The following is a 55,409-nucleotide window of genomic DNA, read 5'->3' as shown; positions in this document are numbered from 1 at the left end:
CGCGCGGGCGGCGCGCGGCCAGCAGCAGCGACCTGGCCGCGGCGGCGGCCGCGGCGATCTCGTCCCAGGCGATGAACAGCCGGCCGCCCCAGCCGAGGAGCGAACCGAGGGCGCAGAGCACTCCCGCGACCGCGACCATGGCGACCGGCACCGTGCGCGGCGGCAACGGCCGCGGCAGCCGCCTGGCGTTCTCGCCGCTCATCGCGCCGTGTCCCTTTCTGCGCCGTCGGGGCGGACGGCCCCGATCGGGCGCTGCGCCGCGCCCGCTGCTTGGTCGATATCGGATCTGCTGGTGTCGGATCTGTCGGTGTCGGATCCTGATCGGACGATCGGGTAACGCCCGGCAGGTGGTGAATCGTGCCCCGCGCAGGGTTCGCGCTCGGGCTGCTGCGGACGCCGCGGGAGCGCCGGCAGTGGATCAGCGACGTTGCTGCAGTGCGGGATCACCGTGATGCTCAATGTACGTTCCGTAGGTCACGGAGCGATTGAGGCTGAGCGTCCACCCGGCGACGAACGACCTCCTCGCGGAATGCCTGGTCGTCCCGCCTGCCCGGCCGTACCGCCGTCCCCTGACGCTGTGTCACCACCGCGGTGCCCGCGCCCCGTCGGACATGATCGTACAGTCCGCGCTCACGGGGGTCGCGGAAAACCCGCGTAACACCGAACACGTCGAAACGGACAACTTGGACATCGGCCCGCGGGAACGGAGCCGCCGGAACGGGAACGCCGGACCATCCGTATTACGGAGAGACGAGGGGGCGTGCCATGGGACTGCGAACAGCGCACCGGTTCGCCGCGGCGGCCGCGGCGGCCCTCCTGCTGGCCTCCGCCTGCTCGTCCGGCTCGGCAGGCGGCGGGCGGGGGGCGGCCAGCACACCGCCGCCGCTGCCGGCCTCCCCGGGCGGCGCGTCCGGGCGGCAGGCCGCGGGCGGGCTCGGCGAGCCCCGGGAGCTCGCGGGGAACCTGCGGGTGCCGTGGGCGATCGCGTTCCTGCCCGGCGGCGACGCGCTGGTGACCGAACGCGACACCGCCCGGCTGCTGCGCGTCACGCCGCAGGGGCGGGTCGGCGAGATCGGGCGGGTCCCCGGCGTCGAACCGGGCGGCGAGGGCGGCCTGCTGGGCGTGGCGGTGTCCCCGTCGTTCGCCCGCGACCGGCTCGTCTACCTGTACTTCACCGCCGCGTCCGACAACCGGGTGGTGCGGTTCCGGCTGGACGGCGCGCTCCGGGACGCCCGGCCGATCGTCACCGGCATCCCCAAGGGCGCCAACCACAACGGCGGCCGCCTCGCCTTCGGCCCCGACGGGATGCTCTACGTCTCCACCGGCGAGGTGTACCGCGGGGAGCTGGCCCAGGACCGCGACTCGCTCGGCGGCAAGATCCTGCGGGTCACCGCCGACGGGCGGCCCGCGCCCGGCAACCCGTTCGGCACCCGCGTGTGGACCCTGGGGCACCGCAACGTGCAGGGCATGGCCTGGGACGACCAGGGCCGCATGTACGCCACCGAGTTCGGCCAGGACCGCTTCGACGAGATCAACCGCATCGAGAAGGGCCGCAACTACGGCTGGCCCGAGGTGGAGGGCCGCGGCGGCCGCTCCGGGTTCACCGACCCGCTGCTGACCTGGTCGACGGCGGAGGCGTCCCCGTCCGGGCTGGCCTATGCCGGCGGGTCGCTGTGGGCGGCGGGCCTGCGCGGGCGGCGGCTGTGGCAGGTGCCGCTGGACGGCGGCAGGGCCGGGCGGCCCGTCGCGCATCTGGAGGACCGGTACGGCCGCCTGCGCGCCGTCGTCCGCGCCCCCGACGGGGCGCTGTGGGTCACCACCAGCAACCACGACGGCCGCGGCAGCCCCCGCTCGGGCGACGACAGGATCCTCGTCATCCCGGTCCGCTGACCGCGCCGCCGGCGCGCCGGACGGCCGGCAAGCGGCCGCCCGGCGCGGGGCGCGCGATCACAAAGCGCCGATCACAAAGCGCCGATCACAAAGCGCGCGGTCAGGAGGCGCGGTCAGGAGGCGCCGAGCTTCTCCAGGATCAGCTGGCGGGCGCGGCCGGCGTCGGCCTTGCCGCCGGTGGCGCGCATCACGGCGCCGACCAGGGCGCCCGCGGCCGCGACCTTGCCGCCGCGGACCTTGTCGGCCACGTCCGGGTTGTCGGCGATGGCCTGGTCGACGATGGCGGCCAGCTCCCCGTCATCGCTGACGATCTTCAGGTTGCGGGCGGCGACCACCTCGTCCGGGCCGCCCTCGCCGGCCAGCACGCCCTCGAACACCTGGCGGGCCAGCTTGTCGTTCAGCTCGCCGGCGTCCACCATCGCCTGCACGCGGGCGACCTGCTCCGGCGTGATCGGCAGGTCGGCCGGCTCCACGCCCTGCTCGGTGGCGCGGCGCGACAGCTCGTTCATCCACCACTTGCGGGCGGCGGCGGGCGAGGCGCCCGCGGCGACGGTCTGCTCGATCAGGTCGAGGGCGCCGGCGTTGACGACGTCCCGCAGCTCCAGGTCGGACAGGCCCCACTCGCGCTGCACGCGGCGGCGGCGCGCGGCGGGCAGCTCGGGCAGGCCGCGGCGCAGCTCCTCCACCCACTCGCGGGACGGCGCCATCGGCACCAGGTCCGGCTCGGGGAAGTAGCGGTAGTCCTGCGCCTCCTCCTTGCTGCGGCCCGCGGTGGTGGTGCCCGTGTCCTCGTGGAAGTGCCGGGTCTCCTGCACGACCCGGCCGCCCGAGGCCAGCACGGCGGCCTGCCGCTCGATCTCGTGCCGGACCGCGCGCTCGACCGACCGCAGCGAGTTGACGTTCTTGGTCTCGGTGCGGGTGCCCCACTCCGACGCGCCGCGCGGCATCAGCGACACGTTCACGTCGCAGCGCATCGAGCCCTGCTCCATGCGCACGTCCGACACGCCGAGGGCGCGCACCAGCTCGCGCAGCTCGGTGGCGTACGCGCGGGCCACCTGCGGCGCCTTGTCGCCGGTCGCGGTGATCGGCTTGGTGACGATCTCGACCAGCGGGATGCCCGCCCGGTTGTAGTCGACCAGCGAGTGGTCGGCCCCGTGGATGCGGCCCGTGGCGCCGCCGACGTGCAGCGACTTGCCGGTGTCCTCCTCCATGTGGACGCGCTCGATGCCGATGCGGTAGGTCTCGCCGTCCACCTCCACGTCCAGGTGGCCGTCGACGCACAGCGGCTCGTCGTACTGCGAGATCTGATAGTTCTTCGGCATGTCCGGATAGAAGTAGTTCTTCCGGGCGAACCGGCACCACTCCACGATCTCGCAGTTGAGCGCCAGGCCGATCTTGACGATGCCCTCGATCGCGGCCCGGTTGGTGACCGGCAGCGCGCCGGGCAGGCCGAGGCAGACCGGGCAGACCTGGGTGTTGGGCGGGGCGCCGAACGTGGTCGGGCAGCCGCAGAACATCTTGGACGCCGTGCCCAGCTCGATGTGGGTCTCCACGCCCAGCACCGGCTCGTAGCGGGCCAGCGCCTCGTCGTAGTCCATCAACGTCGCCTGCGACAAACTGGTCACTCGCCTGCCTCCGCCAGCTCGGGGGCCTTGGCCAGCAGCGGGCCGCCCCACCGGTCCTCCAGGGCCTTCTCCACGGCCGCGCCGACCCGGTACACCCGGTCGTCGCCCAGCACCGGCGCCATGATCTGCAGGCCGACCGGCAGCCCGTCCTCGTCGGCGAGACCGCAGGGCACGGAGATGGCCGCGTTGCCCGCCAGGTTCGCCGGGATCGTGCACAGGTCGGCCAGGTACATCGCCATCGGATCGTCGGCGCGCTCGCCGATCGGGAACGCCGTGGTCGGCGTGGTCGGCGACACCAGCACGTCCACCTGCTCGAACGCCGCGTCGAAGTCGCGCGCGATCAGCGTGCGGACCTGCTGGGCCTTGCCGTAGTAGGCGTCGTAGTAGCCCGACGACAGCGCGTAGGTGCCCAGCATGATGCGCCGCTTGACCTCGGGGCCGAAGCCCTGCGCCCGGGTCAGCGCCATGACCTCCTCGGCGCTGCGGGTGCCGTCGTCGCCGACGCGCAGCCCGTAGCGCATGGCGTCGAACCGGGCCAGGTTGGACGAGCACTCCGACGGCGCGATCAGGTAGTAGGCGGGCAGCGCGTACCCGAAGTGCGGGCAGGACACCTCGACCACCTTGGCGCCCAGCGACTCCAGCAGCTCGACGGCCTCGCGGAAGCGGGCCAGCACGCCCGGCTGGTAGCCCTCGCCGCCCAGCTCCTTGACCACGCCGACGCGCAGCCCCGCCACGTCGGCGCGGCGGGCCGCCTCGACCACCGGCGGCACCGGCTTGTCGATCGAGGTGGAGTCCATCGGGTCGTGGCCGCTGAACGCCTCGTGCAGCAGCGCGGCGTCGAGCACGTTGCGGGCGAACGGGCCCGGGGTGTCCAGCGACGAGGCGAACGCGATCACCCCGTACCGGGACGAGCCGCCGTAGGTGGGCTTGACCCCGACGATGCCGGTGACCGCCGCGGGCTGGCGGATCGAGCCGCCGGTGTCGGTGCCGGTCGCCAGCGGCGCCTCGTAGGCCGCCACCGCGGCCGACGACCCGCCGGACGAGCCGCCCGGCACCCGCGCCAGGTCCCACGGGTTGTGCGACGGGCCGTAGGCGCTGTTCTCGGTGGACGAGCCCATCGCGAACTCGTCCATGTTGGCCTTGCCGAGGATCACCAGCCCCGCCGCGCGCAGCCGCGCGGTCACCGTGGCGTCGTACGGCGGCCGCCACCCCTCCAGGATCTTCGACCCGGCGGTGGTCGGCATGTCGGTGGTGGTGAACACGTCCTTGTGCGCGATCGGCACCCCGGCCAGCGGGCCGAGCTCCTCGCCCGCGGCGCGCCGCTCGTCGACCCTGCGCGCCTGCGCCAGCACGGCCTCCTCGTCGACGTGCAGGAACGCGCGCACCCGCCCGTCGACGGCGGCGACCCGGTCCAGGTGCGCCCGCGCCACCTCCACGGCGGAGACCTCGCCGGAGGCCACCAGCGCCGCCAGTTCCGCCGCGGTCTTCCTGGTCAGATCACTCACCGCTCACGCCTCCTCGTCCAGGATCCGCGGGACCCGGAAGCGCTGCTCCTCGGCCGCCGGGGCGCCCGCCAGCGCCTGCTCGGGCGGCAGCGAGGGCCGGACCTCGTCGGCCCGGTACACGTTGGTCAGCGGCAGCGCGTGCGAGGTCGGCGGGATGTCCTCCGCCGCGACCTCCTGCACCCGCGCGACCGCGGAGATGATCTGGTCGAGCTGGGCGGCGAGGTGGTCGAGTTCGTCCTCGCCGAGCGCCAGCCGGGACAGCCGGGCGAGGTGCGCCACCTCGTCACGGGTGATGGCGGTCATCTGGAAAAACCGTTCCTGAGATCGGATTGGGTTCCCTGCCATCCTATGGGTCCCGCAGGCCACGGCCGACGCGTTCGCCGCCCCGCGCGCCGGTCGCCGTGCCTTCGCCGGGCGGCGCGATGCGGGCAGCGCAGTCCGGGCGGTGCAGTCCGGGCGGTGCAGTCCGGGCGGCGGCTCAGGCGGCGGGTTCGGGGGCGCGCTGCATGCGGCGGCGCAGCCAGTCGGTGGCGGTGGCGGCGTCCATGGGGCGGCCGAAGTACCAGCCCTGGGCGGCGTCGCAGCCCATCTCGCGCAGCATGCTCGCGGTCTGCGGGTCCTCGACGCCCTCGGCCACCGAGCGCAGGCCGAGCGTGCGGACCAGGTCGACGGTGGAGCGGACGATCACCGCGTCGTCGGGCGAGCGGGCCAGCCGCCGCACGAACGAGGCGTCGATCTTGATCTCCTCCACCGGCAGCCGCTTCAGCCGCACCAGCGACGAGTAGCCGGTGCCGAAGTCGTCCAGGCTGAGCGGGATGCCGAGCTCGGCCAGCGCGCCGACGGTGTCGGAGGCGTAGGCGGGCTCGTTCATCAGGATCCGCTCGGTGATCTCCAGCTGCAGGGCGGCGGTGGGCAGCCCGCGGGCGAGCAGGCCGCTCTCGATCGTCTCGGTGAGGCCGGTGTCGAACAGGTCGCGGCCGGAGGCGTTCACCGCGACCTGGACGGTCAGGTCGTCGCGCCACCAGGCGGCGGCCTGCGCCAGGGCGGCGTCCACCACGTAGTGGGTGATGGAGCGCATCAGGTACGTCTGCTCGGCGATCGGCAGGAAGTGCTCGGGCTCCAGCACGCCCTTGTCGGGGTGGCGCCAGCGCACCAGCGCCTCCATGCCGACCAGCTGCCCGTCGTGCAGGGAGACCTTGGGCTGGTAGAACAGCTCCAGCTCGCCGCGGTCGATGGCGCGGCGCAGGTCGCCCAGCATGCTCAGCCGGGCCGGGGAGTTGCGGTCCTTGTCGGGCGAGTAGACCTCGACGCCCGAGCGGCCCTCCTTGGCGTGGTACATCGCCACGTCGGCGCGCTGCAGCAGCAGCTCGAAGTCGGGGGCGTGGTCGGGGAACAGCGCGATGCCGACGCTGCCCTCCAGGTCGAAGGACATGCCGTCCAGCCGGACCGGCTCGCTGAGCGCGGCGCGCAGCCGGGCGGCGACCTCGCGGGCCGCGGCGGTGTCGCGGATGGTGGGCAGCAGCACGGCGAACTCGTCGCCGCCGAGCCGGGCCACCAGGTCGCCGGGCCGCACGCTGTGGGTGAGGCGGTGCGCCACCAGCTGCAGCAGCCGGTCGCCGGTCGCGTGGCCGAGGGTGTCGTTGACCTCTTTGAACCGGTCCAGATCCAGCAGGAAGAGGCCGACGCGGACCTCCTGGCCGGCGCCCTTGCCGCGGGCCGCTCGGCGGGACGCGGCGCGGGAGGCGGCGGCGCGGGCCTCGCGGAGGGACTCCTCGGTGCGGACGGTCAGCATCTTGCGGTTGGGCAGGCCGGTCAGCCCGTCGTGCAGGGCCTGGTGCTCGCGGCGCACCGAGGCCGAGGCGTTGAGGTAGACGGCGATGAACGGCAGCAGGATGAGCGGGACGAACGCGGCGGACCGGTCCATCGCCACGACGACCAGCGGCGCCAGCGCCAGCAGCGCCAGGTGCACCAGGACCTGGTAGCCCAGGTCCTGGTGCAGCGCCTTGAGCAGGGACACCCGCTCGTGCAGCGCGACCGCGGCGCCCACGAGGCCGTCGTTGCAGATGAAGTAGACCGCCCCGGCCGCGGCGATCGCCGGCAGGTCGCCGCCGTGGGGCAGCCACGGGTCCGTCGGGCTGGGGTGGACGCCGAACAGCGTCAGCGTCCCGTAGGCGGCGGCCAGGCTGAGGGTGTACTGGGCGGCGTTGAACGCGATGCGGTGCGGGGTGCGGCCGCGCAGCACGCCGCAGGCGACCACGGCGGCCGACTGCAGCACCGCGGCGATCGGCAGCCCCGCGTACAGCAGGGCCGCGAACGAGAAGGTCGTGGAGGTGGTGGCGCCGTTGTTCCCGGTGGAGCCGGGGGTGATGATCGGCCGCAGCTCGCCGAAGACGATGAAGGCGGCCAGGATCCAGAACGCCGGGTTGCGCACCAGCGCGTCGGCCTGCGCGCCGGACATGCCCGCCAGGGCGGCCGCGAACACGGCGGCGCCGGCGGCGATGACGACCGCGAAGTAGATCCACAGCGGGGAGCCCCGGCGCGGCACGGTGTTCCGCGTGTTGTTCGGGTCCTTCATCACATCCTCGAAGGGTCGGCAACCGCCCCCCGGTCGGCCGCGGGTCCGTGGTCACCGCCGGCGTCGCCGCCGGCGGTATGGGCCCGTCCCCCGTTCTGTGACGAGCGGAGGCTCGGGAGGGTCGTGATGACTGGGAAGGGTACGGCCTTTGCTCAACTTCGCGAAACCGGTTGCGTACGTTCCGTTATTCCCTTTCCGATCCAGTCCACTACCCCTACGTAGCGACATCGTACCCCTGGGTAACCCGACACTGGTTAACCTTGCAACGAGCACGGGCGGTCATTCGTCCCCGCGGAGGGTTACGTTTTTGGCCGCTTCCGGCCCGTCGGACAGCAGCACCTGGAACCCCGCCTCGTCCAGGATGGGCACCCCCAGCTTGACCGCCTTGTCGTACTTGGACCCCGGGCTGTCGCCGACCACCACGAACCCGGTCTTCTTCGACACCGATCCGGTGACCTTGCCGCCGAGCCGCTGCACCGCCTCGGTGGCCGAGTCGCGGCTGTACCCCTCCAGCGAACCGGTGATCACCACGGTGACGCCCTCCAGCGGGCGCGGCGCCGCGGCGCCCTCCTCCTCCATGCGGACCCCGGCCGCGGCCCACTTGCGGACGATCTCCTGGTGCCAGTCGACCTCGAACCACTGCTTGATGGACCGGGCGATCGTCGGGCCGACCCCGTCGACGGCCGCCAGCTCCTCCTCGGTGGCGTTGCGGATCGCCTCCATCGACCGCAGCTCGCGCGCCAGGTCCTGGGCGGCGGTCGGGCCGACGTGCCGGATGGACAATGCCACCAGCACCCGCCACAGCGGCTGCCGCTTGGCCTTCTCCAGCTCCTCGAACAGCACCTCGACGATCTTCTTGGGCTTGCCCTCCTTGTTGGCGAAGAAGGTGACGACCTTCTCCTCGCCGGTCTTGGGGTCGGTCTTGGGCAGCCCGGTGTCGGGGTCGAGCACCAGCGTCTTGATCGGCAGCAGCTGCTCGACGGTCAGGTCGAACAGGTCGCCCTCGTCCTTCAGCGGCGGCTCGGCGGGCTCCAGCGGGCGGGTCAGCGCGGTCGCCGCCACGTACCCGAGCGCCTCGATGTCCAGCGCCTTGCGGCTGGCCAGGAAGAACAGCCGCTCGCGCAGCTGCGCGGGGCACGAGCGCGCGTTCGGGCAGCGGATGTCGACGTCGCCCTCCTTCTCGCGGGCCAGCGGCGTGCCGCACTCGGGGCAGCGGTCGGGCATGACGAACTCGCGCTCGGTGCCGTCGCGCAGGTCGGTCACCGGCGCCACGATCTCGGGGATGACGTCGCCGGCCTTGCGCAGCACCACGGTGTCGCCGATCAGCACGCCCTTGCGCTTGACCTCGTCGGCGTTGTGCAGCGTGGCGCGCTCGACCGTGGACCCGGCGACGAACACCGGCTTCATCACCCCGTACGGGGTGACCCGCCCGGTGCGGCCCACGCCGACCTTGATGTCCAGCAGCTTGGTGTTGACCTCTTCGGGCGGGTACTTGAACGCGATCGCCCAGCGCGGCGCCCGCGAGGTGGACCCCAGCCGCCGCTGCAGCGGGAACTGGTCGACCTTGACGACCACGCCGTCGATCTCGTACTCGGGGTCGTGCCGGTGCTCGCCGTAGTACTCGATGTACTCGCGCACCCCGGCCATGTCGGGCACCACCTTGTAGCGGTCGCTGACCGGCAGGCCCCACTCGCGCATCATCTCGTACGCCTCGGCCTGGCTGTCGGGCCGCTTGCCGCCCTCCCAGCGCCCGAACCCGTGCACCAGCATGCTCAGCGGCCGCCGGGCGGTGACGCGCGGGTCCTTCTGCCGCAGCGAGCCGGCGGCGGCGTTGCGCGGGTTGGCGAACGGCTCCTTGCCCTCCTCCACCTGGGCGGCGTTGACCTGCTCGAACCCCTCGCGGGGCAGGAACACCTCGCCGCGCACCTCCAGCAGCTCGGGCCAGCCGTCGCCGGCGAGCCGGGTGGGGATCGCCTCGATGGTGCGGATGTTGTGGGTGATGTCCTCGCCGGTGCGCCCGTCGCCGCGGGTGGCGCCGCGCACCAGCCGCCCGTTCTCGTAGATCAGCGCGACCGCCAGCCCGTCGATCTTCAGCTCGCACAGGTAGGCGGCGACCTCGCCGACCTCGCGGCGCACCCGCTCGTCCCAGGCCGCCAGCTCCTCGGCGTTCATCGCGTTGTCGAGGCTCTGCATGCGCTCGAGGTGCTCGACGGTGGCGAAGTCGGTGACGATGGGGGCGCCGACCCGCTGCGTCGGCGAGTCGGGGGTCACCAGCTCCGGATGGGCCGCCTCCAGCTCGCGCAGCTCGCGCATCAGCGCGTCGTACTCGGCGTCGCTCAGCGTGGGCCGGTCGAGCACGTAGTAGCGGTAGTTGGCCTCGTCGATCTCCCGGCTCAGCTCCGCATGCCGCTGCGCCGCCTCGGTGGGAACGCCGTCGCTCAACGTCATGGGGCTATTCTCGCGCGCCCCACCGACATTCCGGCCCCTGCGGCGGCGTCCGAGTCGTCCCGGTAGCACCCGCGCTGACGTGCCATAACACGCCGGCCGCCGGGCCGCCTGAGGCGCTACTCGGCGGCCTCGAACAGCATGCGGGCGGTGTCGCGGCAGCGTTTGACGGCGGCCCGCACGTAACGGGGGGACGCCCCCGCCAGGCCGCACGCCGGGGTGACGACGACCTGCTCGGCCAGCCGGGCGGGCGGGAACCCCAGGCGCCGCCACAGGTTCCGCACGGGCTCGGCGGTGTCCTTGAGGGCGGGCAGGGCCGTGTCGGTGCCCGGCACCGCGCCGAGCCACAGCCCCACCCCGGCGTCGATCGTCTCCCCCACGGCGTCGTCGTGGCGTTCGGGCACCAGCGCCAGGTCCACCGAGATGGCCTTGGCGCCCGCCCCGCGCAGCAGCCCGTAGGGGACGTCGCGCGCGCAGCAGTGCACCACGGGGAAGGCGGCGTCGCCCGCGGAGGCGGTCTCGATCACCTGGCGCAGATGCTGTTCGGCCACGGGGGGCTCCACGGCCGGCAGCCGGGAGAAGCCGCTGGCGGTCGGCACCCGCCCCGCCAGCACCGCGGGCAGCGCGGGCTCGTCGAGCTGCAGCAGGATCCGCGCGTCCGGCAGCCGCCGCCGGACCTCGGCCACATGCCCGGCGACGCCCTCGGCGAGCGAGGCGGCCAGGTCGCGGACCGCGCCCGGGTCGCGCAGCGCGCGGTCGCCGTGCCGCAGCTCGATCGTGGCGGCCAGCGTCCACGGCCCGCACACCTGGATCTTGAACGGGCCGTCGTGCCCGCCCGCCAGCTCCTCCAGCACGTCCAGGTCGCGCGCCAGGTGGTCGCGGGCCCGGCGCAGGTCGCGGCCGGGCCGGTCGGCGAACCGCCAGCCGGAGGGCTGCAGGTGCACCGGCAGGTCCACCAGCAGTCCGGCGGTGCGGCCGGTCAGGTCGGCGCCCGGCCCGCGGTCCGGCAGCTCGGGCAGGTGCGGCAGCTCGGGCAGCTCGCCGAGCACGATCCGCAGCGCCTCGGCCGGGTCGTCACCGGGGTAGGACCCGACCCCCGTCGCGCTCCCCACCGCCCAGGGAAAGCTCATCGTCACGCCCGGATACCCTAGCCAAACCTCGGACCGCAAGAGCCGTCCGGACGGCGCGTCACAGGAGGCCGCCCGGACGGCGCGTCACAGGAGCCCGGCCAGGGCGTCCAGTCGGCGCAGCGCGGCGTCCTGCGGCTCGGTCGGCAGGTTGAACAGGATCTCGTCGACGTCCGCGGCCGCGAGCTCGTCGATCACCTTGCGGTCGCCGGGCACGCTGAACACCGTGACCGGCACGCGGCGCCCGGCCCGCTCGCGCAGCTCGGCGACCTGGCGGGCCAGATCGTCGGTGCCGCGCCCGTAGATCGGCATCCAGCCGTCACCGAAGTCGATCACCCGGTCGAACGTGGTGGGGCCGGAGCCGCCCACCATCACCGGCGGGTGCGGGTCCTGCACCGGCTTGGGGTAGCTGAAGACGGGGTCGAAGTCGACGAACTCGCCGTGGAACTCGGCCTCCTCGGCGGTCCACAGCTCCTTGATCGCCAGCACGCGCTCGCGCATCAGCCGCATGCGGGTGCGCGGGTCGGTGCCGTGGTTGCGCATCTCCTCGCGGTTCCAGCCCGCGCCGACGCCGAGCACGGCCCGGCCGCCGGAGACCCGGTCCAGCGAGGCCAGCTCCTTGGCCAGGATGATCGGGTCGCGCTGGATCACCAGGGCGATGCCGGTGCCGACGCGCAGCCGCTCGGTCACCGCCGCCGCGGCGGTCAGCGTCACGAACGGGTCCAGGGTTCGGTAGTAGTGGCGCGGCAGCTCGCTGCCGCCCGGCCACGGGCTCTCCCGCTTGACGGGGATGTGCGTGTGCTCGGCCACGTACAGGGAGGCGAACCCCCGCTCTTCCAGGGCCCGCCCCAGGGCCGCCGGGCCGATCCCCTCGTCGGTCACGAACGTCGACACGCCGAACTGCACGAGTCGTCCTTTCGACTGGGCGCCGCCTCAGACGGCGACGCGCGCTGTGGTGGCGATGGTAGAGGAGCCCAGGACGCGGTCGCCGTCGTACAGGACGGCGGCCTGCCCGGCGGCCACGCCGCGCGCGGGGCGGGCGAGCCTGATGCGGACCGTGTCGCCCGCGGTCTCGGCGACGCAGTCGTGCACCTCCCCGTGCGCGCGCAGCTGCACCTGGCACGGCAGCGGCCCCGCCGGGGGCTCCGACAGCCAGACGGGGCGCTCCCCCACGATCTCGTCGACGTCCAACGCCTCGCGGGGGCCGACCGTGACGGTGTTGGTCACCGGCGAGATGTCGAGCACGTAGCGGGGGCGGCCGTCCGGGGCCGGGGTGCCGATGCGCAGCCCCCTGCGCTGCCCCACGGTGTAGGCGTACGCGCCCTCGTGCTCGCCCACCGTGTTGCCGTCCTGGTCGACGATGGGGCCGGGGGCGCTGCCCAGCCGCTCGGCAAGGAAGCGCCGCGTGTCGCCGTCGGCGATGAAGCAGATGTCGTGGCTGTCGGGCTTGTCGGCCACCTGCAGGCCGCGCCGCTGCGCCTCGGCGCGGATGTCGGCCTTGGTGGTGTCGCCCAGGGGGAACATGGCGTGCGCCAGCTGCTCGGGCGTGCACACCGCCAGCACGTAGGACTGGTCCTTGGCCGTGTCCACGCCCCGGCGCAGCACGCCGCCCTCCAGGCGGGCGTAGTGGCCGGTGCAGACCGCGTCGAAGCCGAGCGCCAGCGCGCGGTCCAGCAGCGCAGCGAACTTGATCTTCTCGTTGCAGCGCAGGCACGGGTTGGGCGTGCGGCCCGCCGCGTACTCGCTGACGAAGTCCTCGACCACGTCGCGGTGGAACCGCTCGGCCAGGTCCCACACGTAGAACGGGATGCCGATGACGTCCGCGGCGCGGCGGGCGTCGCGGGAGTCCTCCAGCGTGCAGCAGCCGCGGGCGCCCGTGCGGTACGACTGCGGGTTGCTGGACAGGGCCATGTGGACCCCGGTGACGTCGTACCCGGCCTCGGCGGCGCGCGCGGCGGCCACGGCGGAGTCGACGCCACCCGACATGGCGGCGAGTACGCGCAAAGTCATAACACCTCCAGCCTATGCAGCGGCGGCGGGACGCCCGGCATTCCGCGTACGATGACATCCGCTATGGGAATCTTCCGCCGTGACGGGTCCGCGCCTGCCGCCGCGCCGGCGATCGCCGAGTTCTGGGCGTGGTGGCCGCAGGCCCGGCCGGAGATAGAAAAGCGGCTCGGCGACGGCCTGTCCACCGAGACGGTCGAGGAGCTGTCCCGCCGCGTCCACAAGATCCATCCGGGGCTGCAGTGGGAGATCGGCGGCGGTGACGACAACCCGCCCGCGCTGACGATCACCGGCGGCGGCGATCCCGAGCTGCGCGGGCTGGCCGAGCGGTGGCGCCGCGCCGCCCCCGCCGACGCCGGCGGCTGGCGCTTCCACCCGGCGCGGCAGGCCGACCCGGAGATGCTCGACCAGCGGCTGGTGCTGGGCGACCACGAGTTCGACCTGGAGTACGTGCGGTTCGGGCTGCGCGCCGACCCCGGGCGCGCCCGCGTGCACGTGACCGCCTACCACCCCGACTTCCTGTTCGTGGCCGAGGAGCAGCGGCTGCGGGTCGCCCTGCACGTGCTGGACTGGGCGCTCGGCGAGGACGACGTGGCCCGCTGGATCGGCGATGTGGCGATCGCCACCGAGGCGCCGATGGACGCGCTGCCGCCCGCCGTGCTGCCCGCGGTGGTGGAGCAGGTCGCCGAGCCGTTCCGCGAGCCGACGTGGCTGAACGGCGAGACGCGCACCCCGCGCGGCCATCCGGCCCGGCTGGACGCCCGGTTCCCGCTGCACCGCCAGGACTACCCGCTGTGCGACCTGCACGTGGCGATCACCGTGCCGTACGCCCACGGCAACCCCGACCGGCTGCCGGTGGAGCCGTCGGCGGGCGCGCTGCGCGAGTTCGAGAAGCGGCTGTCGGAGCTGGGCGACCGCGCGGTGCTGGCGGTCCGCGAGACCGGCGACGGGCTGCGGGTGTTCCACCTGTACGCCGACCCCGACTCCGGGGTGATCGCCGAGCTGGACCAGCTGGCGGCGGGCTGGACGGAGGGCAAGGCCAAGGTTGCCTCCACCAGCGACCCCGGCTGGCGCGCCCTCGCCCCCTACCGGCCCTGAGAGTCCTCGGGCCCGGCGCGCGGCCGGGTCAGGACGTGATGCCCGCCCGGCGGGCGCGTTCGACCACCGGGCCGATGGCGTCGGCGAGCGCGGCCACGTCCTCCTCGGTGGAGGTGTGCCCGAGGCTGAAGCGCAGGGAGCCGCGGGCGCGCGCCGGGTCGGCGCCCATCGCCAGCAGCACGTGACTGGGCTGGGACACCCCGGCCGAGCAGGCCGAGCCGGTCGAGCACTCGATGTCGCGCGCGTCCAGCAGCATCAGCAGCGCGTCGCCCTCGCAGCCGGGGAAGGAGAAGTGCGCGTTGCCGGGCAGCCGGTCGCGCGGGTCGCCGTTGAGCACCGCGTCCGGCACCGCCGTGCGCACCGCCTTGACCAGCGAGTCGCGCAGCCCGGCCAGGCGGCGGGCCTCCTCCTCCCGGCGCGCCACCGCCACCTGGACGGCGGCGGCGAACCCGGCGATGGCGGGGGTGTCGAGCGTGCCGGAGCGCACGTCGCGCTCCTGGCCGCCGCCGTGCAGGACGGGCACCGGGTCGACGCCCTTGGCCAGCAGCAGCGCGCCCACGCCCAGCGGCCCGCCGAGCTTGTGGCCCGACAGGGTGAGCGCCTGGACGCCGGACGCGGCGAACGCGACCGGTAGCTGCGCGGCGGCCTGCACGGCGTCGGTGTGGAACGGGACGCCGTGCTCGCGGGCGATGGCGGCCAGCTCGGCGACGGGCTGGACGGTGCCGACCTCGTTGTTGGCCCACATGACGGTGACCAGCGCGACGTCGTCGGCCTCGGCGAGGGCGGCGCGCAGCGTGTCGGGGAGGACGCGGCCGTGCTCGTCCACCGGCAGCAACTGCGCGGTGGCGCCCTCGTGGTCGGCCAGCCAGCGCACCGCGTCGAGCACGGCGTGGTGCTCGACGGCTGCGGCCAGCACCCGGGTGCGGCGCGGGTCGGCGGCGCGGCGCGCCCAGTACAGGCCCTTGACGGCGAGGTTGTCGGCCTCGGTGCCGCCGGAGGTGAAGACGACCTCGCTGGGGCGGGCGTCGAACGCCTCGGCGATGATCTCTCGGGACTCCTCCACGACACGGCGGGCGCGGCGGCCCACGGCGTGCAGCGAGGAGGGGTTGCCGAGCGCACCGAGCTGTTCGGTCATCGCCGCGATGGCCTCGGGCAGCATGGGGGTCGTCGCCGCATGGTCGAGGTAGGTCACCACTCGCTCAACATTAGCCGCGCCGCCGGGCTTCCCCCGCAGCGCCCCGGCGGCCCGTGCGGGCGGGAATACGGGCGGGGCCGGGCGCGTTCCGGCCACTGTACCGGCCGGACGGTACAGTGGTTGTCGTGCGAAAGGACGCCCTGTTGGACGCTGCCGAGGCCGTGCTCTTCGAGCAGGGCACCCAGGCGCTGACGCTCTCCGCGGTCGCCGACCGCGCGGGCGTGTCCAAGGGCGGCCTGCTCTACCACTTCCCCACCAAGGAGGCCCTGGTCACCGCGCTGGTCAGGCGGGTCATCGCGGAGTTCGACGAGCTGATCGACTCCTTCGACGACGGCTCGCCCACCGGCTACAGCCGGGCCTACGTGCAGGCCACATTCCAGATACTCACCGGTGAGGCGCGCGCCCACCGGCGCTGGTCGGCGATCACGGCCGCCGCGACCGACCCGGACCTGGCCGCCCCCCTCAACGAGGCGATGGCCCGCTGGCACGGCCGCGCCCGCGAGGGCGACCCCGACCCGCTCACCGGGGCGGTGGTGCGGCTGGCGGCCGAGGGCCTGTGGGAGGTGGTCGGCCACGCACCCGGCCTGTACGACGCCGAACAGTTCGACGCGCTGCGACGGCGGCTGCTGGAGCTGCTCGAACGCTGACCGCCGCCACGGCGCACCGATCCCCGGCCCGGGCCGCTCCGGGCCCCGCTGAGACCGCCGCCCGCCGGGCGGCCGTGCCGCGGACGCGCCCGCGGCGCCCATCCGACCGTCCGTCGTCCGGGCCGGCCCGCGCCCCGGACCGACCGGGGCCGACCGCGCCCCGCCGAACCGAGAAAGAGGTGATCCATGCTGGTGCGCTCGCGTCTTGGTTCCTTTCTGACGTTCGCGCTGGCGGGCATGCTGTGCGGGGTGTGGACGGCGCGCATGCCCGCGCTCGCGGACGAGTTCCGCACCGGCGAGAGCGGGGTCGGCATCGTGGTCCTCGTCTGGGGGCTCGGTGCGCTGGCGGCCATGCAGGGCCTGCGCGGCGTGATGGCCCGGACGGGCAGCCGCGGGGTGCTGCGCGTGGCGCTGCCGCTGACCGCGCTGACCTACGCGCTGGCGGCGCTGGCGCCGTCGTACGGGGTGCTGCTGGCGGCCGTGGCGGTGTTCGGCATGGCGTTCGGTGTCACCGACATCGCGATGAACGCCCAGGCCAGCACGGTGGAGCAGACGTACCGGCGGCCCATCATGAGCGGCATGCACGCGGGCTGGTGCGTCGGCGCGATGAGCGGCGGGCTGTTCGGCGTGCTCACCGCCGCCCTCGGCCTGGGCTTCACGCAGACCGCGCTGACGGCCGCGCTGCTGGCCCTGCCCGCCGCGCTCGCACTGGGCCGCACCTACCTGCCCGACCCGGCCGCGCCCGCCGCCTCCGGCGGCGACGGCGGCGGACGGCGGCGCGCCGGGCTGCCCGCCGCGGTGTACGTGATCGGCGTGCTGGCGTTCCTCGCGTTCATGGCCGAGGGGTCGATCGCCGACTGGAGCGGGCTGCTGCTGAACCGGGAGATGGGCGCCTCGCAGGCGCTGGCCGCGCTCGCCTACCCGCTGTTCGAGCTGGCGATGCTGCTGGGCCGGCTGTTCGGCGACCGGGTCCGGGTCCGCCTGGGCACCCGGCGGATGCTGGCGGCCGCCGGGGTCGGCACGTCGCTGAGCACGGCCGTGGTGGTACTGGCCCCGGCGGCGCCCGTCGCGCTCGCCGGGTTCTTCCTGGCGGGCCTGGCGGTGTGCACGGTCGTGCCCACCATGATGTCGCTGGCGGGGACGGCGGCGCCGGGCCGTTCGGGCGCCGCGGTCGCGCAGGTCGGCGCGATGGGGTACGGCGGGCTGCTGCTCGGCCCGGTGGTGATCGGTTTCCTGGCGGAGGCGACGTCGCTGCGGGTGGGCGTCGGCCTGGTGGTCGTGCTGGCCCTGCTGGTCTCGGCCGGGGTCCGGTTCATCCCGCTGGGCGGCGGCGCCGACGTGGCCGCGTCCCGTCCCGCCGACGCGCAGGAGCCGGCCGCCCCCCTCGCCGCCTGAGCGGCGGCCGGAGCGCGGAACGCCCCCGCCGCGGCCGGGGCCGGGCGGGGGCGTCGCGCGTCAGCGGCTCACTTGCGCTTGTTGATCTCCTCGGTGAGCTGGGGGGCCACCTGGAACAGGTCGCCCACCACGCCGAAGTCGACCAGCTCGAAGATCGGCGCCTCGGGGTCCTTGTTGATGGCGACGATCGTCTTGGAGGTCTGCATGCCGGCCCGGTGCTGGATGGCGCCGGAGATGCCGACCGCCACGTACAGCTGCGGCGAGACGGTCTTGCCGGTCTGGCCGACCTGGAACTGGTGCGGGTACCAGCCGGCGTCGGTGGCGGCGCGGGAGGCGCCCACCGCCGCGCCGAGCGAGTCGGCCAGGTCCTCGATGATCTTGAAGTTCTCGGCGCCGCCGACGCCGCGGCCGCCGGAGACCACGATCGCGGCCTCGGTCAGGTCCGGGCGCTCGCCCTTCTCCTGGACGACCTTCTCCACGATCCGGGCGGCTTTGTCGGTGTCCGACAGGGTCACCGAGACCTGCTCCTCGGCCGGGGTGGCCGGGGCGGCCTCGGGGGCGATCGAGTTGGGCCGCACCGCGATGATCGGCGTGCCCTTGGTGACCTTGGCGTGCGCGATGATCGCGCCACCGAAGATCGAGTGCTCGCCGACGAAGCCGTCGGCGACGTCCACCACGTCGGTGAGCACGCCGGAGCCGGTCTTGACCGCCAGGCGCCCGGCGACCTCCTTGCCCTCGCCGGTCGCCGAGACCAGCACGGCGCCGGGCGAGGCGCTCTGCACCAGCTGGGCCAGCAGCGCGGCCTTGGGCGCGACGACGTAGGAGGTGAGCTCCTCGTCGGCGGCGACGTACACCTTGGCGGCGCCGTACTCGGCCAGCTTGTCCTTGGCGTTCTCGTAGCCCGGGCCGACCCAGACCGCGGCGGCCTCGCCGAGGCGGCGCGCCAGGGTCAGCAGCTCGAGGGTGACCTTCTTGACCTCACCGTCGACGTGGTCGACGAGGACGAGAATCTCGGCCATCGGTTCGCGTGTCCCCTTCCCCGCTCAGACGAACTTCTTCGACGCGAGGAACTCGGCGATCTTGACGCCGCCGTCGCCCTCGTCGGTGACGATCTCACCCTTGCTGCGCGGCGGGGCCTCGGCGAAGTCCACCACCGCGGTGGCCGCGTTGGCCAGCCCCACCTGGCCGGCGTCGATGCCCGCGTCCGCGATGCCGAGCGTCTCCACCGGCTTCTTCTTGGCCGCCATGATCCCCTTGAACGAGGGGTAGCGCGGCTCGTTGATCTTCTCGACGACGCTGACCACCGCGGGCAGGCTCGCCTCGACCTTGTCGTAGCCGTAGTCGGTCTGCCGCTGCACGGTGATGGACGTGCCGTCGATCTCCACCTTGTTGGCCAGCGACAGCTGCGGAACGCCGAGGCGCTCGGCCAGCATCGCCGCCAGCAGCCCGGTGCGCGCGTCGGTCGACTCCGAGCCCAGCACGACCAGGTCGAACCCGGTGCGGCCCAGCACCTGCTGGATGGCGTAGGAGGTCTGCAGCGCGTCGGAGCCGGCGAGGGCGTCGTCGACGAGGTGCACGGCCTTGTCGGCGCCCATGGCCAGCGCCTTGCGGATGGAGTCGGTGGCCTTGTCCGGGCCCATGGTGAGGACGGTCACCTCCCCGCCGTGGGCCTCCTTGATGCGCAGCGCCTCCTCGATGGCGTATTCGTCGAGCTCGTTGATGACACCGTCCGCGGCGGCACGGTCCAGCGTGCTGTCCTCGGACTTGAGCCTGCGCGGGCTCTCGGTGTCGGGAACCTGCTTCACCAGGACGACGATGTTCATGGCCGGTGGCCGACCTCCCTGCACTCAGTTCGGCCGCTGAGGTAAAGCGGCTCGCAGGCGCCGCCCCTGCAACGGGTCGACGCGACGGGCTGATGCCTCACAGCCTGCCAAACTCCCGAACGGGCTTCGGCCCCGGGGGACGGTTTTCCGGCTGCGCACCTCATGTTACCCGCGAGTAATGGGGGCGCAAACTCGCCGTTCACGGCGATCTACACGGCACCGGCGCGACCGCCGGAACGCAGGCGCCCCCGCACCCCCGCGGTGATCGAGATCACATGGCGGGGCGGGTCAGTGCAGGGCGGCCTGCAGGCGGGCGATCAGGCTCTCCGTCGAGGTCTGCAGCCCGTACATCGGCGCCAGGCTGGGCGTCAGGGAGATCGCGCCGACCACGGCGAGGAAGGCCAGCACGCCGAGCGCGGCCCCGGCCGCGGCGAGCCGCCGCGGCGAGCGGGCCACCACCGCGAACCACTGCTCCAGCCGGCGGTACGGGCCGGTGACGCCCGGCGCCGCCCACAGCGCACCCGCTCCGGCGCCCACGGCGAACGCGCACACCCCCAGCGGGTCGGCCTCCACGCCGAACAGCGACAGCGCGATCAGGCCCGCGCCGACCGCCAGCGCGAACGCCGCCGCGTACGGCAGCGTGGCCGCCGTGCGCGCCAGCGCCGACAGCACGCCCCGGGGGCCCGCCGCGGCCCGCCGCCGCAGCGCGGCCACCGCCGCCGGTGACACCGGCGCCCCCGCCAGCGGCAGCATGATCGCCAGGCCGACCGCGAGCACGACCACCATGGCCGACAGCAGCCGCGCCCAACCCCGCACGACCGCCGCCTGCCGCGGCCGCCCGGACGTCGCCGGAGGCACCGAATACGCCGTACGCGGTGCGGGCGCCGGGGCGGGCACCGTCGGCGGCGGCGGGGAGTCCGGCCCCGGGTCGAGCGCGGCGACCGCCTCGGCGAGCCGGGCCGCCGACGGCGGGTCGGCCGACAGCGCCGCCTCCACCAGCGGCCGCAGCGGCTCCGGCAGGACCCCCGCCCCGAGGGCCGCGGCGGCGTCGCCGGTGTCGGCGGGCCCGCCCGTCGCGGCGAAGACGACCGTCCGCGCCCAGGCCCGCACGTCCCCGGCCGCCCCGTCGCCGCCGTGGGGGGCGATGCCGAAGTCGGTGACGACGGGGGCGCCGTCGACCACCAGGACCGTGTCGGGGCCGAAGGCGCCGTGGGCGAGCCCAGCCTCGTGGACGGCCGCCAGCGCCTTGGCCGTGCCGAGGGCGAGGCGGTGCAGATTGGCGCCCTGCAGCGGCCCGTGTTCGGCGACCACGTCGATGAGCGGCCGGCCGGGGACGAAACGGCTGACGACGTACGGCGGGTCGGCGGAGGCGTCGCCGTCCAGCACGTCCACCGCGTAGGGGCTCAGCACCTCGCGCATGCGCTCCAGGTCGCGGCCCAGGCGTTCGCGCGGCGCCGGGACCGCCGCGTCAGGCAGCAGCCGGATCGCCACGTCGCGTCCCCCGGCGTCGGCCGCCCGGTACACCGTCCCGGTGGGACCGCCCAGCCGCGCCAGTAGCCGGTAGGGACCGATCTGCTGCCGTTGCCTGGTCTCCCCGCTCATCGGCTCGCCACCTTACCGACCGTGCACCCCCGACCGCGCTCAGACGAACGGGAGCCCGGTGAACAGGCCGTGGACGTCGCCGCGCAGCTCCTCCAGGGACTGGCTCATCCCGTCCAGCGGGGTCGTGTCGGGCGGCTGCCCCTGGGACAGCACCACCAGCACCACGGCGAACAGGCCCAGGATGAGCACCCCGGCCAACGCGGCGTCCGTGCGGGGCAGCACCGCGCCCCAGATACGCGCCAGCTGCCGCCGCGGCGGCGCGCTCCCCGGCGCCAGGGTGAGCAGCACGATGACGGCCATGGACGAGTAGGCGATGGCGCGCGAGGCCGTCATGTCGGGGTTGGCGAACATCAGCACCGCCAGCAGGATCATGCCCGCGAACAGGGCGAGCGACGCCAGCAGCACCGTGACGAGCACCGCCCCCGGCAGGTGCAGGGGCGTCTTGAACGCCGCGGCCACCGCGTCACCGGACCGCGGGCCCCGCATGGTGCGCTTGTCCTCCATGCCGCGGGCGGCCTTGTCGGCCATGCGCAGCACCAGCACGCCGGCGATGGTGACGCCCAGGGCGAGCAGGGGGGCGATGTTGGCGAAGCCCAGCAGCGCCACCAGGACGATGAAGCTGAGCACCCGGTACCAGCCGTAGGGCTTGCGGCGGGCCTGTTCGTCCGGACGGCGCGCGGGCGGCTCGCTCGGGGGGCGCCGTTCGAGCCCCCGGCCCGCGGCGCCCTGGTTGTAGGGGTCGTAGGGCGCGGGCGGGGGGTACTGCTCCGGAGGCTGGGCGCGGCGCACCTGCCCCTGGGCGGGGTCGCGGTGGTACGGGGCGTACGCCCGCTGGTCGTAGGGCGACTGCTCGTACCGCCTCGTCTCGTAGGGGGCGGATTCGTAGGGGGCGGGCTCGTAGGGGCTCGTCTCGTACGGGCCCGGCGCGGGCGGCGGCGCGGCCGGGGGCAGCAGGCCCACGAAGTCGCTGGGCTGCGCCGGAGCCGGCGCGGGCGCGGGCGCCGGCGCGGGCAGCGGCTCGGAGTGCGCGGGCGGCGGCGTCGGAGTCTGGGACGGGGCGGGCGGGGCCGGCGACGACTCCGGCATGGAGAACACCCGGGAGTGGTCGGACGAGGCGTCGGCCTGCCGGGTCCGGTCCGGCCGCGGGTAGTGGTCGTCCACCCGGGTGGAGTCGGTGATGGTGGCCTCGAAGTGGATGCGCCGGATCAGCTGCACCAGATGGACCGCGGTGGGCCGTTCGGCCGGATTGCGGGCCATCGCCGAGCGCAGCACCGGCAGCAGCGCCTCGGGCACCCCGTCCAGGTCGGCCGAGCCCTGCATGATCTTGTAGAAGATCGCCTCGAAGGTGCCGGAGCCGAACGGCGGCCGCCCGGTGGCGGCGTAGGCGACCGTGCCGGCCCAGGCGTGCACGTCGGACGCGGGCCCGGCGTCCTCCCCCTCGATGATCTCCGGGGCGAGGTAGCCGGGGGTGCCGATGACCATGCCGGTGGCGGTCAGCCGGGTGGCGTCGGCGGCCTGCGCGATACCGAAGTCGATCACGATGGGCTCGTCGTCGACCAGCATCACGTTGCCCGGCTTGAGGTCGCGGTGCACGATCCCGGCGCCGTGGATGGCCGACAGCGCCGAGGCCAGGCCCACCGCCAGCCGCTGCAGGGCCCGCCCCTGGCGCGGCCCCTCCGCCTCGACGGCCTCCTCCAGGGTGCGGCCCGGCACGTACTGGGTGACGATGTACGGCTGCTCGGCGGTCACGTCCGCGTCCAGGATCTCCGCCACGTGCGGGCTGTGCACCCGCCGCATGGAGTCCACCTCGCGCGCCAGCCTCCGCCGGGCGGTGGCGTCCCCCGCCACGGCCGGGCGCAGCACCTTGATGGCCACCTTGCGGCCCTCGGGATCGGCGGCGAGGTACACCACGCCCATGCCGCCTTCCCCCAGCGTCTGGAGTATGCGGTAGTGGCCTATGCGCTCCCCGGACGTGACAACCCCCTTCATCGCTTACGAAACCCTACCTTCGCCCATGGCGTCGGCAGGATCCACCGGACGGTGCCCCCGTCCACGAGACGCCCTCATGCCGCGACGTAGGGGGCGGGCCCGGCCACGCCCACCTCCTCCGTCGCCAGCGCCCCGGCGAACCACCGCGCGGACGGGCGCCGCCCGGGGTCGCGGTCCAGCCCCAGCCGCAGCAGCCCGGCCAGGGGCTCCTGCACCCCCTCCAGATCGGCCCTGCCGCTGACGATGCGCAGGCAGACCGCCTGCAGGGACCCGCGGCCGAACGGCGGCCGCCCCGTCGCGGCGAACGCGACCGTGGCCGCCCAGGCGAACACGTCGGACGCGGGCGTGGCGGGACCGCCCTCGATCAGCTCGGGAGCCAGGTAGGCGGGGGTGCCCACGACCATGCCGGGACGGGTCGTCTGCCACGCGTCCGCGTCGTGGGCGATGCCGAAGTCGATGAGCGTGGGGCGGTCCCCGTGCACCATGACGTTGCCGGGGGTGACGTCGCGGTGCAGCACCCCCGCGTCGTGCACGGCCGCCACGGCCAGCGCCAGCCCCCGGGCCAGGCGCCGCAGGCGGTCGCGGCGGGGCGGCCCGTAGGACTCCACCAGCTCGCTCAACGGGTAGCCGGGGACGTAGGACATCACCACGTAGGGCGGGTCGGCGTCCACCCGGCCGCCCAGCAGCCGCGCCACGTACGGGCTGCGCACCCGCCCCATCGCCGCCATCTCCCGGGCCAGGCGGCGCCGCGCCGCCGGGTCGGCCGCGATCTCCGGCCGCAGCCGCTTGACCACGACCTCGCGGCCGGACGCGTCGATCGCCAGGTGGACCACGGCGGTACCGCCCCGGCCGATCTCGTCCAGCAGCCGGTGCTCACCGAGTCGCGGAGGCGTCCCCATACCCCCTTTGACGCCGGGAACGGGGCGGACGTTCCTGACCGGCCGTTCCCGACCGGCTGCGGACGGCCCCGGCGGTCAGCCGCGCCGGGCCGCCTGCCTGGCCCGACGCTCCTCCCGCCGCTCCTCGAACCGCGTGGCGGCCGCGTCCAGCCCGGCCATGAACTCCGCCAGCTCCTCGCGGGCCCGCTCGCCCTCGGACCCGAAGTCGGTCCGGGCGAAGACGCGCCACTTGCGCAGGCACGGGCCGAGCACGTCGTCGTGGTGCAGCCGCAGGTCGTAGATGCCCGCGTTGGCGATGATGACCGACTTGCGCAGGAACCCCTCGATGCCGTGGCCGGGCATCTGGAACGCCTTGACCACGTCGGTGATGGCGCGCATGGTCGCGTCCGGGGCGATCTCCAGCGCGGCCTCCAGCAGGTTCCGGTAGAAGATCATGTGCAGGTTCTCGTCGGCGGCGACCCGCGCCAGCAGCCGCTCGCACACCGGGTCGCCCGACACCGTGCCGGTGTTGCGGTGCGCCACCCGGGTGGCCAGCTCCTGGAACGACACGTACGCCACCCCGTGCAGGAACTTCGTGCCGTGCGTCGGCTCGTAGCCCAGCTGCATGTGCTTCATCCGGGCCCGCTCCAGCGCCACCGGGTCCACGGCCCGGGTGACGGTGAGGTAGTCGCGGATGACGATGCCGTGCCGGTTCTCCTCGGCCGTCCAGCGGTTCACCCACGTGCCCCACGCGCCGTCGCGTCCGAACACGGTGGCGATGGCGTGGTGGTAGCCGGGCAGGTTGTCCTCGGTCAGCAGGTTGACGATCAGCGACTCGCGCGCCTCGGTGCTCAGCGTGGACTGCTCGGGGCTCCACGGCTCGCCGTCCAGCGGCCCGTCGAAGTCGCGGCCCAGGCTCCACGGGACGTACTGGTGCGGGAACCACTCCTTGGCCATCGACAGGTGACGGTCCAGCTCCTTCGCCACCACCGGCTCCAGATCCACCATCAGGCGCATCTCGGCTTTTTCGTCAAAAGTCATGGGCATCGGTGTTCTTTCACTCAGAGGCGGGACGCGGAGAGCCCGCACAGGACGGCGGCCCGGGTGCCGGAGACCTACGGAACCGTAGGTTCGATGCTGGCGGCCCGTCCGGCCTACCGCTAGTCACGGCGGCCACAACCGGCACCGGCTTTTTCTTGTGGGAGCGAGTGGAACCGCGATGCCCGCGGGAGGCGGACGGAACCGGGCGGCGGCGTCAGCGGGTGCCGGCGGCCTGGCGCCACATCCGGTTGACCGCCGCCCGCAGCAGCGAACGCGGCATCGCCCTCAGTGCGGGCAGCGCCGCCTTGTACTGCGCCCCGGGCACGCACAGCGCGCGCCCCGCCGCCACCGCGTCCAACCCCGCGCGGGCCACGTCCTCGCGGCGCAGCCACAGCAGGCTCGGCTCCCGGGTCTCGTCGGTACGGGTGAACCCGGGGCACAGCGCCGTCACGTGCACCCCCGTCCCGGCCAGCTCGGCGTGCAGGCTCTCGGAGAACGCCGTCACGAACGCCTTGGTCGCCCCGTAGACGGCGCTGCCGGGCGACGGGGTGAACCCCGCCATGGACGAGACGTTCAGCACCCCGCCCCGGCCCCGCTCCACCATCCCCGGCAGCGCGGCGCGGGTGAGCCGCATCAGCGCCAGCACGTTCAGCTCCACCTGGGCCAGCTGCTCCTCCAGCGGCTGCCCGGCGAAGGCCCCGAACGCCCCGTACCCGGCGTTGTTGACCAGCAGCTCCACCGGCTCGGCGCGCAGCCGGTGCTCCACCTCGCCGCGCTGCACCGGGTCGGTGAGGTCGGCCGCCAGCACCTCCACGGCCACCCGGTACCGCTCCACCAGCTCGCGGGCCAGCTCGTCCAGCCGCCCGGCGCGGCGGGCCACGATCACCAGGTCGGTGCCGCGCCCGGCCAGGATCCGGGCGAAGCTCTCACCGATGCCGCTGGACGCGCCCGTGACGAGCGCGGTGCGGTACGCGGTGCGGGGAGAGCCCGGGGGGAAGGGGCTTCGCATGGCGGCCGATGCTATCCGTTGACAACCCCTTTGACCGGCGGCAGTCACGGAGCTTGCGCGGCCGTCTTCACGGGCGGCGGCCCGGCCGTCTCCACGGGCGGGAACATCGCCGCCGGGTCGCCGCCCGCCGCCCACACGCCGATCGCGAACGCCGTCGTCGCCTCCAGCAGCCCGGCCCGGTCCAGGCCGCCCCCGTCGACGGGCTCGCATCCGATGTCGCGCACCAGGCCCCGCACCGCGTCCAGGGCGTCGGCGTCGTCCCCGCACAGGGGAACCCCCAGGGGGCGTCCGCCGAACACCGGCGGCGTCAGGCGCCACACGCTCTCGTGGCAGGTGTTGAACGCCTTCACCACGCGGGCACCGCCCCGGGCGGCGTCGGCGATGCGCTGCGCCGCCGACGGTCCGCCGCCCGTCCGCAGGGTGAAGTCCGGCGGGCCGGTGGGGTTGGTGCAGTCGATGAGCACCTTGCCGTCGAGGGCGTCCGCCACGGCCTCCACCACGTCCGGCGCCGCCTCCCACCAGACGGCGAGCAGCACCGCCTCGCCGAACTCCGCGGCCTCCCCCAGCGTCCCGCCGCGCGCGCCCGCGCCGATCCGCGCCGCCAGCGCCTCGGCCTTGGCCGGCGTCCGCGCCCCGATGAAGACCTCGTGGCCCGCCCGTGCCCACTGCGTGGCCAGCGCGTCCGCCATGTTCCCGGCGCCCAGCGTCCCGATGCGCATCCCGACCTCCCGGCTCGAATACGTTCGGTGGAGACGCTAGGCGGTTCGTTACGCACCTCCGGGTGCGCATCGGAAGGGGCAGACTTTGGACGACGCCATGAGAACGACCGACGACGTCCTGCTCGCCGACTGCCAGGCCCGCCTGGGGTTCGACATGCTGTCGGGCACGTGGACCAGCGTGGTGCTGTACGCGCTGCGCGACGGCCCGGCGCGTCCCGGCGAGCTGCGCGACCGCATCGGCGGCATCAGCCACAAGGTGCTCACCGAGACGCTGCGCCGGCTGGAGCGCAACGGCCTGGTGACCCGCCGCCGCTACGCCGAGGCCCCGCCGCGCGTGGAGTACGAGCTGACCGGGCCGGGCCGCGGCCTGCTGGAGCCGATCGCCGCCCTGGGCCGCTGGAGCGCCCGCCACGCCGACGAGGTCCTCGCCGCCCAGCAGCGGGCCGCCCCGGACGGCGACCGGTGAGGCTCAGCGGCCGGTGAAGGTCGCCTTGCCCGGCCCCCGCTCCATGAAGCTGCGCATGCCGGCGGCCTGGTCCTCGGTGGCGAACAGCGCGGCGAACTGGGTGCGCTCCATCTCCAGGCCGGTCTCCAGATCGACCTCCAGCCCCGCGTCGATCACCTGCTTGGCGGCGCGCAGCGCCAGCGCCGGCCCGCCGACGAACGTCGCGGCCCACTCCCGCGCCGCCGTGTAGACCTCGGCGTCCGGCACGACCCGGTCGACCAGGCCCATGGCCAGCGCCTCGTCGGCGGCCACATGCCGCCCGGAGAAGATCAGGTCCTTGGCCTTGGCGGGGCCGACCAGCCGCGCCAGCCGCTGCGTGCCGCCCGCCCCGGGGATGATGCCGAGCTGGATCTCCGGCTGGCCCACCTTGGCGCCCTCCCCCGCCACCCGGAAGTCGGCCGCCAGCGCCACCTCCAGGCCGCCGCCCAGCGCGTAACCGGTGATCGCGGCGATGACCGGCTTGGGGATCGCCGCCAGGGCCTTGGTGAAGTCCTGCAGCAGCCGCGAGGGCGCCCCCGACATCTGCGCGAACGTCAGCGGCGCCATCTCCTTGATGTCGGCGCCCGCGGCGAACACCCGCTCCCCGCCGTAGATGATCACCGCGGCCACCGCCTCGTCCTGGGTGACCTCGCGCGCCGCCTCGACGAGTTCCCGCTGCATCGCCGCGTTCAGGGCGTTCATCTTCGGCCGGTCCAGCCGGATCGTCCCGATGCCGTCCTCCACCTCGACCCGCACGAACTCGCCCACAACGACCTCCCGTGATCGGACAACGCCCCGAGCCTAACCACGTCCTCGCGGGGGACGGCCCCCTGCACCCCCGTCGGCGGGACGAGCGGTCCCCGCTCCGCTGCGCTCCGTCGCGGCCGCTCGTCCTGCGGCTGTCGGTCCTCGCTGGTAGCTTCGGGACCGCTCGTAACGGCTCTCTCGGGGATCACGCTTCATGCTCGTCGCGCACGCCACCTGGCATGGGGGCGCGCTCTGCCTGTGGGCGGAGCGCACCGGCCCGTACGAGCCGCATCCCGACGTGCACCCGTTCGCCACCCGGGACTTCACCGGCACCTCCTACGAGCCGCTGGTGAAGGGCGCGTTCCGGGTCGAGCTGACGATGACGCTGCCCACGCACGGCGATCATCCGCTGCCGTCCCCGGAGTGCGGCGCCGAGGGCGTCGTCCCCGAGGAGCTGCGGGACTGGCGGGTGCCCGCGCTGGTGCTGGAGCCGTTCCCGGCGATGACGCTGCTGCAGCTCGCCGAGCACAGCGCCGACGTGGTCCCCGGCAGCGACCTGCGGTACCTGTGCCTGCTGGCGGACGAGGCGATGCGGCTGGCCGGGCGGGGGCAGGTGCTGCCCGCGCTGCTGCGCGAGGACGGCGACCTGGTGGCGCGGTGGCGCCCCGTCGTCGACGATCCCGCCCGCTTCGCCGACCTGGCGCGCGCGATGCCCGCCGCCCGCCGCGCCGCCGACGACCTGCGCCTGGCCGCCGAGGTGCTGCGCGAGGCGCTGACCGGCCTGGTCGACACGGCCGTGCGGGGCGTGGTGCCGCATCCGCTGCTGCCGCCGCGCCGCGGCAAGGCGCCCGACCGCGTGCCGCTGGCCGAACGCTGGGTGCAGGCGCTGACCGGCCCCGACCACAGCGTGCCGCGCGAGCCGGGGGACGACGCCGACGACCTGATCGCCGAGCTGGACGCCTGGGCCGCCGCCTCCCGCCGCCCCGCCGGGCCGCTGCGGGTGTGCTTCCGCCTGGTGGAGCCCGGCGCCGCCGCGACGGACGTCCCCGACGCGCCCGACGACCCCCACGAGAAGGCCGTCGAGGAGGCCGGCGACGCCTGGCGCGTGGAGTTCGCCCTGCAGGGCACCGACGACCCCAGCCTGTACGTCCCGGCCGCCACGGTCTGGGCGGGCGAGGCCACGTCGATCGCGGACGCCGAGGAGACGCTGCTCACCGGTCTGGGACGCGCCCTGCGCCTGTTCCCCGACATGTCGGCCGCGCTCGACTCCCCCACGCCCGGCGGGCTGGCCCTCGACACCGCGGGGGCGTTCCGCTTCCTGCGGCAGGCCGCGCCGATGCTGGCCGCCGCCGGTTTCGGCGTGCTGCTGCCGAAGTGGGCGGGCAAGGCCAAGCTCGGCCTGCGCCTCACCACCCGCGCGCAGGACGGGGAGGGCTCGGGCGCGGCGGCCTCGTCCGGGTTCGACCTGCGCAGCCTGGTGGACTTCCGCTGGGACCTGGCCATCGGCGACGAGACCGTCGACGAGGCCGAGCTGGAGGAGCTGGCCCGGCTCAAGACGCCCCTGGTGCGGCTGCGCGGCCAGTGGGTGGAGCTGGACGAGCGGCAGCTGCAGGCCGCCCTGGAATTCCTGCGCCATCCCCGCCGCGGCACGATGACCGCCGCCGAGGCGATGCGCGCGGTCATCCACGCCGGCGACGACGCCCTCCCCCTCCTGGACGTCGACGCCGACGGCGCGTTCGGCGACCTTTTGTCCGGCGAAGCCGACCGCCGCCTCACCCCGGTCGGCACCCCCGACGGCTTCGTGGGACGGCTGCGTCCCTTCCAGGAGCGCGGCCTGGCCTGGTTGACGTTCATGAACGACCTCGGCCTGGGCGCCGTCGTCGCCGACTCGATGGGCTTGGGCAAGACGATCTCGGTGCTGGCTCTGCTGGTGCATGAGCGGGGGGACGGTGCGCCGGGGCCGACGCTGCTGGTGGTGCCGATGTCGCTGGTGGGCAACTGGCAGCGGGAGGCGGCCAAGTTCGCGCCGAAGCTGCGCGTGTACGTGCACCACGGCACGGGGCGGCACCGCGACGACGATCTCGTCCGGGCGGCGGCGCGGGCGGACCTGGTCGTCACCACCTACGGCACGGCGGCCCGGGACGCGGCGATGCTGGCGCGCGTCGACTGGGAGCGGGTGGTGTGCGACGAGGCGCAGGCGCTGAAGAACAGCGGCACCCGGCAGGCCCGCGCCATCCGCGGCATCCCGGCCCGCACGCGGATCGCGCTGACCGGCACGCCGGTGGAGAACCACCTGATGGAGCTGTGGTCGATCCTGGAGTTCGCCAATCCGGGGCTGCTGGGGCCGCGGGCGGCGTTCCGGGAGCGGTTCGCGGTCCCGATCGAGCGGGACGGGGACGAGGCCGCGGCGCTGGCGCTGCGGCGCGCCACCCGGCCGTTCGTGCTGCGCCGCCTGAAGACCGACAAGGCGATCATCTCCGACCTGCCGGAGAAGCAGGAGATCAAGGTCTACTGCAATCTGACCGCCGAGCAGGCGTCGCTGTACCAGGCGACGCTGGACGACATGCTGGCGCGCATCGCCGAGAGCGAGCAGGAGCAGCGGCGGGGCCTGGTGCTGGCGACGATGGCGCGGCTCAAGCAGGTCTGCAACCATCCGGCGCAGCTGCTCGGGGACGGGTCGCGGCTGCCGGGCCGGTCGGGCAAGCTGGAGCGGCTGGAGGAGATCTGCGCGCAGGTCGTCGAGCAGGGCGAGAAGGCGCTGGTGTTCACCCAGTACGCCGAGTTCGGGGCGATGCTGCGGCCGTATCTGGCGGCGCGGCTGGAGCGGCCGGTGCTGTGGCTGCACGGCGGCACGTCCCGGCGGCAGCGCGACGAGCTGGTGCGGCGCTTCCAGGAGGACGCCGATCCGGCGGTGTTCCTGCTGTCGCTGAAGGCGGCGGGCACCGGGCTGACGCTGACGGCCGCCAACCATGTGGTGCACCTCGACCGGTGGTGGAACCCGGCCGTGGAGGACCAGGCCACCGACCGGGCGTTCCGCATCGGCCAGACCAAGAACGTGCAGGTCCGCAAGCTCATCTGCGTCGGCACGCTGGAGGAGCGGATCGACGAGATGATCGACCGCAAGAAGGCGCTGGCCGAGTCGGTGGTGGGCAGCGGGGAGGACTGGCTGACCGAGCTGTCGGTCGCCGAGCTGCGCGAGGTGCTGCGGCTGTCCCCCGAGGCGGTGAGCGGCTGATGAGCGGGTTCTTCGAGTACCGCGACCCGATCCCGGTGGAGGGCGGCATCCGGGCCCGCACCCGCCGCGGCTCGATCGGCGCGCGGTGGTGGTCGCGGCGGTTCGTCGATCTGATCGAGGCGTCCGGCGACACCGGGCGGCTGCAGCGCGGCCGCGCGTACGCCCGCCGGGGCCAGGTGATCGACCTGCGGGTGGCGCCGTACGAGGTGACGGCGCGCGTGCAGGGTTCGGTGGACGAGCCGTACGAGGTGGCCGTCGGCATCGACGCGCTGTCGGAGGCCGAGTGGCGCGCGGTGGAGGCCGAGCTGGCGTCCCGGGCGGTGTTCCGGGCGCGGCTGCTGGCCGGGGAGATGCCTCCGGAGATCGAGGACGTGCTGGCGGAGCTGGGCCTGTCGCTGTTCCCCGAGTCGGCGGCCGACCTGCACCTGATGTGCACCTGCCCGGACTACGGCGCCCCCTGCAAGCACGCGGCCGCGGTGCTGTACCTGCTCGCCGAGGCGTTCGACGACGATCCGTTCCTGGTGCTGCAGTGGAACGGCCGCAGCAGGGAGCAGCTGCTCACGGCGTTGCGGCGGCTTCCCGCCGCCTCCCCCGATCCGGTGGACCCGGGCGGCGCGGACGACGAGCCGCTGTCACCGTCCGGTTTCTGGACGGCCCCGACGGGCCTGGCGCACCTGCGGGAGCGGCCGCCCGCCCCTCCGGTGCCCCCCGGTTTCATCCTGCGCGTCGCCGCTCCGCCGCCGGTGCGCATCCGGCGCCGTGAGCTGACCGACGTGCTCGCCCCCGCGTACGAGGCGCTCGCGGCTGCGGACTTCGACTTCGACGAGCGCCGCGACGACGGCTAGCCGCACGGCCCCGCGCACTCGACGCAGACCAGCACGGGCGCCCCGTCGGGGAGGTCGCCGATCCGCTCGGTGGGGCGGGGCCAGCGCTTGTCGCAGACCGCGCAGGCGTGCCCGGCGCGCTGCGCGAGGGACAGCGGCGCGGGGTCCACGACCGCCGCAGCGGGTTCCTGAGGTACAACCACACCAACATTCACATCAATGTCAACGCATAACGCGACATGTCCGTTACGGCCGGGCCACCGAACGCTGACTCCGGCGGTCACGGCGCGGGCCGCCGCGGCGCCCGGCCGCCCCGCTCAGTCGTAGTGCAGGCCGGTGCAGCCGATTTCGCCGCCGATGGTCGCGCACACCCCGAGCAGTCCGACGATCTCGGCGTAGTCGGAGGTGGTGAACTCGGTGACGCGCGGCCCCGCCTGCTTGACGCCGGGGATCACCGCGCAGGACTGGGCGATGGCCGTGGAGCTCCACTCGATGCCCAGGGTGTACGGGGCGGGGACGGTGCAGCCGCGCCAGCGGGCCGGGTCCGCCAGGGCGCGGCGCGTCCCCTCGTAGATCATCTCCTGGGCGCGGGCGGGCGGCACCAGCTCGGCGGCGTACCGGTCGCTGCCCTTCTTGACCGCGACGGTCGCCACGTCGCCGAGCACCTCGCGGGCCTCGTCGCAGGCGGCCTGGTCCCCGGCGACCAGGCCCACCGGCACGCCCAGGGTGCCGGCGTAGGCGGCCATCAGCCGGATCTCCCCCGCCACCTCGCCGTTGAGGTAGACGTTGTGGATCTCCCGGCCCATCCAGGTGTGGTTGAGCACGCCGCGCGGCGTGCCGGCGCGGGCGTGGTAGCCCACGTACAGCGCCACGTCGAAGGAGGCGTCCAGCCCCTCGGCCATGCGCATCGGCTTGTAGGGGCCGCGCACGAGGGTGCAGCGCCGGTCGATGAGGTCGGCGCGCAGGTTGCGGCCCATGCCGTGCGCGTCGGTGACGACGACGGTGTCGGCGCCGGCGTCGTAGGCGGCGCGGACGGCGGCGTTGGCGTCGGCGGTCATCAGCTCGCAGCCGCGTTCGTAGCCGCGGCCGGGGGCGCGCATCTCCTCGGGATCGGTCAGACCGGAGACGCCCTCCATGTCGACCGAGACGAACACCTTCATGCGTCCATGGTGCCCCGGGGCGCCCCGGCCGGTCACGACGCGGCGGACCGCTCCTCGGCGGGCCGCCGCCCGGGACGTTCTTCGGGACGCTCTTCAGGACGCGCCGCGCGCAGCGGCAGGCGGGCGCGGACGCGGAAGCCGCCGCCGGGCCGGGACCGCGCGGTCAGCTCGCCGCCCAGCGCCCGTGCCCGTTCCCGCATGCCGTCGACGCCGGTGCCGCCGCCGGGCGCCGGTTTCGCGGCGGCGGGTCCGTCGTCCTCGATCTCCACGTGCAGCGCGTCGCCGCCGTAGCGGATCCGCACCCGCGCGGACGCCGCGTCGGAGTGCCGGGTGACGTTGGTCAGGGCCTCCTGGACGATCCGGTAGGCGGCCAGGTCGGTCTCGGGCGGCAGCGGCCGCGGCTCGCCCTCGACGCTGGTGTGCACGGCCAGCCCGGCGGTCCCGGCGCGCCCGGTCAGCTCGTCCAGGCGGGCCAGCCCGGGGGCGGCGGGCCCGGGGGGCGCCTCCCGGCCGGCCTCGTCGACCTGGCGCAGCACCCCCAGGGTGGCCCGCAGTTCGCGCAGCGCGTCCTTGCTGGCCTGCCGGATCGCGCCGAGCGCCGCCTCCGCGCCGTCCGGGTCGCGGGCCAGCCCGTGCAGCGCCGCGTTGGCCTGCACGTTGATCAGCGAGATGTTGTGGCCGAGCGCGTCGTGCAGCTCGCGGGCGATGCGCAGCCGCTCCTCGGTGGCGCGGCGGCGGGCCTCCTCCTCGCGGCCGCGTTCGGCGGCCAGCGCGCGCCGTTCCGCCTCGCGCAGGTAGGCGCGGCGGTTGCGGACCACCCCGCCGACCGCGATGACCGCGACGAACCACCCGGCCAGCAGCCATAGCGTTGCGTCCTGCAGGTGGTTGACGGTGCTGGCGACCTCGCCGTAGGCGACGAAGCCCATGGCGGCGGCGCCGAGCAGCGCGGCGACGGCCACCGACCCCTCGGCGGCGACCGTGTAGAGCGCGACGACGAACGTGATCAGCAGCGGCCCGTCGGGCTCGGTGTAGGGGTAGTACACCGCGCAGGCGATCAGCGTCACCGCGCACACCGTGACGGGCCGCGTGCGCCGCCAGTACAGCGCCGCGCACGCCACGGTCATCAGCGGCCAGCCGAGCCACGGGACGCGGGAGGAGTCCGCCCCGGCGTCCCGGGCCGACGCCGACAGGACGGCGGCGGCCACGACGGCGAACACGGCGGCGGCCAGCGCCGCGTCGGCACGGCATCCCCGCCACCGCCGCCCCCACCGCCCGGCGTACTTCTGCAACTGCTCGGGGAACCGCACAGGGCCATCCTGCCAGCGCCGCGCACCGCTTCATCCCGTTCACCCGACGCCTCCGCGATTGCATTCCTTTGACGAGATGTAGTACACCTACTATCAACAAAAACGAATCTACTACGAGACATACGAACAGTTCGATGGGGAGCCGGTGTCCACCGACAAGGAGAAGGTCTACAACCGGATCGCGATGCTGCGGGCCGAACGCGGCGTGTCACGCCGCGAGCTGGCCGCCGCGCTGGACGTCCACTACCAGACCGTGGGCTACCTGGAACGCGGCGAGTACAGCCCCAGCCTGCACCTGGCGCTGCGCATCGCCGACTACTTCGAGGTGCCGGTCGAGGTGGTGTTCTCGCTGAACCCCTTCCCGCGCCTGGGCGCCACGGAAACGACGAACGACGGGAGCCGATCATGAAGCCGCGCAACCGGCGCGAGGAGCGGATGCTGGCGGTGCTGGAGCGCGAGACGCCGCGCTACCAGGCCCGCTACCGGACCAGGCAGGCACGGCGGAGGCTGGTGGCCGCGGCCGCGGGCTGCCTGGGGCTGCTGTGGGCGGCGGCGGTCGTCTGCTGGTTCCTGGCGCCCAGCACCGCCGCGATGATCACCACCTTCGTGCTGTGCGGGCTGGCACTGGCGGCGGGTGCACAGCTGTGGGGGATGCTGCACATCGTCACCCGGGGCACCGTCAGCCTGCCCGAGCACCTGCTCGACGAAAGGCAGGTCCGCGAGCGGCTGAGCGCCCACCCGGTCGCCCACCGGCTGACCCTGGCGCTGCTGTTCGTGGTGTTCTTCGCCGTGAGCCTGGCGCTGCGGCAGGAGCGGCCGGAGGTGCCCGGCGCGGCGGCCGTCGTGCTGCTGTTCGCGCTGATGGCCACCGTGTGGTCGCTGCCGATGCTGGTCACCGCCTGGCGCATGGCCGACCCGCCGCCCGAGGAGGAGGCGGTCTGAACCCCGCCGGGAGCCGTCAGAGCGAGGCGGTGACGCGCCGGGCCGCGGCCACCGCGTCGCTCTCGACGGCCGCGGCGCTCTTGGCGGCCGAGCCGTACCGCACGGTGATGCGCAGGGCGCCGCGGCGCACCAGGACCGTGGTCTCGGGCAGCATGCCGCGGTCCGTCACCATGCACGCCTCGTCCCCGAGCCCCGGCGGGCGCCCCACCGCGCCGACGCCGTTCAGCGACCCGCAGCCGCGCAGGTGGTCCTCCCGGGCCATGCCCTTCGTCCACGCCTTGTCGATCCTGATGTCCAGGTGGGCGTGGCGCGGCGCCCCGACGCGCATCTCGCACTCGGCGCCCGTGCGACCGGTGCGGTTCCACACCTCGCCGCCGGGGACGAGCGCAGTGAGCGAGGCGTCCCGGCAGGGGACGCGCAGCATGCGGGGCTCGCCCAGCGGCAGCACCCCGGTGATCTGCCCGATCAGCACCGTCAGGGTGCCGACGACGCAGCCGCCGAACAGCGCGTAGACGGCCTGTCCGATCGGGTTGGCGGCAAGGCTCCGCAGGGACGCTCCGCTCACCGGCCCGCCTCCAGCACCCCGGCCGCCAGCCGCCCCACCGCCTCGCGGTTCGCGGCGGCCCGCCCGACCGCCAGTATCTTCACCACCAGGTCGCCGCGCTGCGCCATCACCCGGTAAGCCGGGGAGTAGTCGTCGTAGTAGGTGCCCGCGCACGCCGCCGCCCGCTGGCCGATCCCGGTGATGGACTGCAGCCGGCAGATGGAGTCGCTGTCGCCGGACAGCTCCGAGGTGAACTCCCCGGCCGCCTGGTCCTCGCCCCAACGCACCACGATCTTCTCGCCCTTCCCGCGGTCGACGTCCTCCTTGCGGTCGCCGTAGCGCGTCAGCCGCAGCGTCAGGAGAGGCTGGTTGGGGTCGCCCTCCTTCCTCGACGCCAGGCCGCACTCCCTGCTCAGCGACCAGTCCTCGCCCGGCTCGCCGGCCCCGGACGTCGACACCACGATCGCGTCGGGCAGCACCTCCTGCAGCGTCTCTGCGGACACCAGGTTGCAGGGGGCGCGCACGCCGCGGACGGGGTCGTCTGACTCGGTGGAATCGCCGTTCATCTGCCAGGCGACCCCGCCGCCGAAGGCCATGCCGACCAGGGCGGCGGCCGCCACCGCGGCGGCCTGGGCATACCAGTCCATGAACGGGTGATTATGGACTGGACCCGCCGCGTTTGTCAGTGCGGAGTGCCGTCGGCGCTGCCGTGCGGCGCGGGCGGCAGGGCGATCAGGCCCGTCTCGGCGCGGTGCGCCAGCAGGCGGTGCCGGGGAACGACGCGCACGCCGTAGCCGAACACGCCGCTGCGCCGCAGCGGCACCTCCCCGGCGTAGCGCAGCCGGTCGTTCTCGATCGACCCGACCGGGCTGAGCTGCAGATACTCCGGGTCGATCAGCGCGTCGGACTCGTCGACCCGGCCGTGGGCGACCTCGACCGCCACGTCCGACGGGTCCAGCCCGGCCAGGTGCACCACGACCCGCACGGGCAGCCGGCCGCCCAGGCGCGGGCCGTCCTCCCCGCCGTCCTCCCCGCCGGACTCCACGTGCTCGACGGCCACACCCGGCCACGCCTTGGCGACCCGCTGCTTCCAGGCCGCCAGCTCGCGGGCGCCGGCGTACCCGTCGGCGCTCATCGCCCGCGACGCGGCCGCCGCCGGGGTGTACAGGTCGGTGACGTAGTCGCGCACCATGCGGGAGGCCGGCACCTTGGGGCCGAGCGCGGCGATGGTGTGCTTGACCATCTCCAGCCAGCGGCGCGGCAGGCCCGCGGAGTCGCGGTCGTAGAACAGCACCGCGACCTGCTCCTCGATCAGCTCGTACAGCGCGGCCGCCTCCAGGTCGTCGCGGCGGTCGGGGTCGGCCAGGCCGTCGGCGGAGGGGATCGCCCAGCCGTTGCGGCCGTCGTACCACTCGTCCCACCAGCCGTCGCGGACGGACAGGTTGAGGGCGCCGTTCAGCGCCGCCTTCATGCCGGAGGTGCCGCACGCCTCCAGCGGCCGCAGCGGGTTGTTCATCCACACGTCGCAGCCCTGCACCAGGAACCGGGCGAGCGCCATGTCGTAGTCGGGCAGGAACACGATGCGGTGCCGCACGTCCTCCCGGTCGGCGAAGCGCACGATCTCCTGGATGAGCCGCTTGCCGCCCTCGTCGGCGGGGTGCGCCTTGCCCGCGATGACGATCTGCACGGGCCGCTCGGGGTGCAGCAGGATCGCGCGCAGGCGGTCGGGGTCGCGCAGCATCAGCGTGAGCCGCTTGTAGGACGGGACGCGGCGGGCGAACCCGATCGTCAGCACGTCCGGGTCGAGCGCGGCGGCGGTCCACGCCACTTCGGCCTCGCTGGCGCCGCGCTGCAGCCACGACTCGCGCAGCCTGCGGCGGGCCTCGACGACGAGCCGTTCACGCAGGTCGCGGCGCACCCGCCACAGGTCGGTGTCGGGCAGGTCGTGCGCCCGCCGCCAGCCCTGCCCGGACTCCACCGCCGACGGCGCCTCGCGCGCGACCAGATCCAGGACCTCGCGGGCCACCCAGGTGCGCGTGTGCACGCCGTTGGTGATCGACCCGATCGGCACGTCGGCGGTGTCGAAGCCGCCCCACAGGCCGCCGAACATCTCGCGGCTGACCCGGCCGTGCAGCTCGCTGACGCCGTTGACGCGCTGGGCCAGCCGCATGCCCATGACCGCCATGTTGAACACGGCGGGGTCGCCGCCGGGGTAGGTCTCGGCGCCCAGGTCCAGCACGCGCTCCAGCGGGACGTCGCGGCTCTCGGCCGCGCCGCCGAAGTGGCGTTCGATCAGCTCGCGCGGGAACCGGTCGATGCCCGCGGGGACCGGGGTGTGGGTGGTGAACACCGTCCCGGCGCGCACCGCCTCCAGGGCCTCGTCGAACGACAGGCCCTCCTGCGACACCAGCTCGCGGATGCGCTCCAGGCCGAGGAACCCGGCGTGCCCCTCGTTGGTGTGGAACACCTCGGGGGCGGGGTGGCCGGTGATGCGGCAGTACGCGCGGATGGCGCGGACACCGCCGATGCCCAGCAGCATCTCCTGCAGCAGCCGGTGGTCGCCGCCGCCGCCGTACAGGCGGTCGGTGATGCCGCGGCCGGCCTGGTCGTTGCCCTCGACGTCGGAGTCGAGCAGCAGCTGCGGCACCCGGCCCACGCGCGCCAGCCAGACCTGCGCGTGCAGGCGGCGCCCCTGCGGCAGGCCGATCGCGACCCGCACCGGGGTGCCGCCGGCGTCGCGCAGCAGGGTCAGCGGCAGTCCGTCGGGGTCGATCGACGGGTAGCGCTCCAGCTGGCCGCCGTCGCGCGACAGCGACTGGGCGAAGTAGCCGTGCCGGTACAGCAGCCCGACGGCGATGATCGGCACGCCGAGGTCGCTGGCGGCCTTGAGGTGGTCGCCCGCCAGGATGCCGAGGCCGCCGGAGTACTGCGGCAGCGCGGCGGTGATCCCGTACTCGGGCGAGAAGTAGGCGATCGCCTCGGCGGGCCGGCCGCGGCCGGGCCGCCGGGCCGGCGCGGACTCGGTCAGGGACTGGTACCAGCGCGGGGCGGTCAGGTACTCGCGCAGGTCCTCGGCGGTGTCCTCCAGGCGCCGCAGGAAGCGCCGGTCGGCGGCCAGCTGCTCCAGCCGGTCCGGGGACACCTCGCCCAGCAGGCGGACCGGGTCGCGTCCGACCGCCTCCCACCGCGCCGGATCCACCGAACGGAACAGGTCCCTGGTCTCGTGGTGCCACGACCAGCGCAGGTTGAGGATCAGCTCTTCCAGCGGCCGCAGCGGCTCCGGCAGGACGGTGCGGACGGTGAATCGTCGAATTGCCCTCACGAAACGCCACGTTAGGCGCCGCGCACGGCTTCTGGCGAGCCCGCTGCGGGATCATCGCCGTGCGGTTTCGGGGCCGCCCGGGGGTGCCCGCGGGGGCGGCGGCGGGGCATCGAAACCCGTGCGTGACGGCGCTCCCGCGGCCGCCGCCCTCCGGCGCGCGCCGTCCGGCTCTTGCGCAGATCAAGACACCTTTAGCGAAAAGGTTGCTTCTGCGTTGCCCGGACGTTTCCGGGGCGACGGGCGCGGCCCCGGCCGCGGCTCCGCCCGGCGATCACGGTCGTCCCGCACTCAATTCCGCATCATTTCCCGAAAAACGCAAGAAGTTTCCTGAAAACTGGGGCGGATGCCGGGCATGGACGTTTTGGAAATGGCGAGCGGGTAGGGGTGGCGCATGCGACGTCCCGCAGATCCAGTCCCCGGACGGGCACGGGCCGGGCCGTCCGCCGACCGGGAGGCGCCGCGCATCGGCCGCGTCCCGATCCTGGACGTCGAACCGCTGGTGGCCTGCGGCCGGTGGCCCGCCAAGGCGGTGGTGGGCGAGTCGTTCCAGGTGAGCGCGACCGTCTTCCGCGAGGGGCACGAGATGCTCGGCGCCGAGGCGGTGCTGCGCGATCCGCACGGCCGGGTGCAGCCGCCGGTGCGCATGGCCGAACTGGCCCCCGGCACCGACCGGCTGTGCGCCGAGGTCGCCCCCACCGAGCCGGGGCACTGGCACTTCCGCATCGAGGCGTGGGGCGACCCCGTCGCGCACTGGCGGCACGACGCGGAGATCAAGGTGCCGCGCGGCCAGGACGTGGAGCTGATGCTCACCGAGGGGTCGCTGCTGTTCGGACGGGCCGCCGACGGTCTGCCGGGCAAGGACCGCCCCACGTACCTGCGGCTGGCCCGGCTGCTGGCCGACCGCACCGTCCCGCCGACGCGGCGGCTCGAGGCGGTGGCGGGCCCCGACGTGCTGGACCTGATCGGCCGCTACCCGCTGCGCGACCTGCTCACCACCACCGAGTGGTTCCCGCTGGTGGTGCACCGCGAGCGGGCGCTCACCGGGGCGTGGTACGAGTTCTTCCCCCGGTCGGAGGGCGCGTCCTTCGACCCGATGGGGCGGCGCGGGCCGATGTCGGGAACGTTCCGCACCGCCATGAAGCGGCTGCCCGCCATCGCCGAGATGGGATTCGACGTGGTGTACCTGCCGCCCGTCCACCCGATCGGCACGACCTTCCGCAAGGGGCCCAACAACACCCTGGAGGCCGGGCCGTACGACCCGGGCTCGCCGTGGGCGATCGGCTCCCCCGACGGCGGGCACGACGCGATCCACCCCGACCTCGGCACGATCGAGGACTTCGACGCGTTCGTGCGGTACGCCGGCGACCTGGGCCTGGAGGTGGCGCTGGACCTGGCGCTGCAGTGCTCGCCCGACCATCCGTGGGTGCGCGAGCATCCCGAGTGGTTCACCACCCGCGCCGACGGCACGATCGCCTACGCCGAGAACCCGCCGAAGAAGTACCAGGACATCTATCCGCTCAACTTCGACGACGACCCGGAGGGCATCTACCGGGAGGTGCTGCGGGTCGTGCGGCACTGGATGGACCACGGCGTGCGGATCTTCCGGGTGGACAACCCGCACACCAAGCCGGCGCCGTTCTGGGAGCGGCTGCTGGCCGAGATCGACCGCACCGACCCCGACGTGCTGTTCCTGGCCGAGGCGTTCACCCGCCCGGCCATGATGCACACCCTGGCCAAGATCGGGTTCCACCAGTCGTACACCTACTTCACCTGGAAGAACTCCGAATGGGAGCTGGAGGAGTACTTCCGGGAGCTGAGCGGGGACGCGGCGGCGTACATGCGGCCGAACGTGTTCGTCAACACCCCCGACATCCTCAACGAGTACCTGGTGCACGGCGGGCGGCCCGCGTTCGAGATCCGGGCGGTGCTGGCGGCGCTGCTGTCGCCGACCTGGGGGATGTACTCCGGCTACGAGCTGATCGAGAACGTGCCGGTGCGGCCCGGCAGCGAGGAGTACCGCGACTCGGAGAAGTACCAGTACCGGCCGCGCGACTGGGAGGCGGCCGAGCGCGAGGGCCGCAGCATCGCCCCGTTGATCACCCGGCTGAACGCGTTCCGGCGCGCCCATCCGGCGTTGCACCGGCTGCGCAACCTGCGCTTCCACCATGTGGACCAGCCTGAGCTGATGTGCTTCTCCAAGCGGGTGACCGCGGCGGTGCCGTCGGCGCAGGTGCACCCCGAGGGCGGGGAGTCGCTGGTGGCGCTCGACGACACCGTGCTGGCCGTCGTGAACCTGAACCCGCACATGGTGCGCGAGGCGACCGTCTACCTCGACATGGCCGCACTGGGCCTGGGCCCCGACGCGGAGTTCGTGGTCGATGACGAACTGTCGGGCGAGTCCTACACCTGGCGGCAGGTCAACTACGTGCGCCTCGACCCCCGCATCCAGCCGGCCCACATCTTCACTCTCCGGAGAGACGACAGTTGAGCGACCGCGACACACCTGCAGCTCCCAGAGAAGGGCACCGCCACACCGCGCGCACTCCTCACCCTCCCGCCGCGCCCCCTCCCGACACCGCCCAAGCCAACAGCCCACCCACCAGCACCGCCCCCACCGACACCACGCCCACCGCAGCAGCGTCCACGGACATGGCGTCCGGTGCCGCCGAGTCGGCTGATGCCGCACGTGGCGGGGCCGCCGGGCGGGACGCCGCCGCGGGCGCCGTGCCCAGTGGAGCACCGCGCGACCTGCCGTCGGAGGCCCTGCCGACGCCGCTGGAGCCGGTGCCCGACGCGTTCGACCCGGAGGTGGCGCGCGACCCGCACTGGTACAAGACGGCGGTGTTCTACGAGGTGCTGGTGCGCGGTTTCAACGACTCCAACAACGACGGCACCGGCGACCTGCGCGGGCTGATCGACAAGCTGGACTACCTGCAGTGGCTGGGCATCGACTGCCTGTGGCTGCTGCCGATCTACCAGTCGCCGCTGCGCGACGGCGGCTACGACATCAGCGAGTACACCCTGATCCTGCCCGAGTTCGGCGAGCTGGGGGACTTCGTGGAGCTGGTCCAGCAGGCCCACGCCCGCGGCATCCGCGTCATCGCCGACCTGGTGATGAACCACACCAGCGACCAGCACCCGTGGTTCCAGTCGTCCCGCACCGACCCCGGCGGTCCCTACGGCGACTTCTACGTCTGGTCGGACACCGATGACAGGTACCCCGACGCCCGCATCATCTTCGTCGACACCGAGGCGTCCAACTGGACCTATGACACCGTCCGCGGGCAGTACTACTGGCACCGCTTCTTCTCCCACCAGCCCGACCTCAACTACGACAACCCGGCCGTCCAGGAGGCGATGCTGGAGGTGCTGCGGTTCTGGCTCGACCTGGGCATCGACGGCTTCCGCCTGGACGCGGTGCCGTACCTGTACGAGCGCGAGGGCACCAACTGCGAGAACCTCCCCGAGACCCACGCCTACCTCAAACGCGTCCGCGCCGAGGTGGACCGCCTGTACCCCGACCGCGTCCTGCTCGCCGAGGCCAACCAGTGGCCCGCCGACGTCGTGGAGTACTTCGGCGACCCGGCCGCCGGCGGCGACGAGTGCCACATGGCGTTCCACTTCCCGGTCATGCCGCGCATCTTCATGGCGGTCCGCCGCGAGCAGCGCTACCCCGTCTCCGAGATCATGGCGCAGACCCCGAAGATCCCCGAGAACTGCCAGTGGGGGATCTTCCTGCGCAACCACGACGAGCTGACCCTGGAGATGGTCACCGACGAAGAACGCGACTACATGTACACCGAGTACGCCAAAGACCCCCGCATGAAGGCCAACATCGGCATCCGCCGCCGCCTGGCGCCGCTGCTCGACAACGACCGCAACCAGCTGGAGCTGTTCACCGCGCTGCTGCTGTCGCTGCCGGGCTCCCCCGTCCTCTACTACGGCGACGAGATCGGCATGGGCGACAACATCTGGCTCGGTGACCGCGACGCCGTCCGCACCCCCATGCAGTGGACACCCGACCGCAACGCCGGGTTCTCCCGCTGCGACCCGGCCCGCCTGTACCTGCCGGTCATCATGGACCCGATCTACGGGTACCAGGCGGTCAACGTCGAGGCGCAGCAGAACAACCCCGGGTCGCTGCTGCACTGGACGCGGAAGATGATCGAGATCCGGCAGCGGCATCCGGTGTTCGGCATCGGTTCCTATGTGGAGCTGTCGGCGTCGAACCCCAGTGTGCTGGCGTTCGTCCGGGAGATCGGCGAAGGGGTGTCCGCGCACTGGGCGGCCAGGCCCGACGAGCACGGCGTGCGGCGCGCGGGCGTCGACCGGGTGCTGTGCGTCAACAACCTGTCGCGCTTCCCCCAGCCCGTCGAGCTGGACCTGCGCCGCTTCCGCGGCGCCACGCCCATCGAGTGCATGGGCGGCGTGCGGTTCCCGGCCATCGGCGAGCTGCCGTACCTGCTGACCCTCCCCGGGCACGGCTTCTACTGGTTCCTGCTGCCGGAGCCCGAGCCCGCCGAGGCGGAGGTGATGTGACGATGCGACCGCCCGACGACGTGCTGGCCGACCTGCTGGCGGACTGGCTGCCGCGGCAGCGCTGGTTCGCCGGCAAGGACCGCGCCATCGGCGAGGTCTCCATCGGCACCGCCACCGAGCTGCATCCGGGGCCGGCGGCGCGGGCCCCGGACGGCCCCGAGCTGCACCACGTGATCGCCGCGGTGCGGCAGGACGGCGGCTGGGACCATTACCAGCTGCTGCTCGGCGTCCGGCACGAGATGCCCGAGCGGCTGCGGTTCGGGGAGATCGGCGGCTTCACCGTCGGGCCCTCGGACGACGGCGCCGGGCATGCGCACGGGGGCGCGGAGCATTCGGTGGCCGCGCACGTCTACGACGCCGTGTACGACGCGGAGCTGACCCGGGTGCTGCTGGAGGGCATGGCCGCCGAGGCGGTCGTGGGGCCGCTGCGGTTCCGCCGCGCTCCCGGCATCGAGATCGAGACGGGGCTGGACAGCGTGCCCGGCTCGGCCGAGCAGAGCAACTCCTCGCTGATCTTCGGTGACGTCTACATCTGCAAGCTGTTCCGGCGGTTGTCGCCGGGGGCCAATCCCGACCTGGAGGTCAACCTGGGGCTGTCGCGGGTGGGCTGCGCGCACGTGCCCAGGGTGTGCGGCTGGATCGACCTCGACCCGTCCGCCGCGTCCGCGGTGGCCTCGGGGCCGGCCGAGCCGGAGCCGACGGCGCCGGCCGAGCCGACCACGCTGGCGATGATGTCGCAGTACCTGCCCAGCGGCACCGACGGCTGGGACCTGGCGATCACCAGCGTGCGCGACTGGTTCGCCTACGCGCCCACGGTCTGCGACCCGCGGGCGCCCACCTCCGCGGACGCGGGCGCCGCCGGGGGCGATTTCGCCGCCGAGGCCGAGCGGCTGGGCGCCGCCACCGCGACCGTGCACCGCGACCTGGCCGCCGCGTTCGGTGTCACCCGGATGCCCGCCGGCTACGCGCGGGAGATGGCCGCGGACATGCACCGGCAGCTGAACGAGGTGTGCCGGTCCGTGCCCGCGCTGGCCGAGCACGAGACCGCGATCCGGGAGGCGTTCGACGAGCTGGCGCGGCTGCGCACGCCGCCGGTGTTCCAGCGCGTCCACGGCGACTACCACCTCGGCCAGGTGATGCGCACCGACACCGGCTGGATCGTGCTGGACTTCGAGGGCGAGCCGGCGCGCACGCCCGGCGAGCGGCGCGCCGTCGCCCACCCGCTGCGCGACGTGGCGGGGATGCTGCGGTCCTTCGAGTACGCGGCGCGGTTCCTGATCGCCGACCAGAGCCTGCCGACCGACGCCGCGCTCAGCCTGGAGACGCGGGCGCACGCATGGGCGGAGCGCAACCGGGGCGCCTTCTGCCGCGGTTACGCCGACGCGGGCGGCCTCGACCCGGCCGAGCACGCGGTGCTGGTGCGGGCGTTCGAGTTCGACAAGGCGGTGTACGAGATCCGGTACGAGGCGCGCAACCGCCCGTCGTGGCTGCCGGTGCCGCTGCGCGCGCTGGCGCACCTGGCCGGGTGAGGGCGTCTCACAGGTCGATGGCGTAGTCGAGGACGACCCGGTCGGCCGGGATGACGATGTCGCGGCACACCTCCATGATCTGCGGCCCCGACAGCATCCGCCGGGTGATCGCCACCACCGGCACCCCGGCGGCCATGTGCAGCGTCTCGCTCTCCTCCGGCGTGGGCATGCGGGCGCGCACCGCCTCCTCCACCCGCGTCGGCGGGTGCCCGAGGTAGCTGAGCTGGGCCAGGGTGCCGCCGGGCCAGGGCTCACGGTCGGGGTCGGCGACGGGGGTGCCGCCCACCAGGTCCCACGGCAGGTAGTTCACCGAGATCTGCTGCGGCTCCTCGCGGGCGTAGAACACGAACCGGCGGCGCAGCAGCTCGGTGCCGACGGGCAGCTCGAACAGCCCGGCCAGGTCGGCGTCGGCGTGGGTGCGGGCGAAGACCCGGTCGAGGCGGTACTCGTCCCAGCCGATGCGCTGGTCGTGGGTGAAGGTCGTCCTGGGCGGCGGGGGCGCGCCGGAGGACGCCTCGCCCGCCGCGACGGCCCGGGGCCGGGTGATCGCGCGGTAGCGGTCCATGGCGACGCGGCGCACCGGGGGCCGGGCCCGCACGACGGTGCCGCCGCCCCGCCGGGTCTCGACCAGCCCCTCGCCGCGCAGCACCGCGATCGCCTGGCGGACCACGATCTCCGAGACGCCGTGCGCCGCGCGCAGCCGCGCCATCGTCGGCAGCCTGGCGCCCGGCGGGTAGTCGCCGTCCCGGATCCGTTCGCGCAGGGTGTCGGCTATCCGGAGGTAGGCCGGACGGTCCGGCACCGGCAATCACCTCTTCTCATCCGAGCCCGCCGCAGCGGCCAAGCCCGCACCCGAGCGGCGGCGCGCCGGTGTCCCGGCCGGTCCGCGGTCCCGGCCGTCCGCCTGCCCCCCGCTATCCGCGGGGAGACGGTCCGCTTACGCACAGCTTGACACCTCTTCGACGGAGTAAGACTTTTGTATACAGAACAGCCTCCTCGGGGAAGGGACGACCTTGATGGGCGACTTCGATGACCTGAAAGCGGCCATCGAGGCGGAGTTCCCCGGGTGGTTGGTGTGGCGCAGCGACGCGGGACGCTGGTACGCCACGCGCAGCGGCGATCTCACCGACGCCCAGCTGCAGGCGGGGTACGCGATGACGGTGGCCGCCGACGACGCGGCCGGGCTGCGCGAGCTGCTGCGCGACCAGGCGCGCCGGGACGCCTCGGAGTCCTGAGCGGAACCCGCGGCGGCGACAGGTAATTCTGTCGCCGCGGTTATGGAGGCAAGGAGGACTCGGCCCGGGGCGGCGATGCGCCCGCCGCGGGCCGGACGGACGTGACCGCACGGTCGGCGCAGGCACATCGGCGCGACCCCCAACGAGAATCCTGTGCCACCGTGCGGTCACACGCCCCGCCTCCCCGGAGGCCGGCGCGCCCGCGCCGACCCCGGCGATCACCGGCAGGCGGAACCCGCGGGTGAAAGAGGCCGCCCCGGGGGCAGTGCTAGGGGGAGACGACGGATCCCGGCACGGAGGAGGCCATGAGGCCATGGCAGGGGTGACGCGTGCGGAGATCGACGGGCTCGTCGGCGGCGGCCACCACGATCCGCACGGTGTCCTCGGCGCGCATCCCGGGCCCGCCGGCGTGACCGTCCGGGCGCTGCGCCCCCTGGCCGAACGCGTGGAGGTCGTCCTGCCCGGCGGCGGCCGGTACGCGATGCACCACTTCCACGAGGGCGTCTTCACCGCCACGCTGCCGCCGGAGGCGGCGCGGGAGGTCCCCGACTACCGGCTGGCCGTCGCCTACGCCGACGGCATCGAGCTGATCCAGGACGACCCGTACCGGCATCCGCCCACACTCGGCGAGCTCGACCTGCACCTGATCGGCGAGGGCCGCCACGAGGAGCTGTGGCGGGCGCTGGGCGCGCGCACCCGCGGCTACCCGTCGGCGTTCGGCCCGGCGGCCGGGACGGTGTTCGCGGTGTGGGCGCCCAACGCCCGGGGCGTGCGCGTCGTCGGCGACTTCAACCACTGGGACGGACGCGCGCACCCCATGCGCTCACTGGGGGCGTCCGGGGTGTGGGAGCTGTTCGTCCCGGGGGTGGGCGACGGCACCGTCTACAAGTACGAGATCCTCGGCCCCGACGGGCGGTGGCGCACCAAGGCCGACCCCATGGCGCGCGCCACCGAACACCCTCCGGCGACGGGGTCGCGCGTGTTCACCTCCGCCTACGAGTGGGCCGACGGCGAGTGGATGGGGCGCCGCAAGGACCGGTCCTGGGTGAACGAGCCGATGAGCGTGTACGAGGTGCACCTGGGGTCGTGGCGGCCCGGCCTGGGCTACAGCGAGCTGGCCGAGGAGCTCACGGCATATGTGACGGACATGGGCTTCACCCACGTGGAGTTCCTGCCGGTCGCCGAACACCCCTACGGCCCGTCCTGGGGGTACCAGGTCACGTCCTACTACGCCCCGAGCGCGCGCTTCGGCGACCCCGACGAGTTCCGCTTCCTGGTGGACAGCCTGCACCGGGCCGGCATCGGCGTCATCCTCGACTGGGTGCCCGCCCACTTCCCCCGGGACGAGTGGGCGCTGGCGCGTTTCGACGGCACGGCCCTGTACGAGCACGCGGACCCCCGGCGCGGGGAGCACCCCGACTGGGGCACCCTGGTGTTCGACTACGGCCGCGCCGAGGTGCGCAACTTCCTGGTGGCCAACGCCTGCTACTGGCTGGAGGAGTTCCACGTCGACGGGCTGCGCGTGGACGCGGTGGCGTCCATGCTGTACCTGGACTACTCGCGGGGCGCGGGCGAGTGGACGCCCAACGTCTACGGCGGCCGGGAGAACCTTGAGGCCATCTCCTTCCTGCAGGAGGTGAACGCCACCGTCTACAAGCGCAACCCCGGCGTCGTGACGATCGCCGAGGAGTCCACCGCCTGGCCCGGTGTCACCCGCCCCACCCACCAGGGCGGACTCGGGTTCGGGTTCAAGTGGAACATGGGCTGGATGCACGACACGCTGGAGTACGTCCAGCGCGACCCGGTGTTCCGGCGGCACCACCACAGCGAGATCACCTTCTCGCTGGTGTACGCGTTCTCGGAGAACTACGTGCTGCCGCTGTCGCACGACGAGGTGGTGCACGGCAAGGGCTCGCTGCTGGGCAAGATGCCCGGCGACGACTGGCAGAGGTTCGCCGGGCTGCGCGTGCTGCTGGCCTACATGTGGACGCACCCGGGCAAGCAGCTGCTGTTCATGGGCGGCGAGTTCGGGCAGGGCGCCGAGTGGGCCGAGTCGCGGGCGCTGGACTGGTGGCTGCTGGACAACGCCGCCGAGGGCGCCGAGCACCTGGGCGTGCAGCGGCTCGTCCGCGACCTCAACCGCGCCTACCGCGACCTGCCCGCGCTGTGGACGCTGGACAACGACCCCGGCGGGTTCCGCTGGATCAACGCCGACGACGCCGCCGGGAACTGCCTGTCGTACCTGCGCTGCGCGGTGCCGCCCGACGAGGAGGCGGCCCCCGGGCAGGCTCCCGCTTGCCAGGCCGCGCCGCCCGTCGTCGCCTGCGTGGTGAACTTCGCCGGCATCCCGCACGAGAACTACCGGCTGGGCCTGCCGATCGCGGGCGGCTGGCGCGAGGTCGTCAACACCGACGCCTATGAGTACGGCGGCAGCGGCGTGGGCAACATGGGCCGCGTCGAAGCCTCCGACGACCCCTGGCACGGCTGGCCCGCGTCCGCCGCCCTGCGCGTCCCGCCCCTGGCCGCCCTCCTGCTCGTCCCCGACTGAAATACCGGGTGCACCGCCCTGCGATCTTCGTTTCACCGGCTAACGTGACCTTTATGAAGAAGCTCGTGCACGTCCCCTACACCGTGGAGCAGGACGAGGACGGCGGCTGGGCCGCGCATGCTCTGCTGATGCCGGCGTGGGCGCGCACGGCGAAGGCGACACCCCCGACGAGGCGGTAGCCGATCTCCACGAGGCCCTCATCGGCCTCATCGAGGAGTTCGGCGTTCCCAACGAGCCGACCCTCACCTTGGACGTCGCCTGATGCCGGACATTCCCGCCTTGCACGGCGACCAAGTCGTCCGTGCATTGGAGAAGGCCGGCTGCAAGGCCGTACGGAAATTCGGAAAGACGCGGGACCACCGTTCCTGTACATCCAGGCCGTGACATCAAGAAAGCCACGGTTCGTGGGATTTTGGCGACGTGGGGATGACGGTCGAGGAATTCCTCGGCCTCCTCTAGCCCGACCGGTCGTGCCGGGGGAGGCGGGACAACAGCCAGCGGGGGCCGGTGACGGAGGCGCCGGCGGCGGTGCAGCGGGCGCGCAGCTCGCGGTCGGCGGTGACGACGAGGTACGTGGCGTCGGGTTCGGCGGCGGTGACCAGTTCGACGATGCGGTCGTCGCCGCTGCCGGGCGCGGCCACGACGCTCACCCCGTCGCAGGGCTGCTCGGCGACACCGCGGGCGGCGCCCTCCACCACCAGCACCACCTCGGGGAAGACCCGCTCGTAGGGCAGCACCCCGTCGGGCAGCCCGGTGATCCCGTCGCGCAGCACCGCAAGGTCGTCGCGCAGCCGGGTGTTGGCGCCCGCGCGGTCCCGCCACCAGCCGTCGGCGCGCGCGCCGACCACGTTCGCCGCGTCCACCACCAGCACCAGCCGGGTGAGCATCGTGCTCAGCAGCGGCCAGGTGCGGGCGAACGGCTTGAACAGCCGCCTGCCCGTCACCTCCTCGACCGGCACCCAGGCGGCCCGGCGGGTCTCCAGCGACGCGGGACGCACCTCCACAGGGCCGTCCACCGAGGCGATGACGGACGCGAAGTCCCAGCCGCCGTGGTCGTCGGTGCGCACGCCGTGGACGCGGACGGCCCCGGTGTCCAGCGTGCACTCCTCGGCGGTCTCGCGCAGCGCGGCGGCCACCGGGTCCTCGCCGCTGTGCCGTCCGCCGCCGAACATCCCCCACGTCCCGGCGCCGTGGCACCACCAGGCCCGCTGCTGCAGCAGCACCCGCAGCAGCCCGTCGCCGGGGTCGCGGTGGAAGAGCAGCAACCCGGCGGCGCCGAACCGCCCCCAGTGCAGGTGCCCGAGGCTGCAGCGCGCCCACCCGTCGCCGTCTCCCATAGGGCGACGATATCCGCATCCGCCCGTGCGATGATCGTCCGACCGTGGCCGGTGCGCCGGGGCTTGCGCATAGGCTGGGGGCCATGGTGGATCCCGGCACAGTCGTCACCCTCCTCAAGCAGGCGCGCGAACGGCGCACCGCCCCGCTGGTCCTGGAACTCGACCTCACCGACGGCCTGGTGGAGACCCCGCCCGCCGACCCGGTCACGGCGATCATGTCGATGCGCCGCACCCACCTTCGCGACGTGCTGGACGGGCTGCGCCGCGCCCGCCGCGACGAGCGGGTCCGCGCCCTGGTGGTCAAGGTGGCCGGCAGCGTCCCGGTGGCGATGGCGCAGGAGGTCCGCGACGCGGTGCGGGCGCTGCGCGAGGCCGGCAAGCTCACCGTCGCCTGGGCCGAGACGTTCGGGGAGGGCGGCCACGGCTCGGTGCCGTACTACCTGGCGACCGCGTTCGAGCGGATCTACCTGCAGCCGTCCGGGGAGGTCGGGCTGACCGGCGTGGCGATGGAGGAGCCGTTCCTGGCCGGGGCCCTGGAGAAGGCGGGCATCCAGCCGCGGTTCGCCCAGCGGCACGAGTACAAGACCATGGCGAACATGTTCATGGAGCAGGGCTACACGCCCGAGCACCGTGAATCGTCCCAGCGCCTGGTCGACTCGCTCGGCGAGCAGCTGGTGGCCGGGATCGCCGCCGCCCGCGGCCTGCCCGAGGACAAGGTCCGCGACCTGATCGACCGGGGTCCGCTGCTGGCCGACGAGGCCCTGGAGGCGGGCCTGGTCGACCGGCTCGGCTACCGCGACCAGGTGTACGCCGACCTGCGCGCCGAGGTCGGCGCGGAGGCGCAGCTGCGGTACGTGTCGCGCTACAACCGCACGCAGGGCCTGGCCAAGCGGCTGCCGCAGCCGGGCCGCCAGGACGTCGTCGCGCTGATCAACGGGCAAGGGCCGATCCGGCTCGGCCGCAGCGGACGCGGCGGGCCGCTGCCCACCCAGGGCCCGGCCATGGGCTCGGACACGATCGGCGCCGCGTTCCGCGCCGCGGTCAAGGACGAGCGGGTCAAGGCGATCGTGTTCCGCGTCAACAGCCCCGGCGGGTCGGCGGTGGCGTCCGACGCGATCTGGCGCGAGGTGGTGCTGGCGCGCAAGGCGGGCAAGCCGGTGATCGTGTCGATGGGCAACGTGGCCGCGTCCGGCGGCTACTACGTCGCCATGGCCGCCGACACGATCGTGGCGCAGCCCGGCACCATCACCGGGTCGATCGGCGTGGTCGTCGGCAAGGCCGTGGTGAACGGGCTGCTGGACCGGCTGGGCATCGGCATGGGCAGCGTCGCCGACGGCGACCACGCCCGCATGTTCAGCGCCACCAAGGACTTCAGCGACTCCGAATGGGAGCGCATCAACGCCTCCCTGGACCGCATCTACGAGGACTTCACCGCCAAGGTCGCCGAGGGCCGCGGCCTGTCCCGCGAGCGCGTGCACGAACTGGCCCGCGGCCGGGTGTGGACGGGCGCCGACGCCAAGGACAACGGCCTGGTCGACGAGCTCGGCGGCCTCGACCACGCCCTGGACCTGGCCCGCAAGAAGGCCGGGCTGCCCGAGGACGCCCCCGTCCGCTCCTACCCGCACGTGTCCCCGCTGGAGCGGCTGCGCCCGGCCGAGTCCAGCGAGGACCGCACGGCCGCCGCGGCCCGCCTGGACGGCTGGGGCTCGCTGTCCGGCATCGCCACCCGCCTGGGCCTGCCCGCCGCCGGCCCGCTCACCCTCCCCGGCGTGTGGGAGTTCCGCTGAGCCGGGGGATGAACGTCAGCGGCGCCGACTTCACCGATGCCGTCGCGGGGTTCGCCACCGGGGTGGTGGTGCTGACCGTCCGCGACGGCCGCGACGATTTGGGCGCGACGGTCACGTCGTTCATGTCGGTGTCGCTGGAGCCGCCGATGGTGCTGGCCGGGGTGACGGCCACGTCCTACCTGTGCGAGGTCCTGCGGCGCCGCGACCGCTGGGCCGCGACCGTGCTGAGCGCGGGGCAGCGCGCCCTCGCGGGCCGTTTCGCCGCCGCCGGCCGGCCCAGCGCCCGGCTCCTGCTGGCGGGCGAGCCGCACCACCGGGGGCCCCGCTCGGAGGCCCTCATCGCCGACGACGGCGTGGCCGCCCTCGAATGCGAGACGCGGCAGCGCATCGAGGCGGGCGACCACGTCCTGTTCGTCGCCGCGGTGCTGTCGGCCGACTACATCTCCCGCCGCCGCGACCCGCTGATCCGCGTGCACCGCCGCTACCTGGGCGGGTCCTGACGGCTATGCCGGGACGCGGCGTCCCGCCTTCCACACGGCGGCGACCTGCGGAACCCCGGGGCGGTAGGCGAGGTGGACGTGGGACGGGGCGTCCAGTACGAGCACGTCGGCGCGCGCACCGGGGGCCAGGCGGCCCACGTCGTCGCGGCGCAGCGCCCGCGCGCCGCCCGCGGTGGCCGCCCACACCGCCTCGGCCGGGGTCATGCGCAGGTCGCGGACGGCGAGCGCGATGCAGAACGGCATGCTGGAGGTGTAGCAGGAGCCGGGGTTGCAGTCGGTGGCCAGCGCCACGGTGACGCCCGCGTCGATCAGCCGCCGCGCGTCCGGGTAGGGCTGGCGGGTGGAGAAGTCGACGCCGGGCAGCAGCGTCGCGACCGTCCCGGCCGAGGCGAGGGCGTCGACGTCGGCGTCGGTGAGATGGGTGCAGTGGTCGGCGGAGGCGGCGCCGAGCTCCACGGCGAGCCGCACCCCCGGGCCCGGGCCGAGCTGGTTGGCGTGCACCCTCGGGGTCAGGCCCGCGCGCACGCCCGCCGTGAGGATCTCCCGGGACTGGTCGGCGTCGAACGCGCCGTCCTCGCAGAACACGTCGATCCAGCGGGCGTGCGGGGCGCACGCGGCGAGCATCTCGGTCGCCACCAGCCGCACGTAGCCCGCGGGGTCGCCCGCGTACTCGGGCGGGACGACGTGGGCGCCCAGGAACGTCACCTCGTCGGCGGTCTCGGCGGCGATGCGCAGGCACCGCTCCTCCTGCTCCACCGTCAGCCCGTAGCCCGACTTGCACTCGACGGTGGTGGTGCCCTGCCGCGCCATCTCGCCGACGAGTCTGCGCAGGTTGGCCCGCAGGTCGTCGTCGGAGGCGGCGCGGGTGCGGGCCACGGTGGTGCGGATGCCGCCCGCGGTGTAGGGGCGGCCGCTCATCCGCGCGGCGAACTCCTCGGCCCGCTCCCCGGCGAACACCAGGTGCGCGTGGGAGTCGACGAAGCCGGGCAGGACGGCGCGTCCGGCCGCGTCGTACCGTTCGTCCGCGGCGGGCGCCCGCCGCGCGGGGCCGACCCAGGCGACGGCGTCGCCGTCGATCACGACCGCCGCGTCCCGGAGCAGGCCCAGCGCGCCGTCTCCTCGGCCGGGGTCGTTGGTCACCAGCTCGCCAATGTCGGTGATGACGGTGCTCACCCGGCCAGCATCGCACCCGCCGCCGGTGGGGTCGGCGCCCGTCCCCGGCGATCCGTCTGGCATGTGAGACGGACCGCCGGGGGCTCACTCGTACTCCGTGCCGCCCTTGCGGGTCAGGTACGCGGGCGAGACGAGCTTGCCGATCGCGCGGCCGCCCACCACCGGGCTGTAGCGGCCGGTGGCAGTGCGCACCACCACGCCCTCGCGCAGGTGCGCGGCCGTGCCCGACACGGTCTCCTCGCCGGTGGCCAGCTCCATCAGCGTGTCGGCGTCGTACGGGCCCGCGTACAGCTCGGGCACGCGCGGCAGGCCCAGCCCGCCGAGGATCTCGGCCTGCTCGGCGGGGTCCAGCCAGCGCACGCGGCCGTCCTCGTCGGAGACCGCGATGTCGAACACGGCGTAGCCGGGACGCTCGCCCTTGGCGTCGGCCCCGTACGCCAGGTCCTGCACGCCTCTGCCGTACACCTCGCCGAACACGCCGACCCGTTCGACGCCGAGCCGCTCGGCGATGCGCGCGGCGGCCTCGGGCACGCCGTACGCCTCCACCGCCCGCCAGTACAGGTTGTTCGCGTCGCGCTTGATCGCGAGCCGTTTGGCGCTGAACCCCTTGGAGGAGACGTACGCCTCGCCGCCCGCCAGGGTGAACGCGCACGCCGTGCCGTGGATCTTCTCCGTGGCCACCACGGGCTCCCCGGCCTCGAACAGCTGCGGGTACCGCTTGATGTCCTCGATCTCGATCCAGGGGATGAGGTCGGACGCGGGCTCGACCTCCCCGCTCAGATGCACCGGGACCGGGGGTACGTACTTGGTGACGCCCAGCTCGGGTGCGAAGTCGCGGCCCTGCGCGTGCGCCTCGGCCAGGTCGACGCCGGCGACGGCCTTGGGCACGCACACGATCCCCTGCGACAGCTCGCCGCGCAGCCGGACCGCCTTGACCCGGTTCTTCTTCGAGCCCGCCAGCCTGCCGGTGAGACCGAGCTCCTCGATCAGCTCGTCCGGCAGCACCGACCCCTCGGGGATGTAGAGCGCCCAGTCCCCTGTTCGGTAGCGGCCCTTGGCGACGACCGCCCGGTAGAGACCGACCTGCGCCAGTTCCAGCGTGTCGGCGTTGTCATGCGGGTGAATGGTCAGCTGCTCGGCGGTGACCCGCAGCGTGGACATCACGGTCCTTTCTCGCTATAGGGGCGATCTTCGCGAACGAGTGTCCGGGCTCGGCGTGGCCGCGGCAACGCGTTTTTCTTCATGCGAACCTCCGCAGCCATGCGATCTGGCCCGCGAGATGTTCCGGGGTGTCGGCTTCGAGCAGCCGCCCGCCTTCCAGCGCCCACCATTTGCGCGTCGCCAGCCCGTACCAGACGCACGCCCCCGGAAACCGCTCTTCGAGGGACTGCGCCGCCGGAGTGTGCAGCAGCTCGGCGTCGACACCGAACACGCGGAACCCGCTCACCGCCCGGCCTCCCGCCTGATGGCCCGGTCGATCAGCTCCGCGGTGTCATCGATATCGAGGGCGGGTGGCACCGGCGCCCCGTCGCCCCACCGGAAGTGCACGCCGTCCCAGACGACCGCCCACTCCCCGCCACCCGCGTCGACCGCCACCAGCACATCGCGCCGCACGCGGACGCGGCG

The 55,409-nt window shown here is 74.0% G+C and carries 49 protein-coding genes (1 of these 49 only partly in view); 18 read left to right on the top strand and 31 right to left on the bottom strand.

Annotation, left to right across the window (positions count from 1 at the left end; all coding sequences use genetic code 11):
* Nucleotides 1-202, bottom strand: a 202-nt coding sequence (locus ABD879_RS01480; protein ID WP_345016573.1) for a hypothetical protein, incomplete at its 3' end; no start/stop codon positions are given.
* A 563-nt stretch (nt 203-765) separates the two neighbouring features.
* Between ABD879_RS01480 and ABD879_RS01475 the strand changes: the two genes are divergently transcribed.
* The gene (locus ABD879_RS01475; protein ID WP_345016571.1) at nt 766-1,890 is read left to right on the top strand and encodes a PQQ-dependent sugar dehydrogenase; all 1,125 of its coding nucleotides are present in this window, start codon (nt 766-768) and stop codon (nt 1,888-1,890) included.
* Nucleotides 1,891-2,003: 113 nt separating this feature from the next.
* Here the strand turns inward: ABD879_RS01475 and gatB are convergent, their stop codons facing one another.
* The 8 genes from gatB to mnmA all read right to left on the bottom strand — a co-directional run bounded on the left by gatB (nt 2,004) and on the right by mnmA (nt 13,177).
* On the bottom strand, nt 2,004-3,488 hold the full coding sequence (gene gatB / locus ABD879_RS01470) for an Asp-tRNA(Asn)/Glu-tRNA(Gln) amidotransferase subunit GatB (RefSeq protein ID WP_345016599.1): 1,485 nt from the start codon (nt 3,486-3,488) through the stop codon (nt 2,004-2,006).
* A 23-nt stretch (nt 3,489-3,511) separates the two neighbouring features.
* Nucleotides 3,512-5,020 (bottom strand): Asp-tRNA(Asn)/Glu-tRNA(Gln) amidotransferase subunit GatA, encoded by a 1,509-nt coding sequence (gatA, locus tag ABD879_RS01465; RefSeq protein WP_345016569.1) that lies wholly within the window; start codon nt 5,018-5,020, stop codon nt 3,512-3,514.
* Nucleotides 5,021-5,023: 3 nt separating this feature from the next.
* A complete protein-coding gene (gene gatC / locus ABD879_RS01460; RefSeq protein WP_344945473.1) occupies nt 5,024-5,323 on the bottom strand; it encodes an Asp-tRNA(Asn)/Glu-tRNA(Gln) amidotransferase subunit GatC in 300 nt (99 codons plus the stop codon).
* Between the two features lie 175 nt (nt 5,324-5,498).
* Complete coding sequence (locus ABD879_RS01455) at nt 5,499-7,595, bottom strand: putative bifunctional diguanylate cyclase/phosphodiesterase (protein WP_345016567.1); 2,097 nt, start codon at nt 7,593-7,595, stop codon at nt 5,499-5,501.
* A gap of 279 nt (nt 7,596-7,874) precedes the next feature.
* On the bottom strand, nt 7,875-10,043 hold the full coding sequence (gene ligA, locus ABD879_RS01450) for an NAD-dependent DNA ligase LigA (RefSeq protein WP_345016565.1): 2,169 nt from the start codon (nt 10,041-10,043) through the stop codon (nt 7,875-7,877).
* A 116-nt stretch (nt 10,044-10,159) separates the two neighbouring features.
* Nucleotides 10,160-11,170, bottom strand: a complete 1,011-nt coding sequence (locus tag ABD879_RS01445) for a methionine synthase (RefSeq protein WP_345016597.1) — start codon at nt 11,168-11,170, stop codon at nt 10,160-10,162.
* A gap of 84 nt (nt 11,171-11,254) precedes the next feature.
* A complete protein-coding gene (locus ABD879_RS01440) occupies nt 11,255-12,073 on the bottom strand; it encodes an LLM class F420-dependent oxidoreductase (RefSeq protein WP_345016564.1) in 819 nt (272 codons plus the stop codon).
* 27 nt (nt 12,074-12,100) lie between these two features.
* On the bottom strand, nt 12,101-13,177 hold the full coding sequence (gene mnmA / locus ABD879_RS01435) for a tRNA 2-thiouridine(34) synthase MnmA (protein WP_345016563.1): 1,077 nt from the start codon (nt 13,175-13,177) through the stop codon (nt 12,101-12,103).
* A gap of 63 nt (nt 13,178-13,240) precedes the next feature.
* Here mnmA and ABD879_RS01430 point away from each other — a divergent pair, with 63 nt between their 5' ends.
* Entirely contained in the window at nt 13,241-14,272 is a 1,032-nt protein-coding gene (locus ABD879_RS01430) for a DUF695 domain-containing protein (RefSeq protein ID WP_345016562.1), read from the top strand.
* A 28-nt stretch (nt 14,273-14,300) separates the two neighbouring features.
* Here the strand turns inward: ABD879_RS01430 and ABD879_RS01425 are convergent, their stop codons facing one another.
* Nucleotides 14,301-15,464, bottom strand: coding sequence for a cysteine desulfurase family protein (locus tag ABD879_RS01425; RefSeq protein ID WP_345016595.1), 1,164 nt, complete (start codon nt 15,462-15,464; stop codon nt 14,301-14,303).
* 146 nt (nt 15,465-15,610) lie between these two features.
* Between ABD879_RS01425 and ABD879_RS01420 the strand changes: the two genes are divergently transcribed.
* Complete coding sequence (locus ABD879_RS01420; protein ID WP_345016561.1) at nt 15,611-16,114, top strand: TetR/AcrR family transcriptional regulator; 504 nt, start codon at nt 15,611-15,613, stop codon at nt 16,112-16,114.
* A gap of 186 nt (nt 16,115-16,300) precedes the next feature.
* Nucleotides 16,301-17,509, top strand: a complete 1,209-nt coding sequence (locus ABD879_RS01415) for an MFS transporter (protein WP_345016559.1) — start codon at nt 16,301-16,303, stop codon at nt 17,507-17,509.
* Between the two features lie 68 nt (nt 17,510-17,577).
* Here ABD879_RS01415 and ABD879_RS01410 read toward each other — a convergent pair whose 3' ends face one another.
* From ABD879_RS01410 to ABD879_RS01375, 8 genes are all read right to left on the bottom strand, one after another.
* Nucleotides 17,578-18,528 (bottom strand): electron transfer flavoprotein subunit alpha/FixB family protein, encoded by a 951-nt coding sequence (locus tag ABD879_RS01410; protein WP_345016557.1) that lies wholly within the window; start codon nt 18,526-18,528, stop codon nt 17,578-17,580.
* A 24-nt stretch (nt 18,529-18,552) separates the two neighbouring features.
* Nucleotides 18,553-19,332 carry an electron transfer flavoprotein subunit beta/FixA family protein gene (locus ABD879_RS01405; protein ID WP_345016555.1) on the bottom strand — a complete coding sequence of 260 codons (780 nt, stop codon included), beginning with the start codon at nt 19,330-19,332 and terminating at the stop codon, nt 18,553-18,555.
* A 288-nt stretch (nt 19,333-19,620) separates the two neighbouring features.
* A complete protein-coding gene (locus ABD879_RS01400; protein ID WP_345016553.1) occupies nt 19,621-20,934 on the bottom strand; it encodes a protein kinase domain-containing protein in 1,314 nt (437 codons plus the stop codon).
* Between the two features lie 39 nt (nt 20,935-20,973).
* Entirely contained in the window at nt 20,974-22,923 is a 1,950-nt protein-coding gene (locus ABD879_RS01395; protein ID WP_345016551.1) for a serine/threonine-protein kinase, read from the bottom strand.
* A gap of 74 nt (nt 22,924-22,997) precedes the next feature.
* Nucleotides 22,998-23,822: a serine/threonine-protein kinase gene (locus ABD879_RS01390; RefSeq protein WP_345016549.1), complete on the bottom strand. Its 825-nt coding sequence runs from the start codon at nt 23,820-23,822 to the stop codon at nt 22,998-23,000.
* Between the two features lie 75 nt (nt 23,823-23,897).
* Nucleotides 23,898-24,842 (bottom strand): acyl-ACP desaturase, encoded by a 945-nt coding sequence (locus ABD879_RS01385; RefSeq protein WP_345016547.1) that lies wholly within the window; start codon nt 24,840-24,842, stop codon nt 23,898-23,900.
* Between the two features lie 214 nt (nt 24,843-25,056).
* Complete coding sequence (locus ABD879_RS01380; protein WP_345016546.1) at nt 25,057-25,851, bottom strand: SDR family NAD(P)-dependent oxidoreductase; 795 nt, start codon at nt 25,849-25,851, stop codon at nt 25,057-25,059.
* A gap of 44 nt (nt 25,852-25,895) precedes the next feature.
* Nucleotides 25,896-26,570 (bottom strand): NADPH-dependent F420 reductase, encoded by a 675-nt coding sequence (locus tag ABD879_RS01375; RefSeq protein WP_345016544.1) that lies wholly within the window; start codon nt 26,568-26,570, stop codon nt 25,896-25,898.
* Nucleotides 26,571-26,667: 97 nt separating this feature from the next.
* Here ABD879_RS01375 and ABD879_RS01370 point away from each other — a divergent pair, with 97 nt between their 5' ends.
* Complete coding sequence (locus ABD879_RS01370) at nt 26,668-27,036, top strand: winged helix-turn-helix transcriptional regulator (protein ID WP_285497073.1); 369 nt, start codon at nt 26,668-26,670, stop codon at nt 27,034-27,036.
* 3 nt (nt 27,037-27,039) lie between these two features.
* Here ABD879_RS01370 and ABD879_RS01365 read toward each other — a convergent pair whose 3' ends face one another.
* Complete coding sequence (locus ABD879_RS01365) at nt 27,040-27,822, bottom strand: enoyl-CoA hydratase/isomerase family protein (protein ID WP_345016540.1); 783 nt, start codon at nt 27,820-27,822, stop codon at nt 27,040-27,042.
* A 193-nt stretch (nt 27,823-28,015) separates the two neighbouring features.
* Here ABD879_RS01365 and ABD879_RS01360 point away from each other — a divergent pair, with 193 nt between their 5' ends.
* Together ABD879_RS01360 and ABD879_RS01355 are read left to right on the top strand one after the other, a co-directional pair.
* A complete protein-coding gene (locus ABD879_RS01360) occupies nt 28,016-31,036 on the top strand; it encodes a DEAD/DEAH box helicase (protein WP_345016538.1) in 3,021 nt (1,006 codons plus the stop codon).
* Entirely contained in the window at nt 31,036-31,881 is an 846-nt protein-coding gene (locus ABD879_RS01355) for an SWIM zinc finger family protein (protein WP_345016536.1), read from the top strand. Before ABD879_RS01360 ends, ABD879_RS01355 begins: the two co-directional genes overlap by 1 nt.
* Here the strand turns inward: ABD879_RS01355 and ABD879_RS01350 are convergent.
* The 3 genes from ABD879_RS01350 to ABD879_RS01340 all read right to left on the bottom strand — a co-directional run bounded on the left by ABD879_RS01350 (nt 31,878) and on the right by ABD879_RS01340 (nt 34,327).
* Entirely contained in the window at nt 31,878-32,063 is a 186-nt protein-coding gene (locus tag ABD879_RS01350; RefSeq protein WP_345016534.1) for a hypothetical protein, read from the bottom strand. The two genes, ABD879_RS01355 and ABD879_RS01350, sit on opposite strands and share 4 nt — an antisense overlap.
* Before the next feature lie 114 nt (nt 32,064-32,177).
* Complete coding sequence (locus tag ABD879_RS01345) at nt 32,178-33,020, bottom strand: M55 family metallopeptidase (RefSeq protein WP_345016532.1); 843 nt, start codon at nt 33,018-33,020, stop codon at nt 32,178-32,180.
* A gap of 32 nt (nt 33,021-33,052) precedes the next feature.
* Nucleotides 33,053-34,327, bottom strand: a complete 1,275-nt coding sequence (locus tag ABD879_RS01340; RefSeq protein ID WP_345016530.1) for a sensor histidine kinase — start codon at nt 34,325-34,327, stop codon at nt 33,053-33,055.
* Nucleotides 34,328-34,511: 184 nt separating this feature from the next.
* On the opposite strand from ABD879_RS01340, the gene ABD879_RS01335 reads away from it, so the two are divergent.
* Both ABD879_RS01335 and ABD879_RS01330 read left to right on the top strand, forming a co-directional pair.
* Nucleotides 34,512-34,736, top strand: a complete 225-nt coding sequence (locus tag ABD879_RS01335) for a helix-turn-helix transcriptional regulator (RefSeq protein WP_345016593.1) — start codon at nt 34,512-34,514, stop codon at nt 34,734-34,736.
* Nucleotides 34,733-35,269 (top strand): hypothetical protein, encoded by a 537-nt coding sequence (locus tag ABD879_RS01330; protein ID WP_345016528.1) that lies wholly within the window; start codon nt 34,733-34,735, stop codon nt 35,267-35,269. Before ABD879_RS01335 ends, ABD879_RS01330 begins: the two co-directional genes overlap by 4 nt.
* 16 nt (nt 35,270-35,285) lie before the next feature.
* Here ABD879_RS01330 and ABD879_RS01325 read toward each other — a convergent pair whose 3' ends face one another.
* The 3 genes from ABD879_RS01325 to glgP are packed head-to-tail and all read right to left on the bottom strand — an operon-like array spanning nt 35,286 to nt 39,135.
* Nucleotides 35,286-35,834: a hypothetical protein gene (locus ABD879_RS01325; RefSeq protein ID WP_345016526.1), complete on the bottom strand. Its 549-nt coding sequence runs from the start codon at nt 35,832-35,834 to the stop codon at nt 35,286-35,288.
* Nucleotides 35,831-36,460 (bottom strand): hypothetical protein, encoded by a 630-nt coding sequence (locus ABD879_RS01320; protein WP_345016524.1) that lies wholly within the window; start codon nt 36,458-36,460, stop codon nt 35,831-35,833. Before ABD879_RS01320 ends, ABD879_RS01325 begins: the two co-directional genes overlap by 4 nt.
* Before the next feature lie 35 nt (nt 36,461-36,495).
* The gene (gene glgP / locus ABD879_RS01315; RefSeq protein WP_345016522.1) at nt 36,496-39,135 is read right to left on the bottom strand and encodes an alpha-glucan family phosphorylase; all 2,640 of its coding nucleotides are present in this window, start codon (nt 39,133-39,135) and stop codon (nt 36,496-36,498) included.
* Nucleotides 39,136-39,526: 391 nt separating this feature from the next.
* Between glgP and ABD879_RS01310 the strand changes: the two genes are divergently transcribed.
* The 3 genes from ABD879_RS01310 (at nt 39,527) to ABD879_RS01300 (ending at nt 45,203) form a co-directional block, all read left to right on the top strand.
* Nucleotides 39,527-41,623, top strand: coding sequence for an alpha-1,4-glucan--maltose-1-phosphate maltosyltransferase (locus tag ABD879_RS01310; protein ID WP_345016521.1), 2,097 nt, complete (start codon nt 39,527-39,529; stop codon nt 41,621-41,623).
* A 161-nt stretch (nt 41,624-41,784) separates the two neighbouring features.
* Entirely contained in the window at nt 41,785-43,674 is a 1,890-nt protein-coding gene (gene treS, locus ABD879_RS01305; RefSeq protein WP_345016520.1) for a maltose alpha-D-glucosyltransferase, read from the top strand.
* Between the two features lie 2 nt (nt 43,675-43,676).
* Entirely contained in the window at nt 43,677-45,203 is a 1,527-nt protein-coding gene (locus ABD879_RS01300) for a maltokinase N-terminal cap-like domain-containing protein (protein WP_345016519.1), read from the top strand.
* Nucleotides 45,204-45,210: 7 nt separating this feature from the next.
* Here the strand turns inward: ABD879_RS01300 and ABD879_RS01295 are convergent, their stop codons facing one another.
* Complete coding sequence (locus ABD879_RS01295) at nt 45,211-46,005, bottom strand: GntR family transcriptional regulator (RefSeq protein WP_345016518.1); 795 nt, start codon at nt 46,003-46,005, stop codon at nt 45,211-45,213.
* Nucleotides 46,006-46,219: 214 nt separating this feature from the next.
* Between ABD879_RS01295 and ABD879_RS01290 the strand changes: the two genes are divergently transcribed.
* The 4 genes from ABD879_RS01290 (at nt 46,220) to ABD879_RS33105 (ending at nt 49,416) form a co-directional block, all read left to right on the top strand.
* A complete protein-coding gene (locus ABD879_RS01290) occupies nt 46,220-46,438 on the top strand; it encodes a hypothetical protein (protein ID WP_345016517.1) in 219 nt (72 codons plus the stop codon).
* A gap of 313 nt (nt 46,439-46,751) precedes the next feature.
* Nucleotides 46,752-48,986, top strand: a complete 2,235-nt coding sequence (glgB, locus tag ABD879_RS01285) for a 1,4-alpha-glucan branching protein GlgB (protein WP_345016516.1) — start codon at nt 46,752-46,754, stop codon at nt 48,984-48,986.
* 53 nt (nt 48,987-49,039) lie between these two features.
* Complete coding sequence (locus tag ABD879_RS01280) at nt 49,040-49,165, top strand: hypothetical protein (protein WP_345016514.1); 126 nt, start codon at nt 49,040-49,042, stop codon at nt 49,163-49,165.
* Nucleotides 49,166-49,287: 122 nt separating this feature from the next.
* Nucleotides 49,288-49,416 carry a type II toxin-antitoxin system HicA family toxin gene (locus ABD879_RS33105; protein ID WP_486303736.1) on the top strand — a complete coding sequence of 43 codons (129 nt, stop codon included), beginning with the start codon at nt 49,288-49,290 and terminating at the stop codon, nt 49,414-49,416.
* Nucleotides 49,417-49,441: 25 nt separating this feature from the next.
* On the opposite strand, the gene ABD879_RS01275 is transcribed toward ABD879_RS33105, so the two are convergent.
* Entirely contained in the window at nt 49,442-50,323 is an 882-nt protein-coding gene (locus ABD879_RS01275) for an NUDIX hydrolase (RefSeq protein WP_345016512.1), read from the bottom strand.
* Nucleotides 50,324-50,406: 83 nt separating this feature from the next.
* On the opposite strand from ABD879_RS01275, the gene sppA reads away from it, so the two are divergent.
* Both sppA and ABD879_RS01265 read left to right on the top strand, forming a co-directional pair.
* On the top strand, nt 50,407-52,110 hold the full coding sequence (sppA, locus tag ABD879_RS01270; RefSeq protein WP_345016510.1) for a signal peptide peptidase SppA: 1,704 nt from the start codon (nt 50,407-50,409) through the stop codon (nt 52,108-52,110).
* 8 nt (nt 52,111-52,118) lie between these two features.
* Nucleotides 52,119-52,610, top strand: a complete 492-nt coding sequence (locus tag ABD879_RS01265) for a flavin reductase family protein (RefSeq protein WP_345016591.1) — start codon at nt 52,119-52,121, stop codon at nt 52,608-52,610.
* 3 nt (nt 52,611-52,613) lie between these two features.
* On the opposite strand, the gene hutI is transcribed toward ABD879_RS01265, so the two are convergent.
* The 4 genes from hutI to ABD879_RS01245 all read right to left on the bottom strand — a co-directional run.
* A complete protein-coding gene (gene hutI, locus ABD879_RS01260; RefSeq protein WP_345016508.1) occupies nt 52,614-53,783 on the bottom strand; it encodes an imidazolonepropionase in 1,170 nt (389 codons plus the stop codon).
* An 84-nt stretch (nt 53,784-53,867) separates the two neighbouring features.
* Nucleotides 53,868-54,944, bottom strand: a complete 1,077-nt coding sequence (locus ABD879_RS01255) for an RNA ligase (ATP) (protein WP_345016506.1) — start codon at nt 54,942-54,944, stop codon at nt 53,868-53,870.
* 79 nt (nt 54,945-55,023) lie between these two features.
* Complete coding sequence (locus ABD879_RS01250) at nt 55,024-55,230, bottom strand: hypothetical protein (protein ID WP_345016504.1); 207 nt, start codon at nt 55,228-55,230, stop codon at nt 55,024-55,026.
* A protein-coding gene (locus ABD879_RS01245; RefSeq protein ID WP_345016502.1) for a hypothetical protein crosses the window boundary here: on the bottom strand, nt 55,227-55,409 show its 3' portion. Its footprint extends 165 nt past the window's final position; the window shows 183 of its 348 coding nt (coding positions 166-348); the start codon falls outside the window, past its right edge; it ends in the stop codon at nt 55,227-55,229. The genes ABD879_RS01250 and ABD879_RS01245 overlap by 4 nt, the downstream gene beginning before the upstream one ends.

The organism is Actinomadura keratinilytica, from assembly GCF_039539665.1.
Lineage (GTDB): Bacteria > Actinomycetota > Actinomycetes > Streptosporangiales > Streptosporangiaceae > Spirillospora > Spirillospora keratinilytica.
This window is presented reverse-complemented; position numbering and strand designations above follow the sequence as displayed.

Coding starts and splice junctions, on each gene's coding strand:
- ABD879_RS01475 (WP_345016571.1), top strand. CDS start 766: ATGGGACTGCGAACAGCGCACCGGTTCGCCGCGGCGGCCGCGGCGGCC.
- gatB (WP_345016599.1), bottom strand. CDS start 3,488: ATGGACTACGACGAGGCGCTGGCCCGCTACGAGCCGGTGCTGGGCGTG.
- gatC (WP_344945473.1), bottom strand. CDS start 5,323: ATGACCGCCATCACCCGTGACGAGGTGGCGCACCTCGCCCGGCTGTCC.
- ABD879_RS01455 (WP_345016567.1), bottom strand. CDS start 7,595: ATGAAGGACCCGAACAACACGCGGAACACCGTGCCGCGCCGGGGCTCC.
- ligA (WP_345016565.1), bottom strand. CDS start 10,043: ATGACGTTGAGCGACGGCGTTCCCACCGAGGCGGCGCAGCGGCATGCG.
- ABD879_RS01445 (WP_345016597.1), bottom strand. CDS start 11,170: ATGAGCTTTCCCTGGGCGGTGGGGAGCGCGACGGGGGTCGGGTCCTAC.
- mnmA (WP_345016563.1), bottom strand. CDS start 13,177: ATGACTTTGCGCGTACTCGCCGCCATGTCGGGTGGCGTCGACTCCGCC.
- ABD879_RS01430 (WP_345016562.1), top strand. CDS start 13,241: ATGGGAATCTTCCGCCGTGACGGGTCCGCGCCTGCCGCCGCGCCGGCG.
- ABD879_RS01415 (WP_345016559.1), top strand. CDS start 16,301: ATGCTGGTGCGCTCGCGTCTTGGTTCCTTTCTGACGTTCGCGCTGGCG.
- ABD879_RS01410 (WP_345016557.1), bottom strand. CDS start 18,528: ATGGCCGAGATTCTCGTCCTCGTCGACCACGTCGACGGTGAGGTCAAG.
- ABD879_RS01405 (WP_345016555.1), bottom strand. CDS start 19,332: ATGAACATCGTCGTCCTGGTGAAGCAGGTTCCCGACACCGAGAGCCCG.
- ABD879_RS01400 (WP_345016553.1), bottom strand. CDS start 20,934: ATGAGCGGGGAGACCAGGCAACGGCAGCAGATCGGTCCCTACCGGCTA.
- ABD879_RS01395 (WP_345016551.1), bottom strand. CDS start 22,923: ATGAAGGGGGTTGTCACGTCCGGGGAGCGCATAGGCCACTACCGCATA.
- ABD879_RS01390 (WP_345016549.1), bottom strand. CDS start 23,822: ATGGGGACGCCTCCGCGACTCGGTGAGCACCGGCTGCTGGACGAGATC.
- ABD879_RS01385 (WP_345016547.1), bottom strand. CDS start 24,842: ATGACTTTTGACGAAAAAGCCGAGATGCGCCTGATGGTGGATCTGGAG.
- ABD879_RS01380 (WP_345016546.1), bottom strand. CDS start 25,851: ATGCGAAGCCCCTTCCCCCCGGGCTCTCCCCGCACCGCGTACCGCACC.
- ABD879_RS01375 (WP_345016544.1), bottom strand. CDS start 26,570: ATGCGCATCGGGACGCTGGGCGCCGGGAACATGGCGGACGCGCTGGCC.
- ABD879_RS01370 (WP_285497073.1), top strand. CDS start 26,668: ATGAGAACGACCGACGACGTCCTGCTCGCCGACTGCCAGGCCCGCCTG.
- ABD879_RS01360 (WP_345016538.1), top strand. CDS start 28,016: ATGCTCGTCGCGCACGCCACCTGGCATGGGGGCGCGCTCTGCCTGTGG.
- ABD879_RS01355 (WP_345016536.1), top strand. CDS start 31,036: ATGAGCGGGTTCTTCGAGTACCGCGACCCGATCCCGGTGGAGGGCGGC.
- ABD879_RS01345 (WP_345016532.1), bottom strand. CDS start 33,020: ATGAAGGTGTTCGTCTCGGTCGACATGGAGGGCGTCTCCGGTCTGACC.
- ABD879_RS01335 (WP_345016593.1), top strand. CDS start 34,512: ATGCTGCGGGCCGAACGCGGCGTGTCACGCCGCGAGCTGGCCGCCGCG.
- ABD879_RS01330 (WP_345016528.1), top strand. CDS start 34,733: ATGAAGCCGCGCAACCGGCGCGAGGAGCGGATGCTGGCGGTGCTGGAG.
- ABD879_RS01320 (WP_345016524.1), bottom strand. CDS start 36,460: ATGGACTGGTATGCCCAGGCCGCCGCGGTGGCGGCCGCCGCCCTGGTC.
- ABD879_RS01310 (WP_345016521.1), top strand. CDS start 39,527: ATGCGACGTCCCGCAGATCCAGTCCCCGGACGGGCACGGGCCGGGCCG.
- treS (WP_345016520.1), top strand. CDS start 41,785: ATGGCGTCCGGTGCCGCCGAGTCGGCTGATGCCGCACGTGGCGGGGCC.
- ABD879_RS01300 (WP_345016519.1), top strand. CDS start 43,677: ATGCGACCGCCCGACGACGTGCTGGCCGACCTGCTGGCGGACTGGCTG.
- ABD879_RS01290 (WP_345016517.1), top strand. CDS start 46,220: ATGGGCGACTTCGATGACCTGAAAGCGGCCATCGAGGCGGAGTTCCCC.
- glgB (WP_345016516.1), top strand. CDS start 46,752: ATGGCAGGGGTGACGCGTGCGGAGATCGACGGGCTCGTCGGCGGCGGC.
- ABD879_RS01280 (WP_345016514.1), top strand. CDS start 49,040: ATGAAGAAGCTCGTGCACGTCCCCTACACCGTGGAGCAGGACGAGGAC.
- ABD879_RS01275 (WP_345016512.1), bottom strand. CDS start 50,323: ATGGGAGACGGCGACGGGTGGGCGCGCTGCAGCCTCGGGCACCTGCAC.
- sppA (WP_345016510.1), top strand. CDS start 50,407: ATGGTGGATCCCGGCACAGTCGTCACCCTCCTCAAGCAGGCGCGCGAA.
- ABD879_RS01265 (WP_345016591.1), top strand. CDS start 52,119: ATGAACGTCAGCGGCGCCGACTTCACCGATGCCGTCGCGGGGTTCGCC.
- ABD879_RS01255 (WP_345016506.1), bottom strand. CDS start 54,944: ATGTCCACGCTGCGGGTCACCGCCGAGCAGCTGACCATTCACCCGCAT.